Origin of the sequence: Hungatella hathewayi WAL-18680 (assembly GCF_000235505.1) — a bacterium.
Classification (GTDB): Bacteria; Bacillota; Clostridia; order Lachnospirales; family Lachnospiraceae; genus Hungatella_A; species Hungatella_A hathewayi_A.
In genome coordinates this window covers 865,614-921,685 of record NZ_JH379028.1, presented here as the reverse complement: position 1 = coordinate 921,685, position 56,072 = coordinate 865,614, and the positions used below count along the sequence as shown (strand labels likewise).

The window sequence follows — 56,072 nt, the reverse complement described above, 5'->3', positions numbered from 1 at the left end:
TTTGGAGCTGGCGAAGTCGAAGATTGTGGAGGTCTATCCCCAGAGCGGCAGCGTGGTGGCCCCCATTGACTACGCCCTTATCGAGGAAGCCTGGTTTGTCCGCAGCGTGCTGGAGACAGCCGTGGTGGAGCTGGCCTGCGATACGGTGACTCCGGAAGGGCTGGAGGAGCTGGAGCACAATGTGAAACTCCAGGAATTCTACCGGGAGGACAAGGATTTGGAGAAGCTGCTGGAGCTGGACAATGAGTTCCATCAGACGCTGTTTCGGATTGCCGGCAAGCAGCAGGCCTATGAATTGATGAGAAGCATGATGGTCCACTTCGACCGGGTACGCCACATGTCCCTGAACGCGGTCTCAAATCTGAAGCTGGTGGAGGACCACCGGGGCATTTTTGAGGCGGTGAAGGCCCGCGACGGGAAACTGGCGAAGCAGAAGATGGAGAGACATCTGGAGCGGTACCGGGTCGACGAGGAAGCCATCCGCCGGAGATATCCGGAGTACTTCCGGGATGAGACGTGAGAGATTTTTATAAGAGTAAGAAGCAGAGAAATGCCGGAGCGGCCATGGATTGGCGGCTCCGGCATTTCTGTGTGTTACGTATGAGGTTCCGGCTCCGGCAGGACGATATCGGCCGCCTCTTTGATGCCATGGCTGTGAAGGAAGGCTGCCACGCAGGCGGTCTCCGTGATCTGAAGCCGTTCCAGCGCCAGGGAAAACGCGCTTCCGTCAGCACGCCTTAAACTGTCTTCAAGGGTGTCAAGATAGGGAAGAAAATAGGCGTTGACTTCCTCCCTGTCCCCGTGGAGATTCCGGATGGGCAGGCCCCAGGTCAGCTGCCGGTTCAACCCGGCGTAGACGGTCCGTATCACAGGCCACGGCGCATACCGGGAGATGGCGTCGTAGCAGATATAAAACAGACTCTCGTAATATCCGGACGCTCTCACCTCCTCCAGTTCCTCCACCCACCGGGTCCTGTCTTCCCCGCTCAGCCCCCGGACGGTAATGCGGGCGCAGTCACGACAGGACAGGCTCAGAATATGGGAGCTTTCCAGGAAATTCATCAGCCGCCGCCGGATGAGACTGTCCGAGAAATCGCAATTCTGCACATTTTCCCACGGCTGCAACACCCTGGTTCCCACCCCGTTGACGGACTGGACGGCGCCCAGCTTGTTGAGCAGGTCGATAGCCCGCCTGACAGTGTTGAGTCCGACGTGATACTCTGCGGCCAGCATTTTCGGGGAGGGAAGGTAGCTTCCAAAGGGATAGATTCCCCTCTGAATCCTCACCATGATATCCGTGCTCAGGGAATAGCACAGCTGGGACGCCTTTCTGTGGATGTCCCAGGTAAATGCCACCGGTTCCCCACAGGCCGGAGCGGGAAACGGATTGTCCTCATAAAAGCGGCTCAGCGCCGTGTAATACTGGTTTTCATTGCGCTCCCCCTCGTTCCAGAGAGCCAGCCAGTCTTTTCTTCTGGCATGGTTTATCATGAGGATAAGGGGCGATACTTCGGCTGGCTGCAGGGCCGGATTGTTGGGGATGGCGACAAAGGGCGCCAGAAAGAACAGGAACATCTGCCATTCCAGATTCAGGAGCATGTCATTGCCCAGCCTGCCGTAGAGCAGCTGAATCAGCCGGGACATCCGAAAGAGGGGAGGAATCTCCTGTTTCAGACAGATGCGCTCCAGCTCGTCCAGTTCCTCCGGGGTGGCGGTCCTTAGGGCGATCCACTGGGCGTAATTGGCCAGCACTCCCACGGACTGGGCGAACGCCAGCAGGGATTCCCGCCGGCAGGAAAAATAATCACGGATATGGAGGGCGATCTCCTCCTCGCTGTAATCGACAATCACCGTGCCGCCCACGCAGGTGGAAAGAGAGATATAACCCTCCTGTCTCAGGCGGACATAGGCCAGGCGGACCGTGTCCACGGACACGCAAAAATAACTGCTGGCCTCCTTGATGACAGGCAGAGAGTCCCCGCAGCGGTATCTTCCGAATCTAATCTGTGTTTCCAGCAGGTTGTAAATGATGTGCTGTAACTCCATCTTATTTGGCAATGTCGATTCCTCCATTCGGCATAGTCATCTTTTCTATATAATGGATTATAACATACGGGCTGTTATCTATCAAACAGTTGCTATTTAAAGGAGAGTTTGCTATACTTTATTGGTAAGTGGGCAAGGTGGAAAAACAGAAGGTTGAGGATACCATGAAGGAGACGTTTGAGGACGGGAAAAAGATGGAAGAACAGAAAGAAGAACAGGTAAAAATACAGGCAGAGGAACAGATGGAGGAACCGGTAGAAGGACCGTCAAAGGAACCAGCTAAGAAACAGTCAGGGGAACCGGTGGAAAAGCCGATGGGAAATCAGAACGGGAACCACGGGACCGGGGCGCTGATGGGAAGCGATGTGGCCGGAGATTACGAGATGCTGATGAACACCATGCAGGTCAGCGTCAGCAAACACATCCTGGATGAGCATTTCACCGTGGTCTGGAGCAACGACTTTTATTATCAGCTGATCCGTTATCCGAGGGACGAGTACGAGGAACTCTTTCACAACCGGCCAGATATCTATTATCCATACCACCATTATGAGGAGGAGCTGGTCAATATCACCCGGGTGGTGCTGGAGGCCCAGGAGAAAGGGCGGTCCCAGTACAGTCTTATCACCAGGATGCCGGTGAAGGGAGGTGGCCATGTCTGGGTGCAGATGAACGGTGTGTTCACCAAGGACACCTACAACGGATATCCCATCGCCTACACCGTGATGACCGACGTGGACGATTTTGTGAAAATGCAGAAGGCCCAGTCCATCACCTACAACAACATTCCCGGCTTTGTGGCGAAATACCTGATAAGGGATTATCTCCACATTGAGCTTTTGGAGGCCAATAACCAATTTATGGAGTTCTTCGGCACCTCCAAGGACCGCCCCATGAACGATGTCCTGTTTCGGATGAATGTGGACACCAACAAGGATTCCATTATCCCCCAGATGGACCAGGTGATGCGGGGGGAGCGGGTTCGCTTTCTGGCGAAGCTGAGCAACCGGGAGGGCAGGACTTTGTTCATGCAGACCAACGGGGAATGCGTGGACTGGATTGACGGCAGTCCGGTCTATCTGATGACCTATATCGACGTAACCGATTTGACGGAGCTGCGGGAAATGCAGGCGAAGCTGGAGGAGCAGAAGCAGCAGCTTCAGGATGCCCTGGCCGGCGCCCAGAAGGCCAACGCCGCCAAGCGGGAGTTTTTATCCCGGATGTCCCACGAGATTCGCACGCCGCTCAATGCCATCATCGGCATGACCACCATTGCCACGGCACATTTAAATGACCGGGAGCGGATGGAGGACTGTCTGGGAAAGATTACCTTTTCCTCCAGACATCTGCTGGCCCTTATCAATGACATTCTGGATATGTCAAAGATAGAGGACGGCAAGCTGTCGGTGAACCATGCGCCGTTCTATCTGAAGCAGGTGCTGGATTCCGTCACCACCATCATCTATCCCCAGGCTGTGGCCCAGGGAGTGGACTTCAAGGTCTCCGTGCAGGATATGGCGGAGGAGGAACTGCTGGGGGATGCCATGCGCGTCAACCAGATCCTTATCAACCTGCTGTCCAACGCGGTGAAATTCACCCCGGAGGGCGGGAAGGTGCAGCTGGATATCCGAAGACTGGTTCAACAGGAGGGAATGCGGCTGCGGTTTACGGTCAGCGACAATGGCCGTGGGATGAGCGAGGATTTTCTGGAGCACCGGCTGTTCCAGTCCTTTGAGCAGGAAAATGGCATCGGCGGCACCGGTCTTGGGATGTCCATCACGAAGAACCTGGTAGGTCTTCTGGACGGCACCATCACGGTGAAGAGCCGGATGGGCGAGGGCACCGTGTTTACGCTGGAGCTGCCCTTCGAGCTGTCCGGCCGCCGGCAGATTGTGAGATATCCGGCCATGGGAACGCTGCGGGTACTGGTCAGCGATGATGACCCGGATGACTGTGCCTACGCGACCCTTCTGCTTGAGAAATTTGGAATAGAGGCCAGATGGGTCCTCAGCGGCCGGGAGGCGGTGGCGTCCATCCGGCAGGCCTACGATACGGGAGATGCTTATGATATTTGTCTCATTGACTGGAAAATGCCGGAGATGGACGGCATCGAAACTACCAGACAGATTCGTGACATCGTGGGACCGGACACCCTGATCATCATTATCACTGCCTACGATTACAGTGCGATTGAGACGGAGGCCAGGGCGGCGGGAGCCAATCTGTTCCTGTCAAAGCCGCTGTTTGCCTCCACCCTCTACAACACCCTGCTGGCCGCCACGGAGCTGGGTGGCGCCCTGCCCAAAACTGCTCCTCTGGCACAGACGGAGACGCTGGCCGGCAGACGGATACTGGTGGTGGAGGACAATGAACTGAACATGGAGATAGCCGTGGAGATCCTAAAGATGGCCGGCGCCATTGTGAGCAGCGCCCGTGACGGCCAGGAGGCGGTGGACTGGTTCCTGGGAGAAGATGGCAGAACCTGTGACGCGATTCTGATGGATATTCAGATGACGGTGATGGATGGCTATCAGGCCACCCGTGCGATCCGGAATTCCGGCTGTCCAAACGCCGCCTCCATCCCTATCATCGCCATGACGGCCAACGCCTTCCGCGAGGATGTGGCGGCGGCCCTGGAAGCGGGAATGAACGCCCACGTGGCGAAACCGATAGAGGTGGAAGAGTTGTATGGGAAACTGTGTGAGTTTATGCAGTGAACTGTTGGTAGATCAATAACGAATCGATAGTAATCGATAAAGAAGGATACGGCTAGAGAGCGCCGCGGTATGTATGAATTGCCGCGGCGCTCTCTTTGCGCCTTTTTGTGCCTTTTTAGCCATAGTTGGCCATGCAATCGACATTTTTCGACTGCTAAGAGAGACAAATGAGATATTTATCACATATAATGAGACGATTTGACAAATATCTATGATTGTGGAAAGCGATATCCTATTTTATGTGGAATAAAAAGAAAATAAATTGACATATATGAGATAATATGATATTATTTTGTCATAAAAAATAAAAAGGTTTCAAAATATCTCATATTAAGAACCTGTCAGGATGAGGAGGGGTACCGGATGAAGCGGCAGAGACAAAACCAGCTGTTGGAGTATATCGATGAACATGAGGTGGTGACGGTAGCGGAGTTGATGGAGCGTTTTCAGATTTCCAAGGCCACTTTGAACCGGGATTTGACCGAGCTGGAAGCGGAGAAAAAGATTCACAAAATCCACGGTGGGGCGGCGAGCCAGCGGGCGATTTTTACCTATGAGCCGATTCAGCATGAGAAGGAGAATCTGGAGCAGGAGTACAAGGCGGCCATTGCCAGAGCGGCCATGACGTATGTCTACCAGAGCGCCAGCTTTTTCATGGATGCGGGAACGACGGTGCTGGCCTTGGCGAAAGAGATGGTGAAGGACACCCAGCTGGGAGCCAGGATTGCCATCACCAACGATATGAAGACAGGGATGATTCTGGCGGAGAAGCCGGAGATTGATTTGATTCTTCTGGGGGGAAGAAAGAGGAACGGTCTTTACAGTCTGGGCGGCGGGATGACGGAGCGGATGCTGGAGGGCATCAACGCCGATATCTTCTTTATGGGGACCGACGCCGTGGATGTGGAGCTGGGCGTTTCCAATGTGAATTTCGATGAGGTGGGCGTCAAGCAGAAGATGATTAAGTCAGCCAGGAAGGTTGTGCTTCTGGCGGATTACACCAAATTCAACCAGTACCGGGTTGCCCGCGTCTGCCAGCTGGATGAGGTGGACGTACTGATTACGGACAGCCGGATACCCCAGGATGAACTGGAGGAGATCAAGAAAGTAGTGGAAACCGTGATAATAGCCAGGTAAGGAGATGGTTGTAGATGGAAGAATTTTTGGAGTTGGTAAAAAAGGGGTTTTTTCAGAAGAAGCGGTATGACAGCAGGCAGGACTATCTGTCCAATACGGCCGACATGCTGGAGCGGGAAGGTCTGGTGAAGGAGGGATTCAAGAAGGTTTTGATGGATAGGGAGGACAACTATCCCACCGGGATCCAGACCATAACGGTGCCGGTCAGCATTCCCCACGCGGAGTTTTCTTATGTAAACCAGGAGTCCATCGTGGTCACCGTGTTTGAGAAGCCGGTCTTGTTTCGGAGGATGGACGCGCCGGAGGAGGAAGTGGGGGCGGAGATATCCTTCATGCTGCTTTTGCGGGATGCCCACAGCCATCTGACGGTGTTGCAGCAGCTGTCAGGATTGCTTCAGTCGGACAAGTTAGCGCGCATCAGGGAGACTGACTCCATGGAGAAGCTGGCACAGATATTACAGGAGGAATGATAATGGGACTGGAAGAGAGAATCAGACAGCTGTCCTCACTGGACGGGATAAGCTCGAGGGAGGACGCGGTCATCGACTACATGTACGATGCCTTTCGCGCCTTCTCGAATGAGGTGGAGGTGGACAGGATTGGCAATGTGATCTGCCATTTCCCCGGAACCGCTTCCCCTGCGAGAAACATGATGGTGTTCGCCCACATGGACGAAATCGGGTTTATCGTGAGAAAGATAGAGGAAGACGGATTTATCAGGATTGAGAGGATGGGAGGCGTCAGCACGCAGATTCTGCCCGGCACGTACGTGAAGATACTGGGGCAGCAGCCGGTGATGGGGGTTATCGGGACGCCTTCCCACCATTTTATAAAAGCGGAGAGTAAATTCAGCGTTCCTCCGGTAAATGAGCTTTACATCGATATCGGCGCCGCTTCCAAGAGCGAGGTGGAGGATCGAGGTGTCCGGGTGGGCAGTATGGTGGTGTTTGCGGACAACTATCTGAATTTATCAGAGCAGCTGATCTGCGGAAAAGCCCTGGATGACCGGGTTGGCTGTGCTGTTCTTCTGGAGCTTGCCGGGGCGCTGGCAAAAAAGCAGCCGGAGTGGGATGTGTATCTGGTTGCGGCAGTGATGGAGGAATACAATATCAGAGGCATTATGCCGGCGGTGAGAAGGATAGAGCCGGAGGTGTCCATCGGCATCGACATCACGCCGTCCTGTGACACGCCGGACATGGATTACAACGACATCGCGCTGGGGAAGGGCCCGGCATTGACGGAGATGAATTTTCACGGAAGGGGGACTCTGGCAGGGGTTCTGCCGGACGAGAAACTGCTTTCGAAGCTGGTGGACATCTGTGAGATGCACCGGATTCCGTATCAGAGAGAGGTGGCTCCAGGGGTTATCACGGAGAACGGATTTATTCTGTTTGAAAATGAGGGAGTTGCCGTTGCCAACGTATCCATACCAACCAGGTATACACATACGCCTTTTGAGTGTATTCACAAGCGGGACGCGGAACAGATTGTGGAATTATTAAAGCGTTTTGTCCTGGAAAGTACGAAAGAGGACATTTATGGAAAGGAAAGGAGGTAGGAACATGAAGAGAGTGATTATCGCTTGTGGTTCGGGAATTGCGACTTCCACGATTATCTGTAATGGGGTGGAGAAGCTGCTGGAGGAACATGGGATTGCGCACCAGATCGTCCAGTGCAGTTTGAGTGAAGTTGCTTCGCAGACGGATAACGCGGATTTGATTGTCAGCTCTATGCCCATCGGGCAGGACTTTGGGATTCCCAAAGTTGTGGGAATGGCATTTTTAACCGGAATTGGAATGGAGAAGGTAAAGGAAGACATTTTGAAAGCGCTAGCTTAACAGGAGGGTTTTTATGGAGTTTATAAAAAGCATATTCGATTATATCAGTGGTTTGGGGAACTATGTTGTAATACCGATTATGATTACGATTGTGGGTTTGATTGTTCGTTTGAAATTTTCAAAGGCGTTAAAGGCGGGTGTGACCGTTGGCATCGGTTTGATCGGTCTTGATATGATTCTGAACCTGCTCTGGACTTATGTGAGTCCGGTGGCCAATATCTTTGTGGAAAAATTCAACTTAAATTTAAATACGGTGGATATCGGCTGGTCTGCCGCGGCAGGTCTGGCGTTCTCCACGACAGTGGGCTCGTTCATCATACCGTTTATCATTCTGGTGAACATTATCCTACTGATGTTAAAGCTTACCAGAACCATCAATATTGATATCTGGAACTACTGGCATTATGCATTTTCAGGGGCGGTTGTCTACACCCTGACCGGCAATCTGATCTGTGCTTTTGTGGCATCGGCGGCACACTGCGCCATCGCTCTGATGATTGCCGACTACACGGCGAAAACCGTGCAGGATGCCCTGGGAGTTCCCGGAATCTCCATCCCGCAGGGGTATGCGGTGACCACGGTTCCGATTTACAAGGCGTTAGATAAGGTTTACGATTTGGTTCTGCCAAAGAAGGCGGACAAGGAAGCGGACAACAGTGGGCTGATGAACCGGTTCGGGTTCTTAAAGACATTGGCGGAGCCGCTGTTTCTGGGACTGATTATCGGTATTCTGCTGGGTATTCTGGCCGGTTATGATTTGAAGAACTGCCTTACTGTCGGTATGGCCATGGCGGCGCTGATGCATCTGCTTCCCAGAATGATTAAGGTTATCATGGAAGGTCTGTATCCAATCAGTGAGCAGACGAGAGAGTTCATGCAGAGCCGGTTCCACGGCGAGGAGTTCTATATCGGTATGGATTCCGCCATTCTGCTGGGTCTTCCGACTACCATGTCGGTGGCATTGCTGCTGATTCCGATCACCCTGGTGCTGGCGATGGTACTGCCGATTAACACCACACTGCCTCTTGGAGACCTGGCTTCGACGGCCTACTTTATCTCCATGGCGACACCGATACATAAAAACAGCTTCGGCCGCACCCTTATCAGCGGTACGATCATGATGGGAATCGTGTTGTGCGTGGCTTCCTTCTTTGCACCGATGATTACCCAGTTCGCGGCTACCGGAGCGCTGGCCATACCGGAGGGAGCGGTTCAGGTAACGGCTCTGTCGGCAGGAAACCTGATTGGATTTATCCTGTACCAGCTTTCCAAATTCCGTCTGCTTGGTTCTGCCATCATCGTTGTGCTGACCGGCGGCATTATTTACTTTTTCAAAAAATTAGCTAAAAAGGAGTCTTAATGTTATGTGGACAAAGGAAATCTTTCAAGTAGAGAAACCGGTCATCGCCATGCTTCATCTGCTGGCGCTTCCGGGCGACCCGGGCTATGACGCGGAGGGCGGTTTTAAGAAAATTCTGGACAGAGCCAGAAGGGATTTGCACGCCTTGCAGGATGGAGGCGTGGACGGGATTTTAATCTCCAATGAGTTCAGTCTTCCCTACCTGACGGAGGTGAAGACGGAGACCGTGGCTTCCATGGCGAGAATCATCGGCGAGCTGATGCCGGAGATTCGGGTGCCTTACGGGGTGGATGTGCTTTGGGACCCCTACAAGGTGTTTGATTTGGCGGTAGCGGTGGATGCCAAGTTTGTCCGGGAGATATTTACCGGCGTGTACTCCAGTGATTTTGGTCTGTGGAACACCAACTATGGGGAGGTGGTCCGCCACAGAGACAGAATCGGGGCCATGGGCGTGAAGGCGCTGTTCAATATTGTTCCGGAGGCGGCCAAGTATATCGGGGACCGGGATATTGTGGCGATAGCCAAATCCACGGTGTTCAACTGCCAGCCGGAGGCGCTGTGTGTGTCCGGTCTGACGGCCGGCTCCCCGGCGGATACCCAGGTGCTGGATCGGGTGAAGAAGGCGGTTCCCGACACGGTTGTGTTCGTGAACACCGGCGTCCGCCTGGAAAATGTGGGCGAGCAGCTGCGAATTGCCGACGGCGCCGTGGTGGGCACCACGTTCAAGAGGGACGGCGAGTTCTTCAACGAGGTGGACCAGGCCAGAGTGGAAGAGTTTATGGCAAAGGTGAAAGCGCTGAGAGGTTGATGGTATGAAGATATGTCCGTCGATTGCCAGCGGGGATGTGATGAACCTTCAGGCGCAGTGCCTGTGGCTTCAGGAGAAATACCATCATATCCATATTGATGTTGAGGATGGCAATTATATCAACAATATCACTTTCGGGATGAAGGCGGTGAGGGGTAGTCTTCGCCGCCACATCCTGTGAGAAGTCGGTGCATCTGATGGTGATGAACCCGCTGGATTATGTGGAGCAGTTAAAGGAGCTGCGGCCGGAGATTGTGTTTGTCCATCTGGACACCAGCCGGTATCCGTCGAGAGTGGTGGATGCCTTTGCGCAGGCTGGAATCCGGATGGGGATTGCGCTCAATCCGGCGGAGCTGCCGGACCGGTATGAATATCTGCGGGAGCAGGTCCAGGATGTGCTGCTTATGATGTGCGAGCCGGATGGCTATGGGCAGAGATACCGGAAGGGGCTGGAGAAGAAGGTGTCGAAAGCGCTTTGCGATGGCTGGAATGTCTGGCTGGACGGTGGAATGAGCATGGAACAGGCAGCAGCGTTTGGAGAACAGGGCGTCTGCGCGGTTGTGCTGGGGCGGGCGGTGTTTGAGACGTAGTGTTTTGAAAGCAAAAAGACGTTAAAGCAAAAAGACAATGGAAAAAGAAATAACGTGAAAACAGTATTGCAGTAAAACAGGAACCGGGAGAACTGATGGGGCTCTTCCGGTTCCTGTTTTTTTTGCGTTTTCCGGCAGATGATAGCAGCCGGTTAAATTCTAAAATTCACCTCCACAGAAGAGGACGCCTTGTCGTCCTTTTCGTGGCTCTTGTAATCCACCTCCAGCTTGAACTTGTCAGCCCGGATGACGCTCTCCACAAATTCCGCCGGTGTGCCGTCGGAGAGGTAGGCGAGACGCTCGGAATAGATGATCACGCTGTTTTCCGGCTGGTTTAACAGGCTGGCGGTCTTGGGGGATATCTCGGCGATACTGTATGTGTCGTGGGCCTGGGTGGGGGCGGCCTGGAACTTCTTGTCCAGGGCGTCGTAGAGGGAGTCCCCGATGTCGGACAGCTGAAGACCCCGGTAGAGATGACCGCTCAGAAAGCTGCTCACCACCGCGATGGGCTCGTCGTCGTCCAGCACGAGACGCTTGTATCGGATGACGGTCTCGTCGTCCGCCAGCTCGAAGAAGACTCTGGCCCGCTGGGCCGGCACGGAGTGGTTGAATTTCAGCGGCTTGCAGGTGGCGGCCCGTCCTGAGCGGATGATATCCTGGGTAAAGGTGGGAAGCCGGTCATAATTTCTAGCGATATGGCTGGCCGTAAAGGTTCCCTTGCCCTGCTTGCGGTACAGAACCCCCTCGTAGACCAGATCCATGATGGCCTGCTTGGCGGTGCCGCGGCTCACGCCAAACTTGTCGGCCAGCTCCTTCTCGCTGGGGACCAGGGCGTTGGGGCCTATTTCCTTGATAATCTGGCGGAGATAGCATTTAATCTGAACATAGTAGGGCATATGTGAATGCTCATTGATGGTATCATAAAGGTTATTTTCCATGTTTCCCCTTAATTAAACGAAATATTTGGTAAGATTATGAACTAAATGTACCATAGGTTATTCGGATTGTCAATCGGTACTAATCGCTGAAATTGTCTATTAAGCATAAAAACACGGACGTCTCATTGATAAACATGTAATAATTAGCCAAAATATCTACTTGACTAGTCAACTGAATAATGCTATCATATAGCTATCTTGTTGATGCAATGACGTGCTGCAATAGGATGCAGCGAAAGAGAAATGGAGGATTATTATGAGAAGAAACAACTTGTTACGAAAAACAGCGGCATATTCCCTGGCTATCGCCATGCTGGCGGCAGGCGCGCTGACCGGCTGCTCGAAGCCGGCCAGTGAGACAGCTCCTGCCACGGAGGCGCCGGTGACGACGGAAGCTCCGAAGGAGAGCGAGACCCAGACGGAGGCGGCCAAGACGGAGGAGACCACCGGCGCGCAGGTGGCCGAGGCGGTTTCCAAGGTGGAGAACAAGACCGGTGAGAAAATCCGGGTGGGCTACGATATCTATTTCCTGGGCAACTCCTGGTCTGTTCAGCTCTACCAGGAATTCAAGTGGAACGCGGAAAATATGTACAAGGATGATTTGGATGTGACCTACGTGCAGTCGGACAACGATGTGAGCAAGCAGATTGCCAACCTGGAGGATTTGATTGCCCAGGACGTGGATGTGATTATCACCACGCCGTGTGACACCACGGCTATCAACAGCACGCTGGAGGAGGCGGTGGATGCCGGCATCAAGGTGGTTCTGCTGTGCGCCACGGTGGACGGCGACTGCTACGATTCCCTGGTGACGGTGGATGAGAAGGATTTCGGAGCCACCGGAGCCCAGTGGCTGGTGGACCAGCTGGACGGCAAGGGCAATATCGTAGTGCTGAACGGTATCTCCGGTTTTTCCACCAACACGCTCCGCTATGAGGGCGCCCAGTCCGTGTTTGAGAAATACCCGGACATCAAGGTGCTGGCGGCGGAGGACGCCAACTGGGATTACGCGGCGGCCAAGACGGTGACCACCGATTTGCTTGCCACCTACCCGGAGATTGACGGCGTATGGTCCCAGGGCGGAGCCATGACGCTGGGGGCGATTGATTCCTTCAACGCGGCCAAACGCGATCTGGTTCCTATGACCGGTGAGGACAACAACGGCTATCTGAAGGCTTGTATCAACAACAACATGGAAGGCATCGCCGTATCCAAGCCTACGTGGCTGGCCAGAGTGGCGATTGAAAATGCCATCAAGCTGATGAACGGGGAAGACGTGAAGAAGGATGACATTTACCCGGTTATGACCATCAAGACGGAGGAAATGCCGGAGTACGTTCACCAGGATTTGTCTGACGACGTATGGTGCGGCACGGAGCTTCCGGAGGATGTGTTAAAGAGCGTTTTCAGTAACTAGTGATAATGATGAGGGCTGGACAGGCACCGTTTGTCCAGCCTGTCTTATATGAGGTAGCTTATGGCAGAAAACAGGAGAATCATCGTAGAGGGGAAACATCTTTCCAAGGCATTTAACGGAAATGTGGTGCTGTCGGATGTTTCCATTCAATGTGCGGAGGGAGAGGGGATTGCCCTGGCGGGGGAGAACGGCGCCGGCAAGTCCACGTTAATGAACCTTTTAAGCGGCGGTCTGACGCCCACCTCCGGCTCTGTGTGGGTGGATGGAAAGGAATGTCATTTCACCAGTCCCAGACAGGCAAGGGCCCTTGGTATCGCTTTTGTCCACCAGGAACTGAGCCTGATGAAGGAGATGACGGTGGGAGAAAATATCATGCTGGGCCAGGAGCCGGAGTCCGGGGGGCTTATCCGGCAGAAGGAGCTTCACGAGAAGGCGGAGGAGATTTTAAGGGACGTGGGATTTTCCATTGACGTCCACGCCCTGGTCCGGGATTTGACGCCGGCCAGCCGGCAGATTGTGGAGATAGCCAAGGCATGGGCTGACAGGCCGAGGGTGCTGATCTTTGATGAGCCCACGTCCAGTTTAAATAAGGCGGAGTCCAACCAGCTGTTTGCATTTATCAACCGGATCAAGAAGCAGGGGGTGGCGGTGATTGTCATCAGCCACCGGATGGAGGATATTTTCGCCACCTGCGACCGGGTGATTGTGCTCAAGGACGGCAGCTTTGTGTTCGCGGCTCCCATGGAGGAGACGGACAGCGACGAGATCATCAGCCGGATGGTGGGGCGGGAGTTTAAAAATGCTTACCCACCGCGCAACGAGACGCTGTCGGAGGAGATACGGCTGGAGCTTCGGGACGCCTGCGTGGGCAGCCGGGTGAAGCATGTGAATCTGAAGGTCCCGGCCGGGGCGGTCATCGGCATTGGCGGCCTGGAAGGCCAGGGGCAGAGGGAGCTGAGCCGGGCGCTATTTGGCATCAGCCCGTTTACCTCCGGGGAATATCTGATTGGGGGAACGCCGAGGAAGATACACAGCCCGGTGGCGGCGGTGAGACATAAGATTGCCTTTGTCTCCGATGACAGAAAGGCGGAGGGGCTGTTTCTGCCGCTTTCCTGCGGAGAAAATATTCTTTCCCTCTCCCTGAAACGCAATTCCAGAATGGGTCTGGTAAATAAGAAGAGCGCGGACCGGGAGATCGCGTCGGGGATTGAGAGCCTGAATATCAAGCTGAGCGATTCCAGGCAGGAGGTGTCCAGTCTGTCCGGCGGAAACCAGCAGAAGATTGTATTTTCCAAATGGATCAAGACAGAGCCGGATATTCTGGTGCTCCACGAGCCCACAAGGGGGATTGACGTGCAGTCGAAGCTGGAGATATACCAGCTGATACGGGATTTAACGAAGAAGGGGATCAGCGTCATTGTGTTCACCAGCGATATGCTGGAGCTGATTGGAATTTCGGACAGGATTTATGTGATGTATGAGGGAGAGATATCGGGCTCCATGAAGGGCTCCGAGGCGACGGAGGAAAAAATCATGCAGTTATCGGCAAACAGCGGAAAGGAGGCGGCAATATGACAGGTTCGGTGAAAGCGCATATGAAGCAGGCGGTTCCGTCTCTGGTGATTATGCTTCTGATGGTGATGGCCGCCTCGTTTGCGTCCAGCCGTTTTTTTACAGCGGCCAATCTAAGGAATGTGCTGACCCAGACGGCGGTGCTGGCTATCGTGTCGGTGGCCCAGTGCACGGTTCTGTTTGTGGGGGGCATTGACATGTCGGTCAGCTCCGTGATATCCATGAGTACCATCTGCATTGCCATGTTCAGCGGGGACAGCCTGGGCGGTCTGCTGCTCGGCATCGTGCTGGCGATGGCGGCCGGCGGGCTGACGGGGCTGGTCAACGGGATCGGCGTGTCCAGGTTCCGGATTCCGGCCATGATTATCACCATCTCCACCCAGGCATTTTTGAAGGGCATCTGCCTGATTCTGATGCCCAGCTCCGGGGGAAAGGTGAACCAGGGCTTTGTGCGGCTGATTAAGACAAAGTGGGGAATATTCTCGGTGGCGTTTCTGTTGACAGTGGTGCTGTATCTGCTGTTTTACGTGCTGTTTCACTATACCAGGTTTGGGCGGAAGGTCTATGCCATGGGCAACGGGGAACTTTACGCCAGCCAGTCGGGAATTGACACGAAGAAAATGACGGTTCTCGTCTACGCCATCTCCGGCATGATTTCGGCGTTTGCCGGGATTATTCTGTCGGCCCGCATTTCCAGTGGAAATCCGCTGGTGGGGGACAGCTACGCCATGGATTCCGTGGCCGCGGCGGTTATCGGCGGCGTTTCCATGAACGGGGGGATCGGAAGTGTGGCGGGGGCGCTGTGCGGAGCGGTGATATTGTCGCTGATTAACAATATTATGAACAATCTCGGTATATCGCCCTATTACCAGTATATTATCAAGGGACTGCTGCTGATGTTCTCGATGATGCTGTTCCAGCTGAAAAGGAGGAAGACGGTATGAAAGAATTGAGAAAACGATATCGGTACAGCTCCTTTCCCTTTGGAATCTACGGGCTTTTGCTGGTGGTGATTCTGGTGTTCCTGACGGCGACCCAGGGAAATGTCTCCCCCACCCATCTGCTCAACATTGCCAGAAGCGCGGCGCCTCTGGGGATTGCGGCAATGGGGCAGACGGTGATTCTGCTGGCGGGGGGACTGGATTTGTCCCTTGGCTCCACGATATCCATGGTGAATCTGGTGATGGCTTCCATGATGAATGGGGGCAGGGAGCACATGGCGGAGGCGATTGTGGTGTCGCTGGCGCTGTGCATTGTGATTGGATTTTTGAACGGGTTTATTATTGTGAAGTTTCAGATGCAGCCGTTTCTGGTCACCATGGCCATGTCGGTGATTATCCAGGGCGGGTATTATCTGTACACCCAGGGGATTGCCAGAGGCAGCATTGCGAAGGAAATCCGGTTTCTCTCAGAAGGGTGGCTGGGGGGAATCCCCATCGCCGTGATCATCTGGGTGGGTATCTGGATTGTGATTTCTTTTGTGTTACATAAGACGGTTTACGGGCGGAAGCTCTATATGACGGGGGCCAATCCGGCGGCGTCCAGACTGTCCGGGTTCCATGCGGACCGGACGATTATCTCCGCTTACGTGATTGGAGCGCTGCTGGCGGGGATAGCCGGGATCATGCTGTCGGCTTATATCGGCGTGGCGTCGGTGGATATCGGGACGGACTATACTCTGGATTCCATCGCTTCCTCCGTGATTGGCGGCGCGGCCTTTACGGGCGGCGTGGGAAGCCTGGAGGGAACCTTTCCGGGCGTGTTGATTTTGACGATTTTAAAGAGTCTGATGACCATCCTTGGCATCTCGGAGGCGGGAAAATTCATCTGCCAGGGCGTGGTGATTGCGGTGATGGTGGCGCTGAACCAGATGAGGGCAGCGAAAAAATAAGGAGGTGGCGTCATGAGTTTTGTGAGATTACTGACGGGCGATATAGCGCCTGAGTCCATGGGATTTACCTATTCCCATGAGCATATTGTGTGCCGTCCGGCGTACTGGGTGGAGCGGGGGCAGGAGGATTTGCTTCTGGACGATCCGGTGAAGAGCGAGGAGGAGGTGCGGCTGGCGAAGCTGGCCGGGGTGGATACCATTGTGGATGCCACGGCCATCGACTACGGGCGGGACCCGGAGGCGGTGCATCAGATATCTCTGCATACGGGAATGCAGATTATCGGGACGGCTGGATTTAACAAGGGATTTTTGTGGGATGCGAAGATGCCGGGGGAGGAGCGGACTTACCGGGAGTGGATTGACAAGTCCTCGGTGGAGGAGCTGACCCGGTTTGTGATTGATGAGGTGGAGGTGGGAATGCAGGACACCGGAGTGAAGGGCGGACAGGTGAAGTTCGGAACCGGTTACAACAGCATTTCCCCATTGGAAATCAAGACCATACGGGCCGGGTGCCGGGCCCATCTGGAGACGGGGGCGCCGGTTCATTCCCACACGGAGGCCGGGACTATGGCTCTGGAGCAGATGAAGTATATCCGGGAGGAGGGGGTGGATTTGTCCCATGTGAGTTTTGGACATATGGACCGGAATCCGGATACCTACTACCATTTGAAGATTGCGGATACGGGGGCATTTCTCTGCTTTGACGGGATTGCGAAGGTGAAATATAATCCGGAATCGGTGAGAATTGGCTGTATTCTGGAACTGGCGAAGCGGGGGTATCAGAAGCAGATTCTGGTCAGCGGGGATACGGCCAGGAGAAGCTATTACAGGAGTTATACGTATGCGCTGGGATTACCTTATATTAAGGAGGTCTGGGCGGAGAGACTGGTGGAGGAGGCGGAGATGGCCGGGCTTGACGGACGGGCGCTGGTGCAGGATATCTTTGTCAACAACCCGAGACGGTGTTTTACATTCAAGAAGTGAGGTGGAGTGGGATGATGTATGCGGATTTGAATCAGAGAGAGGCGGCGGAGCTTAAGGATCGGGAACTCACGGCGATTCTGCCCATCGGGGCCACGGAGGTCCATGGGAATCATCTGCCGCTGGGGACGGATACGTTTCTGGTGGACGCGCTGGCGAAGAAGGTGGAGGAGCGGCTGGGGGAGGAACACTGCGTGATTCTTCCCACGGTTCCCTACGGCCAGGTGTGGTCGCTTGGGAAGGCGCCGGGGAGTATCCATATACCGGATGAGCTGCTTGCCCGCTTCCTGGCCCAGATTGGGTTTGGAGTGTGGCAGGCGGGAATCAAGCGGATGGTGATTTTGAATACCCATGTGGGAAATGCGGGGACGATGAAGGCGGCGGCCAGGATTTTGTATGACGAATGTCCGCTGAAGGTGTATCTGTTTACGTATCCGGGGGCGGATGAGACCATAGGACGGGTGTGTACGGCGCCGCTGCCACATAAGGGGTATTTCCACGCCTGCGAGATTGAGACGTCGTATATGCTGTATCTGTGCCCCGATAAGGTGCGGATGGAGGAAGCGGTCTGCCAGTATCCGGAGTTCCCGGAGGAGTTTGATTATACGCCGACGCCGTGGACGGATCTTATGGATGTGGCGGTGCTGGGAGATGCGACCCAGGCGACGGAGGAAAAGGGACGGGAGATTATTGATGGTGTGGTGGAGACGATCTGTGGGATTTTGAGAGGGGAAGGAAATGAGTCATGCGAGACATGCCGTTGATGTTAGCGATTGATTTGGGCTCTTCGCAGTTAAAGCTGTTGGTGATGGATGAGAATGCCCGGGTGAGGGCGGTTGTGACGGAAGGTTATCCGACGCTGACTCCGGGGCCGGGGTATCTGGTGCAGAGGCCGGAGGACTGGAGGAAGGCGCTGGAGCGGGGATTTGCGCGGATGTCGGAGCTGGTGGAACTGGCAGAGATTGAGGTGGTGTCCTTTTCCGGGCATATGAGCGGTCTGGTGATGGTGGACGGCGAAGGAGGAGTGTTGTATCCCTGCGTGATGCTGTCGGACTGCCGGAGCGGGGAAGAGTGCCGGATTCTGGAGAAATGTGTGGGGGATGAGATAAGAAGGATGAGCGGGAATCCGGTGATTGATGCGTTTTCGCTGCCGAAGCTGCTGTGGATGAAGAGGAATGAGGGGGAGATTTACAGGAGAAGCAGGTGGTGGGTATCACCGAAGGACTGTGTGAGGTTTTGGTTTACGGGGAAGATGGAGACGGAGTATACGGATGCGTATAATTCGCTTTGTGTGGACAGGAGGACGGTGGGCGGATGCTGCGAGAAGGAGGATGAGACCGGCGGGGGAGACGGATGGAAGGCATGTGCGGAAGCTGGACAGAAAGCGGGAGCCGGCGGGTGGTCGGAGGAGATGATCCGCCAGGCGGGGCTTGATGTGGAGAAGTTTCCGGAGATGCATGGGCCGGTGGAGATCGCCGGGAAGGTGACGGATGAGGCGGCGGCTTCGTTTGGGCTGAAGGCCGGGACGCCGGTGGTGTATGGCGGGGCGGATATGGCCTGCGGTGCGGTCGGCAACGGACTGTTTGAGACGGGGGATACCACGCTGACGCTGGGGACCTGCGCCACGTTTTTGTCCATGGTGGAGAAGGAGCAGGCGGAGGCGTTTGGGAAGGTGACGTTTCACATGCATGTGCTTCCAGGGCAGGTGTATGCCCTGGGGTCTCATTTTAATGGGGGACTGGCGGTGAACTGGTTTTCGAAGGCATTTTCCAGGGACGGACAGGTGGATTATGAGTTGGTGAGGGAAATGGCCGGGGAGGCGGCGAAGGTGGCGCCCGGATGTGATGGGGTGATGACGGTGCCGTTTCTGGCGGGCAGCGGTTCGCCCTATTTTGATTCCAGGGACAGACAGAGTGTGATTGGAATTGACGCTTCCGTCGGGAGAGGGAAGCTGTTTCGCAGCCAGCTGGAAGGAGTGGCGTTCAATCTGAGGCAGACGCTGGAGGTGTTTGGGCGGATGCAGCAGGGGAATGAAAAGCCGATTGTGCTGGGCGGCGGAGGCATCCGGGTGAGCGTCTGGCCGCAGATGATTGCGGATGTGTTTGGGAAGCCGCTGCTGCTGGCGGAGAATCCGGACGCATCGGCGGTGGGAGCGGCACTGATAGGCGGAGCGGGAGTCGGGATATTTGATGATTTGAAGAAAGCGTCCCGAATGGCGCTTCGGATATCGGAGCAGGTGGTGCCTGTGGAGGAGAATGTGGCGGTTTATGAGGAATGTTACCGGAGGTTTTTAAGGGTGTATGAGGTGTTGGGGGAGTTGAAGAGGTTGTGAGGATGTGGGGATGGATGAGAGACGGGTAAGGGGCAGATGTGGAGCAGATGAGTGACGGATAAAGGGTAATTGTGAGACAGAGAATAGGTAGTGAAGAGACAGAGAGAAAGTGTGGATGAGATGACCGGCCTGGATATTTTGAGAGATTTGGTTTCGATTAATACGGTGAATCCGCCGGGGAATGAGAGGGCGGCGGCCGTTTATTTGAAGGAGCTGCTGGAACCGGCGGGGTTTCTTTGCAGGATTCAGGAGTTGGGGGATGGGAGAGCCAACTTTATCGCGCAGCTGGGCCGGGAAGATGGTGTGGAATTGATTTTTAACGGACATCTGGATGTGGTGCCGGCCGTGGGACATTGGGATACGAACCCGTTCGAGCTTTGCGAGAGCGGGGACGGGAAGAAGGCCTATGGACGGGGCGTCTGTGACATGAAGGGTGGAGTGGCGGCCATGTGCCGGGCGGCCCTGGCGATAGCCAGGGCCGGAGGCCCGGAGCGCGGGATGCTGAAACTGCTGTTTGTAGCGGATGAGGAGGACGCCAACCGGGGCACCAGGGCTTATCTGCGGGATATTTGGGATGTGGAGATGGGGGATGGAGACGGGAAGAGCGATCCAGTTTATGCGGTGATTGGCGAGCCCACGAATCTGGAGGTGGCGGTTGCCCACCGGGGTGTGGCGAGGAGCTATGTGGACATTCGCGGGGCGGCCAGACATGCGGCTCTTCCGGAAGACGGCCACTCCTCCATAGAGAAGCTGCCGGATGTGCTGCGTACCATCTCGGAGGTAAACCGGGAGTTGGGGAAACGGACCCACCCGGTTCTGCCGCCGCCTGGCATTTCCATAACGATGGTGGATGCCTACGAGAAGGACAATGTGGTGCCGGGAAAAGTCCGTCTTCTCACGGATTTCCGGATTCTGCCGGACATGGGATACGGGGAGGCGGAGGAAATTCTTCGAAATGCCCTGCACGGGGCGGGAATCGAGCATGTGGAGATTCGGAACCATTTTTTTATGCCGGGAGGAGAAATCAGCCCGGACGACGAATTTGTAACACGCTGCTGTGAGATTGCCGGCCGGATGGGGGATAGAACGTCGGAGCCACAGGCATTTGACGCGTCCTGCGAGCAGTGTTTCCTCATGGAAGCCGGTGTGAAAGCCGTGATTCTGGGTCCCGGCAGTCTGGAGCAGGCCCACACCAGGAATGAATTTCTGGAGGTGGAGCAGCTGGAGCGGGCGGCGGTTATCTATGAAGAGATTGCGCGGGAGATACTGGGAGTGGCGCATTTGGAATAAACAGATATGTTAAAAAAATAATGAGCCCGTGAGGAAAAAAGTAAGAGAAGGGACAATGTGGGCGAGGGAGCAATGTGAGAGAGGGAGAACAATGGAAGAATTAAAAAATACCATATGGGACCTGCCGACGCCGGCAGTGACGGTGGATTTGGATATCGCGGAGCGGAATGTAAAAAAGATGGCACAGGAGGCGGTACAGCACGGGCTGGCCCACCGTCCTCACATCAAGACCCACCGCTCAGGATATTTTGCACAGATGCAGATAAAGGCCGGGTGTACCGGGATTACCGCCGCAAAGCTGGGCGAGGCGGAGGTGATGGCCGACGACGGTATCAACGACATTTTCATAGCTTATCCCATCATCGGGGAAGACAAACTGGAGCGCCTGGTGAAGCTGCACCGGCGGGTAAAGGTTTCAACGATTGTCAACAGCGTGGAGGGCGCCAGAGGTTTGAGCCGGGCGTTTGATGCAGCAGGGAGAACCATCCAAGTGCTGATTGAGATTGACGGCGGGCTGAACCGGGGCGGCGTGAAACCGGAGGCGGCGTTTAAATTTGCGGAAGCGATACGGGATTTGCCGGGAATCGCCATCGTCGGGCTAATGTATTATGGAGGACTGATTTACAACAGCCACAATATAGACGAGGTGGAGGAATACACAAGGAGAGAGCGGGACTGCCTGGTTCAGACGGCCAGCCAGCTGCGTGACCACGGCTTTTGCATGGACGTTCTCAGCGCCGGCTCAAGCTACTCAGGAAAGCGTCCGGAGTTTCTGGAAGGAATCACGGAAATCCGGAGCGGTCATTACATATTCAATGACTGCGGCCAGCTGGATATACATCTGGCGGAGCCGGAGGATTGTGCGCTGACGGTGATAACCACAGTGGTCTCCAAGCCGGACACCCATGTGGTCATCTGTGATGTAGGTACCAAGTCACTGACCAGCGACGCCTGTCATTACCGTAAGGGATATGGATATGTGATAGGACACCCGGATATGGAAATCTATGCGCTCAACGAGGAACATGCCTTTCTGCGCTGTGAGGAGGAAAATCCCCTTCAGATAGGAGATAAAATTCAGATAATCCCGAACCACGCCTGTGTGGTGACCAATCTGGCGGAAAAGGTATATGGCATGCGGAACGGTGTATTTGAACGGGTGATTACTGTGGATGCAAAGGGAAAGAGTGTCTGAAGGCGTTTTACCGCCATGCAAAGACAATGAATATCTGACGGCAATGCCGTAATTTGACAAATATGAGGTGAAAACGCATGAGAATTCATGAGAGAATACAGATTATCGGCTCAGGTAACAGCGGTTTTTCCATCACCCATCCCGACGACTGCACCATATACCTGCTGGAAACCGAAGCCGGCTGCGCAATGATTGATGCCGGGTGCGGAATACAGACAGAGTTGATCATACAGGAACTGGCAGCCGCCGGCCACCAGCCAGAGGATGTAAAGTCCATCCTATTAACCCACGGCCACGGAGACCATGCAGGAGGCGTGGCAGAGCTTTCGGAGCGATGCCGTGCAGATGTATACGCCCTGCCGGAGACCGCCCGTTACGTAACAGAAGGCGATGAAAAGTCCCTGTCCGTGGATAAAGCCATTGAAGCCGGCATATACGACGAAGACTTCCACATCCGCCCCTGCCCGGTGATACCACTGCCTGACGGCCAGACCCTGCAGATAGGTGATTTGGAAATCCGGGCCAGACTTATGGAAGGCCACTGCTCCGGCCACGGCTGTTACGAGGTACAATTGGGCGGCCAGACCGTCATTTTCTCCGGAGATTCCGTCTTCTGCGGAGGAAAAATCTCCATCCAGGCCATTTGGGACTGCGATCTACAAAAATACATAGAGACCTGCCAAATGCTGGAACGCCTACACCCCGACGTTCTGCTTCCATCCCACGGAGGAATTGCGCTGAACCGTGGTAGGAAGCAGATTGAGATGGCAATGAGAAAAATCAGAGAACTGAAACTGCCGGAGAATTTGGAGTAGATAGACTGTAAATGCTGGTCTTCTATGATAATTTTTGGACTGAAAGTCATTGCTGGTACTTTCAGCCCTGATTTATTTATAATAGCACATTCTGTTGATGAGTTTAGTTTTTACCACACTCAATGGTCAGAACCTATACTCATACAGAATCTTACATTGGTCGCATTTAGTATTGTTTAAAAATAGGTTTCTGCTGTCAATTGTGACAGTAGAAACCTATTTTTTTATTAAGCTATATATTAACAGTCGTAATGCATATATTTTTGTGGAGAACTTCCGGTTACGGAAACAAAGGCTTTATAGAAAGTATTGTAGTTAGTAAATCCGACAGCCATATAAATATCAGATAGTTTTACCTCTTGTTCCATCATGGACTTGGCGAGACTGATTCTTCTATTAGTGACATACTCCTTGATAGACATACCGGAACCAGCTTTGAAAATTCGACAAATGTAGGATGCAGAAACGAAAAAAAGCTCAGAAAGTTCTTTGATAGAAAAGTTACGGGTGATATTAGCATTTATATAGTTTAGTACATCGTAAAATAAAGAGTTAGGTATAGGCTCTGATTGTTGTTGTTCCTTTAATACGGCGGATTGAATATTTTGTTGGTAAAATTCGTAATTCAACATAACCAGTAATTCACAGAAAGTGCTATTCTCAAGAACGTCACTTCCAAAGCCATTATAACTATACATTTTTCGAGTCAGATAGTTAAATCTTTTCAGTTGTTCCTGAGTTAAATGAATACGCGGATGATAAATATTATGATTTTCGAAACAGGTTGCTAAATTTAAATTTTCAGTAGAGTAATATTGTAGAAAAGCAGGATGAACCATAATACTTAGATGTTTAAAGCACTTAGTATCTGGGTTCGTGATATGATGTTTTTCATTTCGGCTAATGAAAAATACATCTCCTGGTAAAATATCATAGAGTTTATCATCAATAAAAAATTCTTTTCCGCCAGAGAAGAATAAATAAATTTCATGACAATCGTGAGAATGAATTTTTTTTGGAGTTTCGAAAGAAATCAATAAGGAACCGGAAAAACGTTTCGTTTTCATACAGTATTCAATGCGTTCGGATAGGTCAAAAAAAGCCTGCATTTTAAAAATCCTCCCTAGTCTCTTTTTAGTGGATTATATCAGACTAGTTCAAAAATAGCAAACTTTTGTGTTATAGAGATGATTGAATTTGGATAGGCATAAATGTTAAAATGGTGCAAATGAAGGGATTAAATAAAAAATAAATGTTTATTTTGAACAAAAAATAAGGAGGTAACAATAAAAAATGCTCTTATTAATGAAAACAGTCAGGCTTCTAAAAATGAACCGCAGAAATAAAGATATTGCTGCGCATTTGTAAAAAGTCTGATGTAATTTAATACAAGGAGAAAGAATATGAAGATAACACGAGTAGATGTTATAAAAGTTGACACAGGTATCAGTAAATCCATCGGCTGCCGTGTCTATACAGATACTGGTATTTATGGAGACGGTGAATGTTCACTTGCAGTCGGTGCAGGTGCAGAGGCTGCCGCTGCTATGATTGCGCGATTGGCAAAGTTTATTATTGGAAAAAATCCGCTGCATACAGAGGCAATTTGGGACAGTCTATTGCGTTTGCAGTCAGTATTTTGGGGGCAAAACGGTGGCCCTATTGTGTATGGTGGTATGAGCGCGCTGGATATTGCATTATGGGATATAAAAGGGAAGCATTATAAGGCTCCTATACATACATTATTAGGTGGTAGAAAGCGTACAAAACTTCGCGCATATGCAAGCCAGCCTCAATTTGGATGGGGCGATACGTTTACCTTGGCGAAAAATCCTAAACAGTATGCAGAGTTTGCTAAAATGGCGATTGATGATGGATTTGATGCTGTAAAATTAGATTTTCTTTGGGGGACACCTGAATATAAACTAAAAGGTTTATTGCCTTCTAAATTTTGGAATGAAACGGAAAAGAAAGTAAATGCCGTTAGAAATACATTAGGCGATAATGTGGACATTATTATTGAAAATCATGGAACAACAGATTCTATGAGCGTTATGCAGATGCTGAAAATGGTAGAGAAGTATCATATCTTTTATTTGGAAGAGCCAACGATTCCAGATGCAAAGCTGGCAAAATATATTAGTGAAAATACTTCGATTCCTTTGGCCAGTGGTGAGCGGATTCAGACCCGTTGGCAGTACAAGCCATATTTCGAATTGAATGCACTTAGTATTATTCAGCCAGATGTGGGTACTTGCGGTGGAATTACGGAAGCGAAACGCATTTGTGATATGGCTTATGTGTACGATATTGGAGTGCAGATGCACAATTGTCACAGTGCAATTACACAGGCGGCAACGCTGCATATTGAAAGTGCTATTTCAAACTTTGTTATTCATGAGGACTGTACACGCAGCGGCCGTATAGAACAGAAATTAAAGAGTGGGGAACCAGTATGCAACAGAGCATTTGCTGCAAAAGAAGGGGTTTTGATTGCACCCGATGATTTTGGCTTGGGTGTTGAATGGACAGAAGCAGCAATGGAACATGGTTTATATGCAACAGTAATAGAACCTGAAAAAGAACTTATGGGTGTTGGCACGTTAACATCTATGGATGCAACCGTTTACGGCGATTAAAAATAATAGGAGGTATTGAATATGAAGATTACATTACAGCAGAACAAGTGGCATGGTGACCAGCCTGTGGATATTTTATTACCTGATGACTGGGAAATTATACACGAAACAATGGTTTGCGATAAGAAGCCTGCAATGGATTATGATGCAATTCGCTCTAAAATAGAGAATCCAATTGGTGGTCAGCCATTATCAGAATTGGCAAAAGGTAAAAAACGTGTCTGCATTCTATTTGATGATATGTCCAGACCGACTCCCTGCCAAACTCTGGCAGAGCCAGTATTGGATATTTTATTGGAAAACGGTGTAAAAAAGGAAAACATTATTTTTATTGCCGCGACCGGAAATCATGGCTCTCTAACCCGTGAGGATTTTGCAAAAAAATTAGGTGAAAAAATAGTAACGGAATATTTTGTCTATAATCATTTTTCTTATGATAATTTGGTAAAGGTTGGGACAGCAAAAAGAGGATTTGACGTAATGGTTAATAAAGAGGTCATGGAATGTGACTTGCGTATTGGCTTAGGCGCTATGATTCCTCATGCTGCGAATGGTTTTAGTGGTGGATATAAAGTATTATTTCCAGGTGTGGCTGGAATTGAAACAATGTCGGAGATACATTCATATGCCGGTAAAGAGATGATGGAAGAGATGAAACACGGCCATTACAGTTCTCCGATGGGTAAATTACTGGACCAGGGTATGCGTTTTGAAATAGAAGAGTGTGGCAAAATGGTTGGCAATTTATTCAAAATTGATTGTTTTTTAAATACAAAGTCAGAAATAATAGATATTTTTGCGGGCGACCCAATTGATGAATATTACGAGGCAGCTAAAGTATGCAAGAGCTATTACGAAATTGAGAAGCCGGAAAAGGTGGATGTCGTTATCGTTAATTCCAACTTTAAATCGAATGAATCTAATGTGTCATATGGTGTAGCCGTACAGTGCTTTATGGATGAAAAGAATAAAAATGGAGATATTGTACTCGTAAATTTTGCTAAGTCCGGTCAAGTACCTCACTATATGATTGGGCATTTTGGAAGGACAACAAAGGCAAGACTGAGTGCAACCATTCCTGACCCAAGAGAGAATGGACTGTCAATTTACTTTTCCCCATACGGAGACAAGAGCGGGATGGATGAGATTGGCATGAATCCCGACCGGTATGTCTGGGCTAAGACATGGGATGAGGTTATGGAGCTTTTATCGAAGCATGGAGCAGGCACAAAAGCATTGGTTATTGATGAGGGCGCTATTGTCTCTTTTAAAGAATAGGAGGCATATTTGATGGAAATTTTATTGGAACAGAATATATGGGATGGACGGGAGCCTGTAAAAATTGACTTTCCGGATGAATGGGATGTTTCGCGTATTGATATTCCGGCAGATAATGAGCCGGTGTTAACAAAAGAAGAAATATGGGAAAAGCTGGAACATCCATATGGAATGCCACCTCTAAGCCAGATGGCAATTGGAAAAAAGAAAATAGGAATTGCTTTTGATGATGGCAGCCGGGGGACTCCCTGCGGTACTGTTGCTGAAGTGGTATTAGAAATTTTGCTGAAAGCAGGGGTAAAAAAGGAAAATATCTTTTTTATCTGTGCACCAGGCAGTCATGGTACCTTTGGAAGAAAACTATTTTTAAATAAGCTTGGAGAAAAGATAGTAAGTGAATATTTGATTTTAAATCACGATTGCCATGAAAATTGTACAAGTGTTGGCGTATTAAACGGTGTGGATATCAAAGTCAACAATGAATTTCTCAGTTGTGATTTGCGTATTGGCATAGGTGGTATATTCCCTCATACGATGAGTGGATTCAGTGGTGGTAACCGTTTACTGATTCCTGGTTTGTGTCATTTGGATACAATGGAAGGCATTCATAATATTGTTAACGATTATTGTGAAACAGCCGGAAATAACTTCGCATTATTGACTGGACATAAAGAAAACATGATGATGCATGAAATGATTTCTGAAATGGCTGAAATGGTTGGGGATTTTTTCAAAATAGACTGTGTCTGCAACTCAAAAATGGAGTTGGTAGGGCTGTTTAGCGGCCATGCCCTTACTGAATACGTAGAGGCAGCAGCTTTTGGTGAAAAGATGATGATGATGCCGACATTAGAAGAGCCAGCTGATATTGTGATTGCAAATAATAATGCAAAAACCAGTTATGCAGCATCTGGTTTGATTACCGGATTACCTTACTTGAAAAAGGGAGGAATGCTGGTGTTGGTCAATCATACGGAGGATGGGCAAATTCCCCATTATTTGCGGGGAAACTGGGGCGAGAATTGTCAACCTCGTATTCCGGTTGGTAATGGACTTGACTTGCCTTGCAGGGTTATCTATTTTTCAAAACATGGAGATTACAATGCCCGAAAAGCAATGCATCTGGAACATAATGATTATGTCTGGGCTAAAACATGGAAAGATGTTATGAATTTCATTACAGCTGAATATGAAAGTCCTCGAATTTGTGTTTTGACAGAAGCATCCATGGGTATAGTTTGATGAAAACTGTACTGTAAGGAGGAAAAATATGTGGAAATTTATTGTTAAAAGAATTTTATGGGTCATTCCAGTTTTGCTTGGAGCATCGCTATTGGTATTCACACTCCTCTATTTCTCGCCCGGTGACCCGGCAACTACTTTTCTGGGAATGAACGCGACAGAGGAAGAAACGCTGGAGTTTAATGTAAAACATGGATTGGATAAACCATTTTTTACCCAATATACAAATTATATTAAAGATATTGTAACGGAATTTGATTTTGGAAATTCTTATAAAAATAATGTTTCTGTATCGCAACGTATAAAGGAAACGGTTCCACTGACTTTCAAATTGGCGCTGTGTTCTGTATTAGTTATGATTTTGGTAGGAATTCCATTGGGTATCATATCAGCGTTAAAACAATATTCAATATTAGATAATATCGTTTCGGTGCTTGGTATGTTTGGTGTGTCAATGCCAAACTTCTGGCTGGGATTACAGTTGATTTTACTGTTTGCGTTGAAACTGCGCTGGCTTCCTGCATCTGGCTTCAACACCCCGGTTCAGTATATTCTGCCTTCGTTAACTCTGGGAATTGCTGCCGCTGCAAGTTTGATGAGAACGACACGTTCTGCCATATTAGAGGTTATGCGTCAGGATTACATAAAAACAGCTCGGGCAAAGGGTCAGTCAGAAGGTATCATTATCTTTCGACATATGCTTAAAAATGCGCTTATTCCGATTATCACTGTTGTTATGGCACAGTTTAGTGCATTGATGGGTAATGCGATTGTTGTTGAGTCAATTTTCTCAATTCCTGGTTTGAGTAAGATGATGATTGAAGCAGTTACAACGAGAGATTATATTGTTGTGCAGGGGGCGGTTTTAGTTATTGCATTTACATGCTGTGTTGTCAATCTTTTGATGGATTTATCCTATGCAATGATTGACCCAAGAATTAAGGCACAGTATGTTAATCAAGGTAAAAAGGCACGTTATAAACGCAAGGAGGTAGTAAAACAGAATGAGTAAGAATACAAATTCAAAAGCTAGACAAAGCAGCCAGCTTTATGAAATATGGAAACGATTCTACCGAAATAAACTAGCTCTTTTAGGCATGATTGTGTTAATTCTGTTTTTCTTAATGATTTTATTTGAAAATCAGATTGCCCCGGAAGGTGTCAATGACCAGAAGGCGGGAGAAGCATTGCTGGGACCCTGTGCCAAATATATTTTTGGAACAGACCAGTATGGCCGTGATATTTTTAGCCGAATCATTCATGGTGCGAAATACACATTGGCAATGGGAGCTGGCGCAACATTGATTGCGGCGGCGATTGGAATTCCACTTGGATGTATTGCCGGGTATTACGGTGACAATGTCGACAACATTATTATGAGGTTGATTGATATTTTTGCTACAATCCCAATGATGTTAATGGCAATCGTAATGGCAGCAGCATTTGGTAGCGGTGTTATTAATACGGTGTTTGCTGTTGGTTTGTCCTGTGCTCCACTGATTACCCGTGTAACACGTTCTTCCATTATGAGTGTAAAAAACCAGGAATTTGTTGAGGCTGCAATATCTAATAATGCCTCGGATAGAAGAATCATTTTTCTATATCTCCTTCCAAATGCAATGGCGCCAATCATTGTTCAGGTTACATTGTTGATTGCAGGAGCTATTCTTGCAGCGTCTTCGCTAAGCTTTCTGGGGGTGGGATTAAAACCTCCAACACCGGAATGGGGGGCAATACTTTCATCTGGAAAAGAATACATGCGAAACTGTTGGTGGATTTGTACAATACCAGGTGTATTTATTGCAATGGCTGTATTAGCGTTCAACCTTTTGGGTGATGGCTTGCGAGATGCACTTGACCCAAAATTAAAGAGGTGATACATATGAGCAACGATAACGTCATTCTTCAAATTGATAATCTGCAGGTACAGTATGAGACAGATGCAGGGGTTGTAAAGGCGGTCAATGGAGTATCGTTTTCTCTGAAAAAGGGGAAAACAATTGGTTTGGTTGGAGAAACTGGCGCTGGAAAGACAACAATTGCGTTGTCTATTATGGGATTACTGCCCACACCGCCTGCAAGAGTCACAGAGGGCAGGATACAGTTTGATGATAAAGACTTGTTAAAGATGAAAGAACGGGAAAGACGTAAAATCCGTGGAAAATATATTTCTATGATTTTTCAGGATCCAATGACTTCTTTGAATCCGATTGAGCGGGTTGGTGACCAAATTATGGAGGTTATTCGTATTCATGACAAGATTTCCCGAAAAGAAGCGCAGGAAAAAGCTGTAAAAATGCTGGAAATGGTTGGAATACCAGGGGAACGATTTAACGAATTTCCTCATCAGTTTTCTGGTGGAATGAAGCAGCGTATTGATATTGCAATTGCTTTGGCCTGCCAGCCGGAATTACTGATTGCAGATGAACCGACTACGGCTTTGGATGTTACAATACAAGCACAGGTTTTGGATTTAATCAAGGAATTGCAGAACAAACTTAATACTTCGGTTATTCTAATCACGCATGACCTGGGGGTTGTAGCACAAACCTGTGATCATGTAGCAGTAGTCTATGCAGGAGATATCGTTGAGATTGGGGAAGCAAAAGATATTTTTGATGAAACCATGCATCCATATACGAAAGGATTGTTTGCTTCATTACCTAATATAAAAACGACCAGTAAACGGTTAACACCGATTCCAGGGATGATTCCTGACCCCTGTGAGCTTCCAGGCGGATGTTCCTTTGCTGAACGGTGTCCATATAAAGATAGCAGTTGTGAGAAAAGTAAGCCCAGTATGGTAGAGGTTTCCGAAGGACATTTCGTAAGGTGCTGTAAGGTAAAAGAAATGGGGGCGGATGGATGAAATCTTTAATTCGAACAGAGGGTTTAAAAAAATATTTTGAAACGCCGAATGGAACACTTCATGCAGTTGATGGTATCAATATAGAAATAGAGAGAGGCCAGACAATGGGGATTGTTGGGGAGTCTGGCTGCGGTAAATCGACACTTGGACGAGTTATGATTCATCTGCATGGAAGTACAGGTGGAAAGCTGTTTTTTGAAAATCAAGACATTACGAAAGTGAATAAAGAGCAGCTGCGAGAGCTGCGAAACAATATGCAGATGATTTTTCAGGACCCGTATGCTTCTGTCAATCCTAGAATGCCTGTCAGCACTTTGATTGCAGAACCATTGCGGATTGCCGGAAATATGTCACAGAAGGAAATTGCAGAGCGGGTTGATTATTTGATGGAAATGGTTGGCTTAGTCCCCAGGCTTCGGATGTCATATCCGCATGAATTGGATGGAGGACGCAGGCAGAGAGTCGCGGTAGCTCGGGCAATAGCCTTGGAACCTAAATTTATTGTCTGCGATGAACCGGTTTCTGCATTGGATGTTTCTATACAAGCGCAAATTTTGAACTTGTTACAGGATTTGCAGGATAAATTAGGATTGACTTATATGTTTATCACTCATGACCTTTCTGTTGTTAAGTATATTTCCCAGAACATTCTTGTTATGTACCTGGGGCAGGAGGTTGAAAAAGCCGATTCAGAAGAATTGTTCCAAAATCCGTTGCATCCATATACAAAAGCTCTGCTTTCTGCTGTCCCGGTTGCAGATATTCATTATAAACGTGAACGAATTGTTTTGAACGGAGAACTAACTTCCCCTATTAATCCGGCTCCAGGATGCCGTTTTGCTTCCAGATGTATTTACGCAACGGAAAAGTGTTTCAGTGACAGTCCTGAAACTCACGAAGTATCACCTGGCCATCATGTGGCTTGTCACCTGTTTTCTAATTGATAAAGGAAATTAAAAAGGAGAATTGGCTATGAAAAAACTGGTTACAATGATTTTGTGTATTTCATTAATGGTCTCTTTAGTCGCGTGTGGCTCTGGTGGTACAGATACTGCGGGTCCCACAAAAGAAGTATCTGAAAATAAGACAACATTAACGGTATCAATTCCTACGGATCCTGGCACATTCTATCCATATTATATGTTGTCTGGTGTTGGCCGGGCATTATATACTCCTGTTTATGAATCTCTATTTATTTATGGAGAAGATACAACTCCTGAAGCATGTCTGGTCGATTCTTATGAAATTGATGATGATGGTATGGGAATTACTTTAAATTTACTTCATGGTGTTTTATTTCATGATGGTACAGAAATGAAAGCGAATGACGTAATTTTTTCTATTAACTGTCTGAGAGACAGTAACTGGGCAACTAATATTGGTGATATCAATATGGATGCAAGTTATGCAGTTGATGATTATACGGTTTATTTAAAATATAATTCCGTACAAGGTCCTTTGCTCTATATGCTATGTAATGTATATGTTATCAGTGAGAGTTACATGTCAAGTATTAATGAAGATGACTGGACTTATAATTGCATAGGAACTGGTTCTTATAAATGGGGAGAATATTCTGCTGGGTCGGAATATCATTTGGCAAAATTTGAGGGTTATCGAGATGAAAAATCGCTGGAAGAAATTATCATTAAAATTATACCTGAAAGTTCTGTACAGGCAATAGAACTGGAAACTGGTTCAGTCGACCTTGCAATGGGGATTTCTTGGGGGGATATTGCTTCCTACTTGGAGGACGAGAGTAATGGTTTTACTGCTACATATGGTGCTGCAATTGCAAGTTTTGCTATGACTGCTTCATTAGCTTCTTCACCTATGGATGATCCTAATGTTCGCCTTGCATTTGCTCATTCAATTAACCTGGATTCTGTTAATTCAGTTGTATTTTCAGGTCAGGCGACACCTGCAACCAATATTTATGCATATGGGATAGATGCCTGGAAAGAAGCTGATAATCAGCATTCTTATAATCCGGAATATGCAAAACAACTTTTGAAAGAAGCTGGATATGCAGATGGGGTAACGATTGATTTGTATGCTCTCAATACTACGGTTGGCTCACAAGCTGCAGAGATTATCGTTGGTTCATGTGCAGAAGCAGGTATTACGGTTAACGTGATTTCTTGTGACTCATCTACACTTTTAAGCTATATGACGACAGGAGCTCCTGGTTTCTATTTACAGACATTGTATACGAATGGTGACCCTTATCTGATGTTGAATTCTTTTGTAAGTTCTTTCTATGCAGAATATTTAGGTTATAAAAATGATGATGAGTATGCAAATGTAGCCTCTATGTATACAGACGCATTATCAATCATAGATAGTGAGGCAAGAAATGAAGTTTATCGTGAAATAATGCAATGCGCATATGACCGCTGCTATACGATCTCACTGGCAGACCTTTCTGATGTTGGTGTTCATTCCAAATCCTTGAAAGGATTCTGGATGGGCGGGCCTGCATACCATTATGAAGATTGTTACTGGGAATAGAATAAATGATTTTGAGGCTGTCGCATTATTTAGTGCGGCAGCCTTTTCGCTTGTATTGGAGAATTTGTGATACCCCCCGGCAGAGCCACGCTACCTCTTCCGATGAAACAAAAGCAGCAGCCCGCCATAACAGAAACTGATAAGCAGAATATCCACCGCGGTCATCAAAAATGAGCCGCTCCCCGCATTTCCCGGCATAAATATTCCTACGGCGTAATAAATTCCGATGGACACGAGGAGTAGGCAGACCGGTTTGATTATCATATTCAGCGCATCCCAGGAAAACGAGACTTGTTTTTTCAGCGAGTACAGATGGAGGCAGGCCAGCAGCAGTTCGCTTGCCAGCATTCCGGCCAGATAGGCTCTGATGCCGAATCTGGGGATGCCAAAGAGCACGAAGGCCAGTCTCAGCAGCAGGGCGGTCACATTTTGCAGGAAGGTGGTTGTGGTTCTGCCGAGCCCGTTTAAAATGCTGCCCATGGTGGTAGCCAGGTAGAGAAAGGGGCAGAGCCACGCCAGCGTTTGGATGAAGGAGCCGGCGTTGGGGTCATGGAAGACGCTGGTGCCAAGACTATCCCCAAACAGCGTGAACAGCCCAATGCAAAGAATCCCCATATAAAGGCTGTAACGCAGCGACATGGAAATAGTTCCGGCGATGCGCTTCTCATTCCCAACCGCCTGGGCCTCCGCCACGGTGGGAAGAAGCAGAACCGACATGGAGTTGGTGATGGTGGACGGAAACAGGATAAACGGCAGCGCCATACCGGTGAGGACGCCGTAAATGCTGAACGCCTCGGAGCTGGTCAGCCCAAACGCGTTTAAACTGCTGGGAATCCAGATGGCTTCGGCGCTGGCCAGAATATTCAGCACCAGCCGGTTGCCCATCAATGGCAGCGCCAGCGTCATCAGCGGGGCCGCGGTAAGGCTGAAATCCTTAAAAAAGGAGGTGCGGCCTCCACGCCCCTGTTTCGAGGACAGTCCAAAGGCCAGCATTGTGTAAAAGCAGGCCGCAATTTCCCCGATCAAATGCCCGGTCACCGCCAGCTGCACCGTGATGGCCCGCCCGGCTTCCAGATAGATATCCGCAATCAAAAACACCGCGCCCATCCGGATCACCTGCTCAATCACCTGGGAAAATGCGGGCACCTTCGTCTTCTGTATCCCGTAATAATATCCGTTAATACAGGCATGAATCGCCGAAAACGGCACCGATATTGCCATAAACGGCAGCAGCGGCGCACACCGCTCCTCCAGCAGTATGTACTTGGCAATTGGCAGCGAAAACTGGCAGATGAGAAACGAAAGCGCCACCGAAATCGTCAGCGAGATGGCCAGCCCCGTGCGGAACACCGCCTTCCCTTTCTCGGTGTTAGCCGCGACAAACCGCGACACCGCCGTCTGGATGGAGCCGGCGCACAGGGCAAAACAGATGCCAAAGATAGGATGGACCATATTGTAAATGCCCAGTCCCTCCGCACCGATGGTTCTTGATAAAAAAATCCGGTAAAAAAATCCTAAAAACCGTGTGAGAAACCCGGTCATGGTAAGCAGCAGCGTGCCGGTGATAAGCGTATGCTTTTTGAAAAAATCGGTCATGAAGACTCCATAATATGGAATTATTATAATATATTTTGGTAATATGGAAATATGCTTATCATAAAATCCCCAGGTTTCTCTTCATACCATTCAGCAAATTCAATTGCAATTCCACCGAAAATCCATTGTGAAAAAATTTCGTCAGATAACTGTTCGTGAGCTGCTGCCATGAGGATTCCTCCTTGCCGGCAAGAATCGGATAGAACCAAACCTGATTCTGGCTGGCCGCGTCGTAATCTCCCGGTGCATCTCCGACCATCAGCACGTGGTCCGGCTGATACCCCATCTGAAGTATTTTCTTGATACACTGCGCTTTGCTTCCGTCACTCTGGGAAAAAATGCGGCTGACATCGTTCAGCAGTCCGCCTTGCTCCCATTCCGTGCGGATTGCCTCTGCGTTGGCCGAGGAAACGACGGCAATATCCGCCTCCTGGCGGATGGTTTTCAGGCATTGGGGAACCGGCGAGAAGGGAGCGGGAGTGGGAAGCTGCCCAATCAGTTCATTGACCCGCAGAGACCACCTCAGGGCTTTCTCAAACATGCAGTTAGTTTCCGTGGAGGAGCAGACCGCCCGGAGGGCATCATTGGACAGTTCCGGCGCGATCTCGGTCCAGGCGATAAAACGCTGTATATCAGATGCCGGGCCGGCGGAAGGGAGTTCCTGCAACAGGAGAGCCAGACCCTTAAACCGGTTGATACCCCGGGTGGAGGAATAGAGATTGATTTCATTCCAGCGCTTTAAAATAGATTCCTGTTCTTCTTCCAAATGCCAGACCTCGATAAAGGCCGGACCGAAACACCGGATATGTTTTACATTCATCGAGTCGATGGCGCAGCCGTCGGAATCGATGCATATCAGATAATTTTTACGTTCCGTAGTAGTTTTCATGGGGATTCTCCTTTTTCTCCTTATTTGTTTTTTGCAGAATTCGTCTCCTGCTGCTTTCGAAGCTGGCGGCAGTACTCCTGGGCGGGAAATAATCCCATGCCGTGTTCAATCCTGGAGCGCACCTCTTCCTCATGCCCGGCGGGGCAGAGCCGTTTCACTTTTTCCCATACCATCTGCCGGCTGAAACGCTCGTCTGTGGTGCGGGGCACGATGTCACAGGTATCCTGATACCAGGAGAGGAGACTGGCCGTCATTTGCCCAATCACAGTTTGATATTCCGGTTTATCCACCAGATTGACGGTCTCGCCGGGGTCAAGTTCCAAGTCATAGAATTCACTGGCACCATTGCTGCGATAGACATATTTGTATTTATCACTGCGTATCATGGTGCCTTTTGCGTGGGCATCGTCATTCCACTGTGCGGCGTAGCGGGGCCAGTAGATGATATCCCTACTCCGTCCCTCGTCATCAGGATTGGCGCCTTCCCTGCACTGGATTTCATCGGCGCGCCGTCCTCCCTCGCAGCAGACAAAGGAGCGAATCTGCTTTTGCCGGTCGGCGATAACCGGCGCCAGGCTTTTGCCAAAATGGTCGTGGGCTGGGGAGGTCCCGGCAAAATCAAGGGCGGTGGCGTAGAAATCAACCAGCTCTATCAGGCTGTCCGTGACGCCGCAGTCCAGTTCATAACCCTTTGGTGGCTTTACCAGGAATGGCACGTTGGTGAGGCAGTCTTCAAAGGTATTCTGCGTTTTCTCCGTCAGGCCGTAGTCGCCGGTGTAATCCCCGTGGTCGCTGAAAAAGAAGATGGCGGAGTTGTCATAGATGCCCGCCAGTTTCAGCGCCTCACAGAGACGTTGAAACTGGGAGTCGATTTTCATACACATTCCCAAATACACGGCCCGCAGCTCCTTCCAGTCGTCCTCGGTGTAGGTCTGCATATTCTGATAGGTTCGAATTAGCTCCAAAATCAGCGCCTTCCCCCTGGTGTCCTCCGCCCGGATTCTGTCAGGAAGAAGGGTACGGTCGATAGCCGAGAAGTAGGGCTCCTCAATCTGGTAAGGCGGATGGGGGTACATGGTCCCCAGAAAGAGACATAGGGGCCGCTCATCCACCGGATGGAGAATGCGCTCGATGGCGGCATCCAAATCTTCGTCGTCACCGTTGTAATTCCGGCCGTGTTCATCCAGCTTTAACTCTCCCGTATAAAATGAATAAAAATTTTTGTCCCCGCGCCCGCCGCGGATATGCTCGTGGACGGGGCCTGGCGCCGGTTCAGCGTTGCCGCCATAATAAAGCTCTGTGACATGAGATGCAATCTGCCCGGGAATCTGCTCGGCGACAAGGTCATTGCGGGCGTTGGACCACACGTAGTAGCCGTCCTCCTTCAACTCTTTGAGAAGGGAAGTCTCCTGGGTGTGAAGCAGATGTCCCATGGTGCGGTGCCCTCCCACGTGGGGATAGAGGCCGGACATAAAGCTGCAGCGGCTAGGCACACAGACTGGATTCTGACAGAAGGCGTTGCGGAAGGATACGGCCTCCGTCTGGGCGAAGGAATCCAGAAACGGGGTTATAGCTGCCGGATTTCCCAGATGGTGAAGAGCATCCCTGCGCATCTGGTCCGGGTTGAATATGATAATATTTGGTCTTTTTTTCGTCATGTCTGTCCTTTCCTGAAACTGTTTCCATTCATTCATTTTATTGTTTAATTGAAAAAATGATTTTCAAAATTCATGGAAGACTCAGGCGGCTTCTTTCGGGAGAAAGCAAGGGAGAACCCTTCTTCCGTCCGCTGTCTGGCCAGCTGAAGCATTTCCCTGCTTGCACGGACCGGGTCCTTTCCCGGGATCAGGCTGGTGCCGTCGCTGAAGCCCTCCGGGCGGCCTGCAAGTTCCCGTATCAGCAGAAAGCGCCAGCGGATTAGCTCGTCCTGATAGGCCGGGAGCCTGGATAAGTCCTGCAATTCCTGGTAATCGGTGCTTATCTGAAAGAGCTGTTCCGCACCGCTGGTGTCATACCAGATATATTTCATAATCCCGTCCGTCAGGAAATGGGAGCCCTTCTCGTATACCAGATTCGGCTGCTGGGAGATGGGCTTCTGTCTGGCGGAAAACATCAGCTCGTGGAAGCATTCCCCGTGAAGGAAGGAGCGCCATTGGGTATCCGTCTCTCCTCTCAGAAGGGGAGCCATGCTTTTCCCGTCAACCGTATCCGGGATTGGCAGCCCGGCTAAATCCAGAATTGTGGGCATGATATCGTGCCAGCCCACAGGGTTATGGATTTCCTGGCAGTCGGGGATATCCGGGCCCATCATCATAAATGGGATGTGAACGGCGCCCTCATAGGGACGGCTCTTCTGATAGAGATAATGGTCTCCCAGCATTTCCCCGTGGTCGGATGTGAAGATGACGTAAGTGTTGTCCAGTCTCATAGCCCGTTCCAGAAGGCGGGAGGTCTGACTGTCCAGAAATGCTATGTTGCCATAATACCCGGCCCTGGCGGCCCGGAGTTCCTCCCCCTGAAGATGAATATAGCGGGACATCACATTGCCGTTGTTCACAGGCGGGACATCCCAGGGGGCAATCCACGGCTCGTCCAAATCTGTGCGGTTATAGTAGCGGTTAAAATACTCTGCCGGTGGATTGTGGGGAGAGTGGGGGGCATAGTAACCGACAAACAGCAGAAAGGGGCGGGAGGCATCCCGGTTGTCCAGAAAATCGATGGCCCGGTTTGTCGCCCATTTGGTCTGATGGAAATGGTCAGCCAGATGGAAGGGGCCGGCCGCCCGGGAATTGTTGTGGGGGCCGTTTCCGTAGTAACCGCCGCAGTCCTCCGGATTGTGGTCCTTTAAATATTTGAAAAAGGCATCCCCGCTGTCCTTTCGCTCGGAGCTGGGGTCACCGGGAAGATAGTACTCGAAGCCGTAGGAGCAGGAAGCCGGGTAGGTGTGCATGGTTCTTCCCACCAGAGCCGTCTCATACCCGCCTTTCCGCATCTCCGTGGGGAGCGTGTGCTCCAGTGGAAGATAGGGAATGCCGGTGTTGGAAAACAGACCGTGATGCTCCGGGGTCTGTCCTGTCAGAAGTGATAACCGCTGGGGAATGCAGACCGGGCAGGTGGCGTAGCAGCTGCTGAAATTGGCGCCCTGCCATGCGATGGAATCAATATGGGGAGTATAAATCCCCTCCCTGCGCCCGGATGCCCCCACACAGTCGTAGCGCAGCTGGTCGGCATGGATAACGATAAAATTGGGACGTTGTGGCATAAGACATTTCTCCTTTGTTTTTGATATCCCAATTATAGGAAAAAGACGGAGAATACGTTATGATGATTTTTGGTTGGATTAGTAGAATTTTGTTTTTTAGAAATCCAAAAATGATACAAATGAAAGACAATATTATTATAATGAATCAAAAAGAAATCTGCGAAAATAGAAGAAAATGTTAATGGAAGAGAGGAGAGAAAAATCATGACAGAAAAACAACCAGATATCATGATATACATGAGTGACCAGCACGGCGCCGATTTTTGCAGCTGGGGGAGGGTAAAGGTGGACACGCCGGTTTTGGAGGAGATGAGGGAGCATGGAACTTCCTTTGACGCGGCCTATACGCCATGTCCGCTCTGCGTCCCGGCCAGAATGTCGATGATGTCGGCAAAACTGCCATCCAAAACGGGGGTTTACGAGAATGGATACACCTTATCCAATCTGACTCCCTGCTTTACCCATGCATTGGCGGCAGCCGGGTATGAGACGGTGTTAGTGGGACGGATGCATTTTATTGGCGGGGACCAGCGCCACGGATTTACCAGACGGCTGGCGCCGGATATCACACCAGTCAGCTGGAAGAAGCCGTTTGGGGAGATTGTGAAGGAGAGGGGCAGAACGGTGGCCGCCTTTTCCTCCAAAGGTGCAGTGAAGCTGGCCGGCGCCGGGGTATCCATAGTGTCGGATTATGACAGGATGGTTGTCGAACATGCACTTCAATATTTGAATGAGGAGCACAAGAAGCCGCAGTTTATTCTGGTGGGAACCTTTGGCCCACATTTCCCCTATATCACGGATGAGGAGATGTACCGAAAGTACTATGAGCGGGTAGGGGAGCTGGGATATCTGTATCAGGAACAGATGCCGCAATTTGTGGGTCAGCTGCCGATGCTTGAAGAAAAGGTGAAGGGCAGTGAGGTGACGCCGGATATTGCAAGGGGATGTCTGGCCGCATACTGCGGGCAGATTGAGGTGATGGACAGACAGGTAGGGATTCTACGGGAAAAATTCCGGGAGTTTACGGAAAGAAGGGGCAGAGATTCCGTGTTTGGGTATCTCTCGGACCACGGGGACATGGCGGGGGAGAAATATATGTACGGTAAGCAGACATATTTCGACAAATCCTCCAGAATACCGATGATTTTTGAGGGAAGCCGGATATCTGGCAACCGGACGATAAAAAGTCCTGTCAGCCTGATGGATGTGGGGCCTACTGTGTGTGACATGGCTGGGACCTCCTTTTCTATCGGTGATGGAATTTCTCTGAAATCCTGCATGGAGGATGGAAAAGAGGGGGCAGATTCGGAGCGTGTGGTGGTGAGCCAGCTGGTGGATATGGTGGATGGACGCCCCTGCGCCAGTATCATGCTCCGCTATCAGCAGTACAAATACATCCTGTATCACGGGTATGAGGAGCAGGCGTTGTTGTTTGATTTATCATGTGATGGGGAAGAGAGACACAATATTGTGAAAGAACATGAGGAACTGGCCGCATGGTTTTGTCAGATGGCATCACAGCTGGCCGATTTTGACAGAATGGAGAGAGAATATTTGGAGCACCGGCGGGATGCAAAACTGTTCTGTGCGTTTGAAGCGGAAACGGGACTGGATGATTCGGAGCGCTGGAAGGACAACGCCCCGGAGACGACGGGAGCATTGTCCATCACGGCGGTAGACTGCATTGAGACGGTTAACCGGGCGTGGTAAAACAGGCACGATAGAGGCAGAGCAGGAAGCTTCGCTCACCGCTGTCATGGCCCGTATCACGCCCTGTATTACGCCCCGGATGGAGAGCGTATGGATTTGCGGTAATCGCTGGGGGACATGCCAATCTGTTTCTTGAACAGCTTTGTAAAATAGGCCAGGTCATAAATTCCCACTTTCTGGCCGATGGCCTGAATCTGCATGTCGGTGCCGTTGAGACAGACCAGTGACTCCTCGATCCGCGTTTTGTTTACGTACTCAGTCAGGGTTATGCCGACTTCTTTTTTGAACAGATGGGACAGATAGCTGGCATTGATATTTAACTCTCCCGCGATGGCTTTTAGGGACAAATCGGAAGCCAGATTCGCTTCTATCATAATCAGCACCCGCTGAATCAGCCTGGAATACTCACACTCTGCATGATTCTGTATCAGCAGACAGTACTGGCGAATCATATCCTGCATAATGCGTGTCTTGTGCTCCGGATTGGTCAGCGCGTCAATGCGGAAAGAAAACTTCGCCGATATTTTCCCCAGATAATAGGGATGGACGTTGGCCTGTTCCGCGGTCATGCGAAGGGAGGTGTTAAACACAATCAGCCAGTTTTTTGGCGTCCTTCAGCGGATTGGAGAAGCGCGGACCGGGAACTTTTGCCAGGAACTGATGCATCAGCTGAATGGCGAGTTTGGCATTGGTGGTTTTTACAGCGGCCAGCAAATCTGCCATCAGCTGATACCTGGCCTCGTTGTCCTGAAGGGTGTCTTCCGGCTCCGAAGGCTCCGCGGAATACTCCCCGTAAAGCATCTGCTCGTCAAAGGGTGTTGTCACGAAATCAACGGTGTAGGAGTTCTGGCTCCCGTACACTTCGTCCATGAAGGTGAGAATGAGAAGAACGAACCGCTCTTCCTGGCTCACGAAGGGAAGGGAATAATAGTAGGATTTAAAACCGGACATTTTATTGGTCGGCACCTGGAACTGTCTGGCGAGACGGTATATCAGCGGTTCATCAAACTTGACGTAAGAGTAGGGGCCGATGAACAGACAGTTACCGTCCGGAAGATAGGCCAGCACATAGTGGCAGCCGTAGGTGTCGGTCAGAAAGTAGACGGTTTTCAATTGGCAGGCATCCAGCATGCTGTGCAGCAGCTTTTCATATTCCGGAGATTCAAACAGATAATCACGCAGCCCGTTGTCAAATACGACGGGCTCTTTGATTGGAGGAGAGAGCAGATAACTGTGGATATGGCTGGCTTCTAAGTATCTGCGAAGAAACGACATAATGATCTGGTACATGGCGGCTCCTGTTCTGGCGGCGGCAACGGGTTCTTTTGTCATGATTATAGTATGGATGGTGATTTTTGGCAAGAAGTCAAAATATTACAAAACCAAACAAAAATAGTCATAACGGATACTAGGCCTTTTCAGTAAAATGTAGTCATCGATGGGAAGCTTCCAAATCAGAGTTTTTGTAACAAAGCATGAGGAGAATAAATGTATGGTTGATTTAAAAGCAATGCCGTTTTATCTGAATGACGAACAGATTGCGTGGGTGGAAGACACCATAGCGGGTATGACTCCGGAGGAGAAGATCGGACAGCTGTTTATCATTTTTAATCAGAACCGAAATCCTGACTATATCCGAAAGGTGTGTGAAAACTATCACATCGGCGGGCTCCGGTGGATGGGAGGGACTCTGGAGGAAGTCTATGAGCAGAACCGTCTCTACCAGGAATACAGCAGGATTCCACTGCTAATTGCCGCCAACTGCGAGACCGGCGGGAACGGCGCCGTCGCCGAGGGGACGATTGTGGCCACCAATGCGGCCTGCGGCGCCTGCGAGACAACCCAGGCGGCCTATGATATGGGGTATGTCAGCGGTGTGGAGGCGTCTGCGATTGGGTGCAACTGGAACTTTGCGCCGGTCACCGATGTGCTGTTAAACTGGCGGAACACGATTGTGAATACCCGGTGCTTTGGCGATGAGCCGGACACGGTGGTACGGATGGCGAAGGCATATATGGATGGGGTACACCGCCACAACATTGCCTGCTGCGCGAAGCATTTTCCAGGGGACGGAAGTGAGGAGAGAGACCAGCATCTGGTGATGGGATGTAATGATTTATCCTGTGAGGAGTGGGATAATGTCTACGGAAAGGTGTACCGGGAGCTGATTGACAGCGGTCTGGAGAGCATGATGATAGGCCATATCTGCCAGCCCGCCTATACCAGAAGGTTTCGGCCGGATGCGTCGGATAAGGATATCATGCCGGCCACCCTTTCGCCGGAACTGCTTCAGAATCTTTTGCGGGAACAGCTGGGATTTAACGGGCTGATTGTGACGGATGCCTCCCACATGGCGGGGCTAACCTGCTCCTGTCCGAGAAGTGAGCAGGTTCCGGGAGCGATTGCGGCCGGGTGCGATATGTTTCTGTTCTTCCACGAGCCGGAAGAGGATTTGAAGTACATGATGGACGGGTATCGAAATGGCGTCATTACGGAGGAGCGGTTGAGTGACGCGCTTCACCGCATCTTAGGAATGAAGGCGCACCTAGGTCTCTACCACCTGGAATTTCCGGACCGGAAGGGACTTGACATGGTTGGATGCGGGGCGCATCATCAGTATGCGGCCAGAGCTGCTGAGGAAGCGGTTACGCTGGTGAAAGACACGCAGAAAATTCTGCCGATTGACCCGGAGAAGAGGAAGCGTGTAAAATTGTACTATATCGAGAGCGAGCCGGCCAGCATTCTGGACGGGACGGATGCCTCCAAGCACATCGTAGTGGAGGAACTGGAAAAGGCAGGTTTCGAGGTGACGCTTCACGAGAATTTCTATGAAATGGAGCGGAACCATCCCTCTCCCCGGAATAAAGGGCTGATTCGGGCCTGTGAGCCGGTGGAGGAGTTAAAGGCGCGGTATGACCTGATTATGGTCTTCGTACATATAAAGGGCTATGCCCAGGAGAATACTATGAGAATCCGCTGGTCAGCCGGTCATTCCAATGAGATACCGTGGTATAGCGCCGATGTGCCGACGGTCTGCGTATCGTTGAACTATACCAATCATTTATATGAACTTCCCATGTTCCGGACGTTTATCAACGCCTACTGCCCAACCAGGGAGTACATTCATGCGACGGTCATGAAGATAACAGGGAAATCGGAGTTTAAGGGACATTACAATGACACAGTCTGGTGCGGACGCTGGGACACCAGATTATAAAACGATAATGGGGGATTATTCGGATGGAGAATCAGAAGAAATATAGAAGACGTGCGACATTGATTGAAATGCTTTTTGCATCCTGGCTTGGACTTTGCTTGAATGCCAGCACAAATTTTGCTAATTATTTTTCTTATTATTTAACGGGGATTGTGGGAGTTGGAACGGTACTTGCAGGCTCTTTTATCACTATTTTCCGTATTTGGGATGCATTTACGGATATCGGGATGGGAGCGATTCTGGACAAGACAAATACAAAAATTGGAAAGTTTCGTCCGTGGATTATCATTGGCGCTGTCACGGTGCTGGTTTCTTCCTGGTGCATGGTCAATGTGCCTGTTATGATGCCTGAAAATGTGGGTCTGCGGCTGGCGGCTTATGTGGTTTCCTACATGATATTTGTCCTTGGAACGACAATGCTAAATCCGGCGGCACGGGCGGCCGGGCAGATTTTGACGGAGGACCCAAAGCAGAGGGCAACCATTGGAATGATACGGGGGGTATCCATTCAAACGCTTTACTCTGTACTCCCGGTTATTGTATTTTCTCATATTATTCCAAAAACGAAAGGGTTCAATCTGGAATTCTTCCGCACTTACTGGCTGGTATTTGCTGCAATTATTCTTGTGTTTTCAATTCTGGCTTTTTATGGATTTAAGGACAAGGACACCTATCAGAAAGAGGTGGTAACGAAGAGGCAAAAGGGTTTTGACTGGAAAGAGGCGGTGGATGTGATAAAACATAACCGTCCATTGCAGATGCTGATTCTTTCGGCTGGCAGCGACAAATTGGCTACGGTGTGCCAGAGCAATGCTACGATTGTTGTGATTCTGTATGCGATTGTGGCGGGAAATGCCAAACTGAACAGCGGGGCAAACTCCTATACGCTGATTCCCTGTATTCTGATGATTATCCTGGGACTGGGCGGCGTGGCAAGGAAATTCGGCTCCAGGAAATCCATGTTGTTTGGAAGTATTGGCGGAATTGTGGTATGTGTTCTCAGCATCCTTCTGTGGGTGTTTGGTGACCCGAAGACCTTTAATTTCCCGGGTTATGAAGGGTTTAGTGGCTGGAGCTTCTTCACGCTTGCATTCCTGGTGCTGTGGTGTCTGTACAAAGGATTTACCATGGTGACCTCCAATGTCACCAATCCGATGATTGCGGATGTAATCGATTATGAAATGTATCGGAGTGGAAAATATGTGCCGGGTCTGGTAGCCAGCTTGTTCACATTTTCGGACAAAGTGATTTCCTCCCTTGCACCGACACTGGTCAGCTTTTTGATTGCGGCAATCGGTTTTCGGAATGAACTTCCAACTATTGACACTCCATTTTCCAATAAACTGTTTGCTATCGGGTTGTTTGGAATGTACGGAATAGTCATCGTCGGCCTGATCGTCAACCTGATTGCCATGAAGCTGTACACGCTGACGCCGGAGATGATGGAAGAAATCCGGGTGGAGCTGCATCGGAGAGAGGAAGCGGGGGGCTCAGAACCGGCATAGAATGGGAAAGGGGATTTGTTGTGATGGAAAAACCGGATATTTTAATTTTGATGAGTGACCAGCATGGTGCGGATTATAGTGGGTGGGGGAGTGTTTCGGTTGATACTCCCGAACTAAATCAATTGCGCGGGGAGGGAACTTCCTTTGAGGAGGCGTATACGCCGTGTCCAATCTGCGTGCCTGCCAGAATGTCCGTCATGTCCTCTCTGCTTCCTTCCAGGACAGGAATATACAGCAATCAGGATACCTTGTCTGATACGGTTTCCTGCTTCACCCACGCCCTGGTGGCGGAGGGGTATGATACGGTTCTGGCAGGCAGGATGCATTTTATTGGTGCCAATCAGCGTCATGGGTTTACAAAACGGATTGCTCCGGATATCACACCGGTCAGCTGGCAGCGGCCATTTCAGAAAATCAAGGAAGAGCGGGGCGTTCTGACGGCGGCGTTTGCAGACTGGGGCGCCACTGAGATTGTCGGGGCGGGGGAATCGCCGGTGGAGCATTATGACAGGATGGTGATAGATGCCGTTCTTGATTATTTGAAAGAAGAGCATGATAAACCCCAGTTTATCCTGGTTGGAACCTATGGTCCCCATTTTCCATACATCACTAATGAGAAGCTGTATCGAAAGTATTATGAAAGAGTGACGATTCCAAGGGGATTTGACCGGCGGGAAATACCGGATTATCTGCTGAAAAATGAAGTCCTTGCCGGCCGCATGAAGGAAGAGCATGTGACGGAAGAGGTGGTTCGCGGGTGTCTGGCCGCTTACTGTGGACAGATTGAGATAATGGATGGGCAGATTGGAGAAGTGAAGCGGGAATTTCAACGCTATGCCAAGAGAAACGGTCATAAAGCGGTTATGGGGTATGTCTCGGACCATGGTGACTGCGTAGGTGAAAATCGTTTGTTTGGCAAACGGAATTATTCCGATAAAGCGTCAAAAGTTCCTATGATATTTGCCGGAGATGGAATTCCTGCCGGCCATTGTGTGACTTCCCCTGTCAGCCTTATGGATTTGGGGCCAACGGTCTGCAGTATGGCAGGGACTTCCTTTGAAATTGGGGATGGGAAATCACTTGTGGGGAGAATGCAGGGCGAGGTGGACGACGGCATGGTGGTCAGCCAGATGGTGGATGAGACAAATCGTGGGTTCGTGGGAAGCATCATGCTGCGGTATGGAGACTATAAATTTATACATTACCATACGGAGGTCCCTCAAAGTATTTTATTTGACAGGAAGGAAGACCCGGAGGAGATTTGCGATATTGCGCAAAAACAGCAGGAACTGACTGCCTGGTTTGAGGAGAAAGCTGCGGAAATTGTTGATTACGAAGTGATGGAGCAGCAGGCAAAAGAACATAAACGCAATGCCTTGTGGTTCCAGGCATATGAACGGTCAGCAGGGTTAAATGATTCCGAGCGGTGGCAGGGAAATCCGCCTTCCGCCAGGGGAGAACTTTCTATAAAGGCTGCATACAATCTGGAGTGTATGGAGAATTTTACATTTAAAACGTTTTTGTAAGTAATGCGACAGGAAGGCAGAGAATAAAGTTTGGTAAAACGCCAGAGAGACGGAAGTCTTTCTGGCGTTTTCAAATGTTTTTTGTGTTTCTGAGGAAACTTTATCAGCTGATACTTTCCGAAATGAGCTTTGCCGCATCCATCACTTTCTTCGGATATTCTGAGAGATGTTCCGTCATACGTACCGTTGGACCGGAGATGCTGATGGCGGCGATCGGTTTCTGGCTGGTGTCAATGACGGGAGCGCCGATGCAGGTAAGTCCAAGTTCATCTTCCTCAATACTTAAACAATAACCGCTGCGCCGGATTTCTTCCAGCGATTCTAAGAGTTTTTCAGGTTCGGTAGTCGTGTGCGGGGTCATAGGGGTCAGCTGCACATTTTCTAAAAAGTTATGGATAAACTCGTCTCCCATAAATGCAAGCATGGATTTTCCCGTGGCGGTGGAGTAGCAGGTTTTCGGAAGGCCCACGAAGGACTTCATATGAAATGCAATACCACCGTCAATCTTATCAATAAAACGGATATTCCAGTCATCATCCCATATGGCCAGATGTACGGTTTCGTGGACATTCCGCTGAAGCTCCTCTAAATACGGGCGTGAAGCCTGCAAAATCTCCATGCGGGCCAGCACAACGGAGCCGAAATACGAAAATTTCATTCCGAGACGGCACCGGCCATACTTGTCCTTTTTGACAAATCCCCTGGCTTCCAGTGTAGCTACGAGACGGAAAACCGAACTTTTCCCCAAATCCAGCCCATCTGCTATTTCAGTCAGTGTCAAAAAATTATGTTCTCCTAACAGTTCTATAATTCGCAGTGCGTTTGTCACGGACTGCAGCATATATTTTTCATTTTGATCTTTGGTCGTATTTTCCACAATCATTATCCTTTCCAGATTTATTATTATAGTTATAACAAAATGCGGTTTGAGTTGCAACCTTCTTTTACCGGCTTTTAACAGTATCTGAAAGGAAAACAGCGCTTCTATTTATTATGAAATCCAGTATTGACAAAACATGCGGAAAGGAATAATATAAAGACATAAAGTTCGTATAAAGAAAATGAAGTTCATATAGAGAACTTGCGGAAGGAGGAGATTGGAAAAAAGAAGAGTAATATAGAGATTTCCGGATGAAGAGTCAAGTTTAGAAGATGCTTAGTGGGGGAAGTTAACTAAAAGTGAAAGGGAGAAAGGAAGGCTCGTATGAAATTAAAAAATTTAGGGTGGCTGGCGTTTGTGATTGGTCTTGTTACTGTAATTCCGTTAACGCTGACGGAAAAGCTGCCCGGTGATCTTATGGGGTGTTTTGCATTGATGTTTGTCTTCGGTATCGTATTTGGTGAGATTGGGGACAGAGTAAAGTTTATTCACGACTGGATGGGTGGGGGCCCGATTCTGTGCGTGTTTGGACCGGCTTTGCTGATGTATTTTGGGATTCTGCCTGCAGGACTTAAGGACATTATGAAGAACTTTATGGATAACATTAATTTTTTTGCATTCTTTATTTCCATAATGATTGCGGGGGCAATTTTATCGCTGTCCAGAAAAATTATTATCAAGTCTACATTAAAGTTTTTACCGGCCATATTGGGTGGACTTCTGATGTCGGGGGCGCTGGCGTTCCTGGTGGGGGCAATCACCGGTTATGGCGGAAAGAATGCTTTGTTTAATCTGGCAATTCCAATTATGGGTGGAGGCGTAGGCGCGGGGGCACTGCCGCTTTCACAGATTTATTCCGGCCACTTTGGGGGAGAAGCGGAGACGATTTTATCCGTACTGATGCCGGCCGTAGTACTTGGCAATGTAGCCTCGATTATTCTGGGCGGATTATTAAACCGTGTAGGAAAAAAGAAACCGGCATTAACGGGCAATGGTCAGATCCTTAAGATTGCGGACCCCGAACTGTCAAGAGAACTGGAGGAAGAAGACAAAGAGATCAACGGAGCGCCGATTACCTATGAAGGTCTGGGCGCAGGCTTCTATATCGCCATGATTGCTTATATGGCGGCCCTCATCATTAATAAGTTCGTCTACAGCGGGCTCCATACATACGTTTACTTAATTATTATTCTGACCCTTGTCAAGGCCTTTGGTCTTCTGCCCAAGCACCTTGAGGTTGGCACAATCCAGTGGTCAAGAACATGGACAAAGAATCTGCTCTATGCAGCGCTGATCCCAATCGGCATTTCCAATATTGATATTAGTAAAACCATTGAGGCTTTGACGAATCCAATTTATCTGGTACTGGTGCTGGTGATCGTTATCGGGGCGGCAATTGGAGCAGGACTTGTCGGTCACTTTATGGGACTTTATGAGGTAGAGGCAGCCATTGCGGCGGGGCTTTGTATGTCAAACATGGCTCAGACCGGAGACCTGGCTACTCTGGCGGCGGCAGACCGCATGGAACTGCTTCCATATTCCTCTTATTCGTCCAGAATTGGAGGCTCTGTTGTGCTGGTACTGGCGGGAATTTTGCTGAATTTTATTCATTAATAGGAGGAGTGAAATCATGTATATCAATCAGGAAAAATGTGTGGGTTGTGGAAAGTGTGTGCCATATTGCCCCAGAGATGCGATACGGATTGAACAGAGGAAAGCAGTGATTGATTTAGACGCGTGTGTGGAGTGCGGTGTCTGTCTTAAAAATGCCGGCTGTCCCCGGGATGCGGTATATAACATTCATCTGGAAGCGCCGAGGGCGTACCGGAAGGCATTTTCAGACCCATTCGGAAAACATGAGAATACCGCACTCAAGCATGCGGGAAGAGGGACGGAGGAAGTAAAGACCAATGATGTAACCGGTGTGGTACATAGTCTGGACATGATTACCTTTGCCGTGGAACTGGGCCGCCCGGGAATCGGCTCAACGTTCCGTGACCTGCAGACGATTCTGCAGGCAGTAGCTCCTTATGCGGAAACGTTTGAAGTTAATAATCCGGTAACATCACTGATTACAGACAGGGAAAAGGGACTTCTTGATCCATCTGTGCTGGATGAGTCCGTAATGAGTGCAATAGTGGAATTTTCCTGCAGGCTGGATCACGCAGCTTCGGTACTCCGGGCGCTTAAGGAGGCATCACAGCATATTGATACGGTATTCAGCCTCTGTATTATCTGCCGCGTGGATGAACGGGATGATTCTCTTCCGGTTATGAATATGATAAAAGAACTGGGTCTGGACCTTCATGCCGCATCAGCTAAAACAAATCTGGGTTTGGGGAGACCGCGTTATGAAGATCGAATAAAGGAAGGAGGTGCTGCGTTATGACACATACGCTGCACAGAGTGAAGACCCGTTCCGGGCAGAAAGATGATTATGTAGTATTAATTATGCCGGCACGTGGCATTAACAATCAAAACAGTGTGGAAATATTCCGAAAATATCTGGACCTGATGGATCAGTTCGGTCCTGTAAATATGGGCGCCATTGGGTGCGGAAATTTTGCCACGAACTCACTGGAAGAGATCAAGGCAAACTTAACACCGGATGTTCCCATGGTTCACGGTGTATTTGACACCAGGGACAAGCTGATTGAGGTAATGAAGGCATTAAAGGAGGCTGATTATGGATATTCCGTTGTAGTTTCGGGACTTGTGGATGACGTAGACTGCTGTGCAAAAACGGCGGGGATTCAGCGTCATTCGGTGGATATTTCCCTTGGAATATGGGGGAATGTGGATAAACTTCCGGAAACCCAGGTTTTGGAGATTACTACGATGTGTGGTCATGCCATGATATCAGCCGGTCTGGTTACGAAAATGGTGGAAGATATACGGGCAGGCAGAAGAACGGCAAAGGATGCCGCAGAGGAATTATCGAAGCCCTGTGCCTGCGGGATCTTTAATCCACATAAGGCGGAGCGTCTGCTGTTGGAACTCGCGGAAAAATTATAGGACGGAGGAGAGACATGATTAAACTCAAGTTTTTTGGCCTGGGAGGCCAGGGAATTGTGACGGCAGCGAAGACGTTGTCTGAGGCGGTGTCCATCTATGAAGAGGAATATGCGATTACGGTACCGGCATATGGGCATGAACGACGCGGAGCCCCTGTCAATACCAGCATTATCATAGACAGTAAACCGGTTTTGTTAAACTGCTTTGTCTATGAACCTGAGATCGTTCTTGTGTCTGATGACAGTTTTTTGACAAGAGAGATTGACATTGGCGCAGGTATCAGTGAAAACTCGGTTCTGGTACTCAATACAGGGACAGAAGATATAGCAAGGCAGTTTAAAGAAAAATTTGGCTTCCAGGAGGTCTATTATGCAGACGCCACTCACATTGCATGGAAGAATATAAAGAGAAATATTCCTAACAGTGCCATGCTTGGTATTCTGGCGAGAACAGGGATCGTAAAAATAGAATCCGTGATGGCAGCTGTTCAGTCCACCTTTGGAACCAAGGCAGGCAGTGCAAATGCGGATGCGGCAAAGGAGGCTTACGATGAAACTAGAAAAATTTAGGGCTGAGGGACCGATTGCTGCCATATTCGGCGCAGTGAATACCGGTTCCTGGCGTCAGGAATACCCGGCGGTGGACTACGAAGCCTGCATAACATGTGGCACCTGCCAGAGATATTGTCCTGTCGATGCCATAACAATAAGAAAAGATCAGGAAGATTGTGTGGTATTTGCCTGGGACTTCTGCAAGGGCTGCGGAATCTGTGCCAATGAATGTCCGAAAGCGTGTATAAAAATGATGCCTGTGGGAGGTGGGAAATAAATGGCTCAGTATAAAATGTTGGACGGAAATGCTGCTGCGGTGCAGGCTGTGAGCATGGCGGGAGTGAAAGTGGTTTCCGCATACCCAATTACACCCCAGAGTCCTATTGCGGAAAAACTGTCGGATTTGATTGCGCAGGGGACATTGGATGCAAACTATATTCGTGTAGAATCAGAGCATTCCGCCTTGAGCTGCGCGCTGGGGGCACAGCTTACCGGGGTCAGAGCAGCTACGGCTACGGCGTCTGTCGGCCTTGCGCTCATGCATGAAATCTGCAATGCAGTCTCCGGTATGCGGGTTCCATTGGTAATGCCGGTAGTAAACCGGGCTCTGGCATCACCGTGGAGTCTGTGGTGCGATCATCAGGACAGTATGGCGGAGCGCGACAGCGGCTGGCTCCAATTCTACTGTGAAAATGTGCAGGAGATATATGACCTTTTGCTGATGGCTTACAGAATTGCGGAACATGAGCGGGTTTTGCTTCCGGCGATGGTGTGTTTTGATGGCTTTTTCCTGTCGCATTCTATGCAGAAGGTATCGGTGCCGGGACAGGACGAGGTAACGGACTTTGTGGGACCGTATCGGAAGAAAAATTATTGGCTGGATCCTGCGGACCCTGTTTTTATCAATGATCTCATTTCCATGGAAGAATTTACGGAGATGAAATACCAGATGATGAGGGGATTTGAGGCGGCCGAGAGTGTGTTCCAGGAGACCGCTAAGGAGTTTGAATCCAGATTTGGACGGAAGATTCAGATGCTTGAGGGATACAGGACTGAGGATGCTGAGACAATCCTGATAGGAATGGGCTCCATGACAGGGACAATGAAGTATTTTGTGAACGAACAACGGGAAAAAGGAGAAAAAGTAGGGGCGGTAAAGGTGACCAGCTTCCGGCCGTTCCCGGCAAAGCAGATGAAGGCGCTGGTACAGAATGCAAAGAGGATTGCTGTATTTGACAGAAGCGCCGGTCTCGGCGCCGCAGGAGGACCTCTTTTCCTGGAGACGGTAAGCGCTGTGGGAGGAGACCGTATTATAAAGGATTATATAGGGGGACTGGGTGGCAGAGACGTAAACCCGGCGACGATCAAACGGATGTATCAGGATATTCAGCAGGCAGAAGCTGCCTCGGATGTACCGGTCTGGATTGACACGAAGGAGAATCCAATGGAAATCAGGGAGGTGCTCAGATATGTATAAGATTGAAACAGAAGCAAAAGACCTTGTATCCCATGGAGTTAATGCCTGCGCAGGCTGTGGCCTGGAGCTTGTTTTCCGAAATGTAATCCGGACGTTAGGCGAGGATACCGTTGCAATTATTCCACCGGGGTGCGCAGCGCTTTTTAGCGGGATTGATAACGTGACGAATATGAAAATCGCCGGTTATCAATGCAATCTGGAAAATACGGCCGCGTCAGCAGCCGGAGTGAGAGCCGGTCTCGATGCACAGGGAAATAAGCATACGACAGTTCTGGCTTTTGCCGGAGACGGCGCTACCGCAGATATTGGCCTTCAGTCACTCTCAGGAGTGATGGAACGCGGTGACCGGGTGCTGTATGTCTGCTATGATAATGAAGCCTATATGAATACGGGAATTCAGGGCTCCAGCGCTACGCCCTACGGCGCCAATACAACCACCACTCCTGCCGGAAAACCTACCTATAAGAAAGATTTGCTTAAGATTGCCATAGCCCACCATATTCCATATGCGGCATCGTGTTCTGTGGCAAACCTGCCGGATCTGGTGAAAAAAGTAAAGAAGGCGAAAGACGTGAATGGTCCGTCATTGCTGCATGTACATACTCCGTGTCCTACCGGCTGGGCATTTCCGCCGGCAAAATCCATTGAGGTGTGCAGAATGGCCATCGAAACCGGGGCCTGGGTTCTGTATGAATACGAGGAAGGGCGGATTACAGTCAATAAAAAGGTGAAGGAATTAAGGCCAATTGGGGATTATTTATCACTCCAGGGGCGCTTTAAGAACATGACAGAGGCCGATATGGAAGTCCTGCAGAGGGAAACGGCTGCCAGATACGAAGAACTTCTTGCGTCAGAAGGGTGAGAGGAGGAGAGATGGGGAAAGACTATCGAATTCTGATTACCAATGGGGGTTCTACCTCTACCAAAATTGCAGTACGAGAAAATGATAACATACTTTTATCGGTATCGGTTAAGCATACGACGAAAGAACTGGAGCAGTATCAAACGGTCTGGGAACAGTATGATTACAGGAAACAGGCGATCTTAAAGGTATTGAAGGAAGCGGATATCACACTGGAATCTCTGGATGCCCTGGTGACGCGGGGAGGAAACATGCGGGCTGTGGAAGGGGGAATCTACGAAATCGGAGAAGAGATGCTTGAAGATATGAAGAGCGGCATCTATGGCTCCCACCCATGCTCGGTCTGCAACCAGATTGCCTACGACATGGGAAAAGAGCTGGGAATCCCGGCATTGGTGGTAGACCCGCCCATGACAGATGAACTGTGCAGCGAAGCCAGATTTTCCGGGTGCGCTGCTATTCAAAGAATATCCAGCTTTCACGCGTTAAACCAAAAAGCGACGGCGCGGAAGATCTGTGCGGAAATTGGGAAAGCCTATGAAGAGACGGATATGATCGTTGTTCATCTGGGGGGAGGCATATCCGTAGGAGCTCACAGGAAAGGCCGTGTGGTCGATGTCAACAATGCTCTTGATGGGGATGGTCCGTTTTCTCCGGAGCGATCCGGTGATTTGCCTGTGGGAGCGCTGATACGGCTCTGCTATTCCGGACAGTATACCTGCCAGGAGATGCTGCGCCAGATAAACGGGCGGGGCGGTCTTGTCAGTTACCTAGGCACTGCGGACTGCTTAGAGGTGGAACGGCGGATAAAAGAAGGGGATGAACTGGCGGAAGCTGTCTATCGCGCCATGGCGTATCAGGTGGCAAAGTCCATCGGAGGAGCGGCTGCGGTTCTGAGCGGTCATGTGGAAGCGATTGCATTTACCGGAAGCCTGGCATACTCTGATTATTTTATGGGACTGATAACAGAACGGATCGGTTTCATAGCGCCGGTGTATCTTTATCCGGGGGAAAATGAGATGGAAGCGCTGGGAGATGGCTGTCTTCGATATTTAAACGGGCAGGAAGCAAAAAAAGTATATCCAAAACATTAAATGAGAGGCGGAAGATGATAAAACGAATCAGAGACATTGAACAGTATTTAGACAGAGAAAATCCGAAGATCATTGGAGTAGCTGCGGCCGAAGATCAGGATATTATGGAACTGGTAAAAGAGATGGAACAACGCCGGATTGCCCGATTTGTATTGGTTGGCGACAGTGAAAAAATCACGGGACTTTTAGAAGAAAACGGGATTTTGAAAGAAACGGTTTCTGTAATCCATTGCCCGGATCATGGTGAAGCGGCGAGAACCGTCGTGAGACTGGCAAAATCCGGTGAGTGCGATCTGATTATGAAAGGAAATCTTCATACATCCGTATTCTTAAAGGCCGTACTGGACAAGGAAAACGGGCTGAATACCGGAAAAATGCTGTCGCAGATTACCGTATACGATAGACCCGGCGGGGACGGGATTCAATTAATGACCGATTGTGCCATGGCCATAGAACCGGGGCTGGAGGAAAAGAAGGCTATTATTGAAAATGCGGTGGAATTGATGCGGCGGCTGGGATATGACTATCCCAAAGTAGCGATGGTATCCGCCTTGGAAGTGGTAAATCCCAAAATTCCGGATACGATGGATGCCGCAGTGCTGAGCAAAATGTGCGACAGAGGTCAGATAAAAAACTGTATCGTCGATGGTCCCCTGGCGTTAGACAATGCCGTCTCAGAGGAGGCCGCCCGCCACAAAAATATTACAGGTCCCGTAGCGGGCCACGCTGACATTTTGGTATTTCCAAATCTGCAGGTAGCAAACTGTGTTTTTAAATCACTTATTTTCTTTGCCAAAATGGATACCGCCGCAGTCATCATGGGAACAAAAGTGCCCGTAGTCATGACATCCCGGACGGACACGGTAGAAAACAAAATGCTGTCGATTATGTTTTCCATTTATTTATCAGGGAAACCGGTCCTTGATCATTCGTGAGGCTGTTATCAAAGTATGTATTAAGCACCATCAGAGGGGCTGTAAAAAAACTCCCCTAAAAGAAAAATCGCTGAGGTCGTGAGACTT

Annotated in this window: 51 protein-coding genes; 41 read left to right on the top strand and 10 right to left on the bottom strand. The window is 49.8% G+C overall.

The genetic code is table 11. The features are described 5' to 3' along the window. Positions 1-520: GntR family transcriptional regulator (locus HMPREF9473_RS19970; protein WP_034859662.1), on the top strand; the 520-nt coding region annotated here is incomplete at its 5' end. A gap of 74 nt (positions 521-594) precedes the next feature. Here the strand turns inward: HMPREF9473_RS19970 and HMPREF9473_RS19965 are convergent. Continuing rightward, entirely contained in the window at positions 595-2,058 is a 1,464-nt protein-coding gene (locus tag HMPREF9473_RS19965) for a GntR family transcriptional regulator (protein ID WP_006782022.1), read from the bottom strand. A gap of 125 nt (positions 2,059-2,183) precedes the next feature. Here HMPREF9473_RS19965 and HMPREF9473_RS19960 point away from each other — a divergent pair, with 125 nt between their 5' ends. The 9 genes from HMPREF9473_RS19960 (at position 2,184) to HMPREF9473_RS19925 (ending at position 10,496) form a co-directional block, all read left to right on the top strand. Then, complete coding sequence (locus tag HMPREF9473_RS19960) at positions 2,184-4,763, top strand: response regulator (RefSeq protein WP_242830869.1); 2,580 nt, start codon at positions 2,184-2,186, stop codon at positions 4,761-4,763. Positions 4,764-5,126: 363 nt separating this feature from the next. After that, positions 5,127-5,900: a DeoR/GlpR family DNA-binding transcription regulator gene (locus HMPREF9473_RS19955; protein ID WP_006782020.1), complete on the top strand. Its 774-nt coding sequence runs from the start codon at positions 5,127-5,129 to the stop codon at positions 5,898-5,900. Between the two features lie 14 nt (positions 5,901-5,914). After that, positions 5,915-6,370, top strand: coding sequence for a PTS sugar transporter subunit IIA (locus HMPREF9473_RS19950; protein ID WP_006782019.1), 456 nt, complete (start codon positions 5,915-5,917; stop codon positions 6,368-6,370). A 2-nt stretch (positions 6,371-6,372) separates the two neighbouring features. Further along, positions 6,373-7,458 carry a M42 family metallopeptidase gene (locus HMPREF9473_RS19945; RefSeq protein WP_006782018.1) on the top strand — a complete coding sequence of 362 codons (1,086 nt, stop codon included), beginning with the start codon at positions 6,373-6,375 and terminating at the stop codon, positions 7,456-7,458. Between the two features lie 4 nt (positions 7,459-7,462). Then, positions 7,463-7,738, top strand: a complete 276-nt coding sequence (locus HMPREF9473_RS19940; protein ID WP_006782017.1) for a PTS sugar transporter subunit IIB — start codon at positions 7,463-7,465, stop codon at positions 7,736-7,738. 13 nt (positions 7,739-7,751) lie between these two features. Then, the gene (locus HMPREF9473_RS19935; RefSeq protein WP_006782016.1) at positions 7,752-9,098 is read left to right on the top strand and encodes a PTS galactitol transporter subunit IIC; all 1,347 of its coding nucleotides are present in this window, start codon (positions 7,752-7,754) and stop codon (positions 9,096-9,098) included. Positions 9,099-9,102: 4 nt separating this feature from the next. Continuing rightward, on the top strand, positions 9,103-9,906 hold the full coding sequence (locus tag HMPREF9473_RS19930) for a BtpA/SgcQ family protein (protein WP_006782015.1): 804 nt from the start codon (positions 9,103-9,105) through the stop codon (positions 9,904-9,906). 4 nt (positions 9,907-9,910) lie between these two features. After that, positions 9,911-10,087, top strand: coding sequence for a hypothetical protein (locus HMPREF9473_RS28425; protein ID WP_006782014.1), 177 nt, complete (start codon positions 9,911-9,913; stop codon positions 10,085-10,087). Positions 10,088-10,103: 16 nt separating this feature from the next. After that, a complete protein-coding gene (locus tag HMPREF9473_RS19925; protein WP_006782013.1) occupies positions 10,104-10,496 on the top strand; it encodes a hypothetical protein in 393 nt (130 codons plus the stop codon). Positions 10,497-10,648: 152 nt separating this feature from the next. On the opposite strand, the gene HMPREF9473_RS19920 is transcribed toward HMPREF9473_RS19925, so the two are convergent. Next, positions 10,649-11,434 carry a GntR family transcriptional regulator gene (locus tag HMPREF9473_RS19920; RefSeq protein WP_006782012.1) on the bottom strand — a complete coding sequence of 262 codons (786 nt, stop codon included), beginning with the start codon at positions 11,432-11,434 and terminating at the stop codon, positions 10,649-10,651. Between the two features lie 256 nt (positions 11,435-11,690). On the opposite strand from HMPREF9473_RS19920, the gene HMPREF9473_RS19915 reads away from it, so the two are divergent. The 10 genes from HMPREF9473_RS19915 (at position 11,691) to HMPREF9473_RS19870 (ending at position 22,927) form a co-directional block, all read left to right on the top strand. Beyond that, on the top strand, positions 11,691-12,851 hold the full coding sequence (locus HMPREF9473_RS19915) for an ABC transporter substrate-binding protein (protein WP_006782011.1): 1,161 nt from the start codon (positions 11,691-11,693) through the stop codon (positions 12,849-12,851). A gap of 60 nt (positions 12,852-12,911) precedes the next feature. After that, complete coding sequence (locus HMPREF9473_RS19910; RefSeq protein WP_006782010.1) at positions 12,912-14,426, top strand: sugar ABC transporter ATP-binding protein; 1,515 nt, start codon at positions 12,912-12,914, stop codon at positions 14,424-14,426. Next, positions 14,423-15,367, top strand: coding sequence for an ABC transporter permease (locus tag HMPREF9473_RS19905; protein ID WP_006782009.1), 945 nt, complete (start codon positions 14,423-14,425; stop codon positions 15,365-15,367). Before HMPREF9473_RS19910 ends, HMPREF9473_RS19905 begins: the two co-directional genes overlap by 4 nt. Further along, entirely contained in the window at positions 15,364-16,314 is a 951-nt protein-coding gene (locus tag HMPREF9473_RS19900; protein WP_006782008.1) for an ABC transporter permease, read from the top strand. The genes HMPREF9473_RS19905 and HMPREF9473_RS19900 overlap by 4 nt, the downstream gene beginning before the upstream one ends. A gap of 12 nt (positions 16,315-16,326) precedes the next feature. Continuing rightward, on the top strand, positions 16,327-17,298 hold the full coding sequence (locus HMPREF9473_RS19895) for a phosphotriesterase family protein (RefSeq protein ID WP_006782007.1): 972 nt from the start codon (positions 16,327-16,329) through the stop codon (positions 17,296-17,298). 11 nt (positions 17,299-17,309) lie between these two features. Further along, positions 17,310-18,059: a creatininase family protein gene (locus HMPREF9473_RS19890; protein WP_006782006.1), complete on the top strand. Its 750-nt coding sequence runs from the start codon at positions 17,310-17,312 to the stop codon at positions 18,057-18,059. After that, the gene (locus HMPREF9473_RS19885; protein WP_187388720.1) at positions 18,050-19,627 is read left to right on the top strand and encodes a xylulokinase; all 1,578 of its coding nucleotides are present in this window, start codon (positions 18,050-18,052) and stop codon (positions 19,625-19,627) included. Before HMPREF9473_RS19890 ends, HMPREF9473_RS19885 begins: the two co-directional genes overlap by 10 nt. Positions 19,628-19,717: 90 nt before the next feature. Continuing rightward, complete coding sequence (locus tag HMPREF9473_RS19880; protein WP_006782004.1) at positions 19,718-20,917, top strand: M20 family metallopeptidase; 1,200 nt, start codon at positions 19,718-19,720, stop codon at positions 20,915-20,917. A 91-nt stretch (positions 20,918-21,008) separates the two neighbouring features. After that, positions 21,009-22,112, top strand: coding sequence for an alanine racemase (locus HMPREF9473_RS19875; protein WP_034859659.1), 1,104 nt, complete (start codon positions 21,009-21,011; stop codon positions 22,110-22,112). 77 nt (positions 22,113-22,189) lie between these two features. Then, positions 22,190-22,927 carry an MBL fold metallo-hydrolase gene (locus HMPREF9473_RS19870; RefSeq protein ID WP_006782002.1) on the top strand — a complete coding sequence of 246 codons (738 nt, stop codon included), beginning with the start codon at positions 22,190-22,192 and terminating at the stop codon, positions 22,925-22,927. A gap of 239 nt (positions 22,928-23,166) precedes the next feature. On the opposite strand, the gene HMPREF9473_RS19865 is transcribed toward HMPREF9473_RS19870, so the two are convergent. Continuing rightward, positions 23,167-24,036, bottom strand: coding sequence for a helix-turn-helix domain-containing protein (locus HMPREF9473_RS19865; protein ID WP_006782001.1), 870 nt, complete (start codon positions 24,034-24,036; stop codon positions 23,167-23,169). Between the two features lie 294 nt (positions 24,037-24,330). On the opposite strand from HMPREF9473_RS19865, the gene HMPREF9473_RS19860 reads away from it, so the two are divergent. Genes HMPREF9473_RS19860 through HMPREF9473_RS19825 form a run of 8 tightly spaced genes read left to right on the top strand, consistent with a single transcriptional unit; the run spans position 24,331 to position 33,466 of the window. Further along, on the top strand, positions 24,331-25,566 hold the full coding sequence (locus HMPREF9473_RS19860; RefSeq protein WP_006782000.1) for a mandelate racemase/muconate lactonizing enzyme family protein: 1,236 nt from the start codon (positions 24,331-24,333) through the stop codon (positions 25,564-25,566). A gap of 21 nt (positions 25,567-25,587) precedes the next feature. Further along, on the top strand, positions 25,588-26,844 hold the full coding sequence (locus tag HMPREF9473_RS19855; protein ID WP_006781999.1) for a lactate racemase domain-containing protein: 1,257 nt from the start codon (positions 25,588-25,590) through the stop codon (positions 26,842-26,844). Between the two features lie 12 nt (positions 26,845-26,856). After that, positions 26,857-28,086 carry a lactate racemase domain-containing protein gene (locus HMPREF9473_RS19850; protein WP_006781998.1) on the top strand — a complete coding sequence of 410 codons (1,230 nt, stop codon included), beginning with the start codon at positions 26,857-26,859 and terminating at the stop codon, positions 28,084-28,086. 28 nt (positions 28,087-28,114) lie between these two features. Continuing rightward, a complete protein-coding gene (locus HMPREF9473_RS19845) occupies positions 28,115-29,098 on the top strand; it encodes an ABC transporter permease (RefSeq protein ID WP_006781997.1) in 984 nt (327 codons plus the stop codon). Beyond that, the gene (locus HMPREF9473_RS19840; protein ID WP_006781996.1) at positions 29,091-29,963 is read left to right on the top strand and encodes an ABC transporter permease; all 873 of its coding nucleotides are present in this window, start codon (positions 29,091-29,093) and stop codon (positions 29,961-29,963) included. The genes HMPREF9473_RS19845 and HMPREF9473_RS19840 overlap by 8 nt, the downstream gene beginning before the upstream one ends. A gap of 5 nt (positions 29,964-29,968) precedes the next feature. Next, entirely contained in the window at positions 29,969-30,955 is a 987-nt protein-coding gene (locus tag HMPREF9473_RS19835; protein ID WP_006781995.1) for an ABC transporter ATP-binding protein, read from the top strand. Continuing rightward, positions 30,952-31,899, top strand: a complete 948-nt coding sequence (locus tag HMPREF9473_RS19830; RefSeq protein ID WP_006781994.1) for an ABC transporter ATP-binding protein — start codon at positions 30,952-30,954, stop codon at positions 31,897-31,899. The genes HMPREF9473_RS19835 and HMPREF9473_RS19830 overlap by 4 nt, the downstream gene beginning before the upstream one ends. Before the next feature lie 28 nt (positions 31,900-31,927). Beyond that, on the top strand, positions 31,928-33,466 hold the full coding sequence (locus HMPREF9473_RS19825) for an ABC transporter substrate-binding protein (protein WP_006781993.1): 1,539 nt from the start codon (positions 31,928-31,930) through the stop codon (positions 33,464-33,466). Positions 33,467-33,556: 90 nt separating this feature from the next. Here the strand turns inward: HMPREF9473_RS19825 and HMPREF9473_RS19820 are convergent, their stop codons facing one another. The 4 genes from HMPREF9473_RS19820 to HMPREF9473_RS19805 are packed head-to-tail and all read right to left on the bottom strand — an operon-like array spanning position 33,557 to position 39,213. Next, the gene (locus HMPREF9473_RS19820; protein ID WP_006781992.1) at positions 33,557-35,062 is read right to left on the bottom strand and encodes a polysaccharide biosynthesis protein; all 1,506 of its coding nucleotides are present in this window, start codon (positions 35,060-35,062) and stop codon (positions 33,557-33,559) included. Positions 35,063-35,120: 58 nt separating this feature from the next. After that, positions 35,121-35,951: an HAD family hydrolase gene (locus tag HMPREF9473_RS19815; protein WP_006781991.1), complete on the bottom strand. Its 831-nt coding sequence runs from the start codon at positions 35,949-35,951 to the stop codon at positions 35,121-35,123. Between the two features lie 20 nt (positions 35,952-35,971). Next, entirely contained in the window at positions 35,972-37,609 is a 1,638-nt protein-coding gene (locus HMPREF9473_RS19810; RefSeq protein ID WP_006781990.1) for a sulfatase-like hydrolase/transferase, read from the bottom strand. 44 nt (positions 37,610-37,653) lie between these two features. Continuing rightward, the gene (locus HMPREF9473_RS19805; protein WP_006781989.1) at positions 37,654-39,213 is read right to left on the bottom strand and encodes a sulfatase-like hydrolase/transferase; all 1,560 of its coding nucleotides are present in this window, start codon (positions 39,211-39,213) and stop codon (positions 37,654-37,656) included. 204 nt (positions 39,214-39,417) lie between these two features. Between HMPREF9473_RS19805 and HMPREF9473_RS19800 the strand changes: the two genes are divergently transcribed. Continuing rightward, entirely contained in the window at positions 39,418-40,923 is a 1,506-nt protein-coding gene (locus tag HMPREF9473_RS19800; RefSeq protein ID WP_006781988.1) for a sulfatase-like hydrolase/transferase, read from the top strand. Between the two features lie 68 nt (positions 40,924-40,991). Here the strand turns inward: HMPREF9473_RS19800 and HMPREF9473_RS19795 are convergent, their stop codons facing one another. Further along, entirely contained in the window at positions 40,992-41,492 is a 501-nt protein-coding gene (locus HMPREF9473_RS19795) for a helix-turn-helix domain-containing protein (RefSeq protein WP_006781987.1), read from the bottom strand. Positions 41,493-41,505: 13 nt separating this feature from the next. Further along, a complete protein-coding gene (locus HMPREF9473_RS19790) occupies positions 41,506-42,255 on the bottom strand; it encodes a hypothetical protein (protein WP_187388719.1) in 750 nt (249 codons plus the stop codon). Between the two features lie 160 nt (positions 42,256-42,415). On the opposite strand from HMPREF9473_RS19790, the gene HMPREF9473_RS19785 reads away from it, so the two are divergent. The 3 genes from HMPREF9473_RS19785 to HMPREF9473_RS19775 are packed head-to-tail and all read left to right on the top strand — an operon-like array spanning position 42,416 to position 47,171. After that, entirely contained in the window at positions 42,416-44,140 is a 1,725-nt protein-coding gene (locus HMPREF9473_RS19785; protein WP_006781985.1) for a glycoside hydrolase family 3 protein, read from the top strand. A gap of 23 nt (positions 44,141-44,163) precedes the next feature. Continuing rightward, positions 44,164-45,645 (top strand): MFS transporter, encoded by a 1,482-nt coding sequence (locus HMPREF9473_RS19780; protein WP_006781984.1) that lies wholly within the window; start codon positions 44,164-44,166, stop codon positions 45,643-45,645. 23 nt (positions 45,646-45,668) lie between these two features. Next, positions 45,669-47,171, top strand: a complete 1,503-nt coding sequence (locus HMPREF9473_RS19775) for a sulfatase-like hydrolase/transferase (RefSeq protein ID WP_006781983.1) — start codon at positions 45,669-45,671, stop codon at positions 47,169-47,171. 103 nt (positions 47,172-47,274) lie between these two features. Here the strand turns inward: HMPREF9473_RS19775 and HMPREF9473_RS19770 are convergent, their stop codons facing one another. Further along, complete coding sequence (locus HMPREF9473_RS19770; RefSeq protein ID WP_187388718.1) at positions 47,275-48,012, bottom strand: IclR family transcriptional regulator; 738 nt, start codon at positions 48,010-48,012, stop codon at positions 47,275-47,277. 363 nt (positions 48,013-48,375) lie between these two features. On the opposite strand from HMPREF9473_RS19770, the gene HMPREF9473_RS19765 reads away from it, so the two are divergent. From HMPREF9473_RS19765 to HMPREF9473_RS19725, 9 genes are read left to right on the top strand one after another with little or no spacing between them, the layout of a single operon-like run. Further along, complete coding sequence (locus HMPREF9473_RS19765; protein ID WP_006781981.1) at positions 48,376-49,665, top strand: 2-hydroxycarboxylate transporter family protein; 1,290 nt, start codon at positions 48,376-48,378, stop codon at positions 49,663-49,665. Positions 49,666-49,681: 16 nt separating this feature from the next. Further along, positions 49,682-50,440: a DUF362 domain-containing protein gene (locus HMPREF9473_RS19760; protein ID WP_006781980.1), complete on the top strand. Its 759-nt coding sequence runs from the start codon at positions 49,682-49,684 to the stop codon at positions 50,438-50,440. Beyond that, on the top strand, positions 50,437-51,066 hold the full coding sequence (locus tag HMPREF9473_RS19755; protein ID WP_006781979.1) for a hypothetical protein: 630 nt from the start codon (positions 50,437-50,439) through the stop codon (positions 51,064-51,066). The genes HMPREF9473_RS19760 and HMPREF9473_RS19755 overlap by 4 nt, the downstream gene beginning before the upstream one ends. 14 nt (positions 51,067-51,080) lie before the next feature. Next, complete coding sequence (locus tag HMPREF9473_RS19750; protein WP_006781978.1) at positions 51,081-51,635, top strand: 2-oxoacid:acceptor oxidoreductase family protein; 555 nt, start codon at positions 51,081-51,083, stop codon at positions 51,633-51,635. Beyond that, complete coding sequence (locus HMPREF9473_RS19745) at positions 51,616-51,894, top strand: 4Fe-4S binding protein (protein WP_006781977.1); 279 nt, start codon at positions 51,616-51,618, stop codon at positions 51,892-51,894. The genes HMPREF9473_RS19750 and HMPREF9473_RS19745 overlap by 20 nt, the downstream gene beginning before the upstream one ends. Beyond that, the gene (porA, locus tag HMPREF9473_RS19740; protein WP_006781976.1) at positions 51,895-53,094 is read left to right on the top strand and encodes a 2-ketoisovalerate ferredoxin oxidoreductase subunit alpha; all 1,200 of its coding nucleotides are present in this window, start codon (positions 51,895-51,897) and stop codon (positions 53,092-53,094) included. Continuing rightward, positions 53,087-53,956 (top strand): thiamine pyrophosphate-dependent enzyme, encoded by an 870-nt coding sequence (locus tag HMPREF9473_RS19735; protein ID WP_006781975.1) that lies wholly within the window; start codon positions 53,087-53,089, stop codon positions 53,954-53,956. Before porA ends, HMPREF9473_RS19735 begins: the two co-directional genes overlap by 8 nt. 11 nt (positions 53,957-53,967) lie before the next feature. Next, complete coding sequence (gene buk, locus HMPREF9473_RS19730; protein WP_006781974.1) at positions 53,968-55,050, top strand: butyrate kinase; 1,083 nt, start codon at positions 53,968-53,970, stop codon at positions 55,048-55,050. Positions 55,051-55,064: 14 nt separating this feature from the next. Continuing rightward, a complete protein-coding gene (locus HMPREF9473_RS19725; RefSeq protein ID WP_006781973.1) occupies positions 55,065-55,985 on the top strand; it encodes a bifunctional enoyl-CoA hydratase/phosphate acetyltransferase in 921 nt (306 codons plus the stop codon). Positions 55,986-56,072: the final 87 nt, after the last annotated feature.

Coding starts and splice junctions, on each gene's coding strand:
- HMPREF9473_RS19955 (WP_006782020.1), top strand. CDS start 5,127: ATGAAGCGGCAGAGACAAAACCAGCTGTTGGAGTATATCGATGAACAT.
- HMPREF9473_RS19950 (WP_006782019.1), top strand. CDS start 5,915: ATGGAAGAATTTTTGGAGTTGGTAAAAAAGGGGTTTTTTCAGAAGAAG.
- HMPREF9473_RS19945 (WP_006782018.1), top strand. CDS start 6,373: ATGGGACTGGAAGAGAGAATCAGACAGCTGTCCTCACTGGACGGGATA.
- HMPREF9473_RS19940 (WP_006782017.1), top strand. CDS start 7,463: ATGAAGAGAGTGATTATCGCTTGTGGTTCGGGAATTGCGACTTCCACG.
- HMPREF9473_RS19935 (WP_006782016.1), top strand. CDS start 7,752: ATGGAGTTTATAAAAAGCATATTCGATTATATCAGTGGTTTGGGGAAC.
- HMPREF9473_RS19930 (WP_006782015.1), top strand. CDS start 9,103: ATGTGGACAAAGGAAATCTTTCAAGTAGAGAAACCGGTCATCGCCATG.
- HMPREF9473_RS28425 (WP_006782014.1), top strand. CDS start 9,911: ATGAAGATATGTCCGTCGATTGCCAGCGGGGATGTGATGAACCTTCAG.
- HMPREF9473_RS19925 (WP_006782013.1), top strand. CDS start 10,104: ATGGTGATGAACCCGCTGGATTATGTGGAGCAGTTAAAGGAGCTGCGG.
- HMPREF9473_RS19920 (WP_006782012.1), bottom strand. CDS start 11,434: ATGGAAAATAACCTTTATGATACCATCAATGAGCATTCACATATGCCC.
- HMPREF9473_RS19915 (WP_006782011.1), top strand. CDS start 11,691: ATGAGAAGAAACAACTTGTTACGAAAAACAGCGGCATATTCCCTGGCT.
- HMPREF9473_RS19910 (WP_006782010.1), top strand. CDS start 12,912: ATGGCAGAAAACAGGAGAATCATCGTAGAGGGGAAACATCTTTCCAAG.
- HMPREF9473_RS19905 (WP_006782009.1), top strand. CDS start 14,423: ATGACAGGTTCGGTGAAAGCGCATATGAAGCAGGCGGTTCCGTCTCTG.
- HMPREF9473_RS19900 (WP_006782008.1), top strand. CDS start 15,364: ATGAAAGAATTGAGAAAACGATATCGGTACAGCTCCTTTCCCTTTGGA.
- HMPREF9473_RS19895 (WP_006782007.1), top strand. CDS start 16,327: ATGAGTTTTGTGAGATTACTGACGGGCGATATAGCGCCTGAGTCCATG.
- HMPREF9473_RS19890 (WP_006782006.1), top strand. CDS start 17,310: ATGATGTATGCGGATTTGAATCAGAGAGAGGCGGCGGAGCTTAAGGAT.
- HMPREF9473_RS19885 (WP_187388720.1), top strand. CDS start 18,050: ATGCCGTTGATGTTAGCGATTGATTTGGGCTCTTCGCAGTTAAAGCTG.
- HMPREF9473_RS19875 (WP_034859659.1), top strand. CDS start 21,009: ATGGAAGAATTAAAAAATACCATATGGGACCTGCCGACGCCGGCAGTG.
- HMPREF9473_RS19870 (WP_006782002.1), top strand. CDS start 22,190: ATGAGAATTCATGAGAGAATACAGATTATCGGCTCAGGTAACAGCGGT.
- HMPREF9473_RS19865 (WP_006782001.1), bottom strand. CDS start 24,036: ATGCAGGCTTTTTTTGACCTATCCGAACGCATTGAATACTGTATGAAA.
- HMPREF9473_RS19860 (WP_006782000.1), top strand. CDS start 24,331: ATGAAGATAACACGAGTAGATGTTATAAAAGTTGACACAGGTATCAGT.
- HMPREF9473_RS19855 (WP_006781999.1), top strand. CDS start 25,588: ATGAAGATTACATTACAGCAGAACAAGTGGCATGGTGACCAGCCTGTG.
- HMPREF9473_RS19850 (WP_006781998.1), top strand. CDS start 26,857: ATGGAAATTTTATTGGAACAGAATATATGGGATGGACGGGAGCCTGTA.
- HMPREF9473_RS19845 (WP_006781997.1), top strand. CDS start 28,115: ATGTGGAAATTTATTGTTAAAAGAATTTTATGGGTCATTCCAGTTTTG.
- HMPREF9473_RS19840 (WP_006781996.1), top strand. CDS start 29,091: ATGAGTAAGAATACAAATTCAAAAGCTAGACAAAGCAGCCAGCTTTAT.
- HMPREF9473_RS19835 (WP_006781995.1), top strand. CDS start 29,969: ATGAGCAACGATAACGTCATTCTTCAAATTGATAATCTGCAGGTACAG.
- HMPREF9473_RS19830 (WP_006781994.1), top strand. CDS start 30,952: ATGAAATCTTTAATTCGAACAGAGGGTTTAAAAAAATATTTTGAAACG.
- HMPREF9473_RS19825 (WP_006781993.1), top strand. CDS start 31,928: ATGAAAAAACTGGTTACAATGATTTTGTGTATTTCATTAATGGTCTCT.
- HMPREF9473_RS19820 (WP_006781992.1), bottom strand. CDS start 35,062: ATGACCGATTTTTTCAAAAAGCATACGCTTATCACCGGCACGCTGCTG.
- HMPREF9473_RS19815 (WP_006781991.1), bottom strand. CDS start 35,951: ATGAAAACTACTACGGAACGTAAAAATTATCTGATATGCATCGATTCC.
- HMPREF9473_RS19810 (WP_006781990.1), bottom strand. CDS start 37,609: ATGACGAAAAAAAGACCAAATATTATCATATTCAACCCGGACCAGATG.
- HMPREF9473_RS19805 (WP_006781989.1), bottom strand. CDS start 39,213: ATGCCACAACGTCCCAATTTTATCGTTATCCATGCCGACCAGCTGCGC.
- HMPREF9473_RS19800 (WP_006781988.1), top strand. CDS start 39,418: ATGACAGAAAAACAACCAGATATCATGATATACATGAGTGACCAGCAC.
- HMPREF9473_RS19795 (WP_006781987.1), bottom strand. CDS start 41,492: ATGACCGCGGAACAGGCCAACGTCCATCCCTATTATCTGGGGAAAATA.
- HMPREF9473_RS19790 (WP_187388719.1), bottom strand. CDS start 42,255: ATGACAAAAGAACCCGTTGCCGCCGCCAGAACAGGAGCCGCCATGTAC.
- HMPREF9473_RS19785 (WP_006781985.1), top strand. CDS start 42,416: ATGGTTGATTTAAAAGCAATGCCGTTTTATCTGAATGACGAACAGATT.
- HMPREF9473_RS19780 (WP_006781984.1), top strand. CDS start 44,164: ATGGAGAATCAGAAGAAATATAGAAGACGTGCGACATTGATTGAAATG.
- HMPREF9473_RS19775 (WP_006781983.1), top strand. CDS start 45,669: ATGGAAAAACCGGATATTTTAATTTTGATGAGTGACCAGCATGGTGCG.
- HMPREF9473_RS19770 (WP_187388718.1), bottom strand. CDS start 48,012: ATGCTGCAGTCCGTGACAAACGCACTGCGAATTATAGAACTGTTAGGA.
- HMPREF9473_RS19765 (WP_006781981.1), top strand. CDS start 48,376: ATGAAATTAAAAAATTTAGGGTGGCTGGCGTTTGTGATTGGTCTTGTT.
- HMPREF9473_RS19760 (WP_006781980.1), top strand. CDS start 49,682: ATGTATATCAATCAGGAAAAATGTGTGGGTTGTGGAAAGTGTGTGCCA.
- HMPREF9473_RS19755 (WP_006781979.1), top strand. CDS start 50,437: ATGACACATACGCTGCACAGAGTGAAGACCCGTTCCGGGCAGAAAGAT.
- HMPREF9473_RS19750 (WP_006781978.1), top strand. CDS start 51,081: ATGATTAAACTCAAGTTTTTTGGCCTGGGAGGCCAGGGAATTGTGACG.
- HMPREF9473_RS19745 (WP_006781977.1), top strand. CDS start 51,616: ATGAAACTAGAAAAATTTAGGGCTGAGGGACCGATTGCTGCCATATTC.
- porA (WP_006781976.1), top strand. CDS start 51,895: ATGGCTCAGTATAAAATGTTGGACGGAAATGCTGCTGCGGTGCAGGCT.
- HMPREF9473_RS19735 (WP_006781975.1), top strand. CDS start 53,087: ATGTATAAGATTGAAACAGAAGCAAAAGACCTTGTATCCCATGGAGTT.
- buk (WP_006781974.1), top strand. CDS start 53,968: ATGGGGAAAGACTATCGAATTCTGATTACCAATGGGGGTTCTACCTCT.
- HMPREF9473_RS19725 (WP_006781973.1), top strand. CDS start 55,065: ATGATAAAACGAATCAGAGACATTGAACAGTATTTAGACAGAGAAAAT.